Origin of the sequence: Ochrobactrum soli (genome assembly GCF_003664555.1) — a bacterium.
GTDB lineage: Bacteria > Pseudomonadota > Alphaproteobacteria > Rhizobiales > Rhizobiaceae > Brucella > Brucella teleogrylli.
In genome coordinates this window covers 230,686-287,695 of record NZ_RCHH01000004.1, presented here as the reverse complement: position 1 = coordinate 287,695, position 57,010 = coordinate 230,686, and the positions used below count along the sequence as shown (strand labels likewise).

Genomic DNA, 57,010 nt, shown 5'->3' with positions numbered 1-57,010 from the left:
GGAACCGAAGCGCTTCGCGCCGCGATTATCGCCAAGTTCAAGCGTGACAATCATCTTGATTTTTCACCGCAAGAGCTGACCGTCGCCAATGGCGCAAAACAGATCTTGTTCGATGCGTTCCTCGCCACGCTCGAACCGGGCGACGAAGTGGTTATCCCCACACCTTGCTGGGTTTCTTACGGCGATATCGTTTCCTTGCATGGCGGCACACCGGTCTATGTTGAATGCCGGCCGCAAGATGATTTCAAACTGACAGTACAACATCTTGAGAAATCCATCACACCACGCACGCGCTGGTTGATGCTGAACTCGCCATCCAATCCCACCGGCGCGATCTACAGCGCTGCGGAATATCAGACGCTCGCGACAGCGCTGGAAAAACACCCGCGTATTCTCATCCTTTCCGATGAGATATACGAGCACATCTTGCTACGCGACCATCCCTTCGTTTCCTTCGGCAGCGTCTGCCCGCAATTGCGGGAACGAACTCTCATCGTCAACGGTGTCTCGAAAGCCTACGCGATGACGGGCTGGCGAGTTGGCTATGCAGCAGGTCCAAAGGCGCTCATTGCAGCGATCAACAAGATGCAGTCGCAAAGCGTCACATCCGTTTGCAGCATTGCGCAGGCGGCCGCAAAAGCAGCACTCGATGGCGACCAGAGCTTTGTGCACGAAGCGGCACAGACTTTTCGTCGTCGCGCCGATCTTGTCGCAACCCATCTGTCGGAAATACCCAATATCGACTTCCGCCAGCCGGACGGCGCATTTTATGCGTTCATCGGTGTCAGCAGACTGATTGGCAAAACGACCCCCGCAGGCGCGACGTTAGAAAGCGACACTGATCTTGCGGGATATCTGCTCAATGATTTTGGCGTATCCAGCGTGCCTGGTATCGCTTTTGGCGCGCCCGGCTTCATCCGCGTGTCCATTGCCGCTTCTGAAGCAGAACTGACCAAGGCCTGTGAACGCCTGAAAGAAATGGCCGCGTCACTGTAAACGCGGCCTTTATTGCGTCTTATAAAGGAACCGCGGGTGATGGACCCGCGGTTTTTCCTCTTGATCGCTCAAGCCGCCTGTTTGCGGCTATATTTACCGATGAGCGCTTCGAGAAGGCCTTCTTCCTCTCTGGTCAGATCGCAAAGCGGAGACCGAACCTTCCCGGCTTTGAAGCCCTGAAGACGCACGCCTGCCTTGATGGCAGCCACGGCATAACCCTTCTGCCGGTTGCGGATTGCCATGAACGGATAGAAGAACTCGTTGAGAATACGCTCGCATGTGGCGCGTTCACCCGCCCTCAGGGCACGATAGAATTCCACCGCCAGACCAGGAACGAAGTTGAAAACGGCTGAAGAATAGGTCGTGAACCCGGCGCCCAGATAGGCTTCGGCGAAGAGTTCCGCCGTCGGCATCCCGCCCAGATAGGTCAGGCGATCGCCCATCTTGGCCGTAATCTGGCGAACGAGCCCGATATCGCCCACACCATCCTTGAAACCGACAAGATTGGGGCACTCATCACACAAGCGAGCCAGCGTGTCGGCCTGAAGAATAGCATTATCACGATTATAGACCATGACGCCGATGCCAATCGACTGGCAGATACGCTTGACATGTTCGTAAAGACCCAGCTGAGGCGCATCGATCAGATAATGTGGCAGAAGCAATATGCCGTCCGCTCCAGCATTTTCAGCCGACTTGGCAATTTCAATCGCCATTTCCGTCCCATAGCCGCAGCCCGAAACAATCGCTGTGCCGCTGTTGCCAGCGGCCTCCTTTGCCGCAGACACGATGGTCGGAATTTCACTCGGGCGCAGAGAAAAGAACTCGCCGGTGCCGCCGGCGGCGAACAATACCGGTGCATCGAAGCCCGAAAGCCATTCTACATGGGCTTTATAGCTTTCCGGCGCAAACTGCCCCTCGGCATCGAAATGCGTTACCGGGAAGGAGAGCAATCCTGCTCCTAGCTTTTCCTTGATCTGCTGCGGTTCCATATGTTGACCCCTTTTTTGATGTCTGCATATGACCTAGCGCATTCAGATATTATATGTCAATAACTTATATTATAAGTTAGAGCGAACTTGCCTGAGAATGCTGCGGTATCGCATCTGACTCCCCTTCAAGTGCCGCCGCATTGCCGACCGTGCAGCCTCTTCGTCACCATTGGAAATGGCCTCGATGATCTGGGAGTGCTCCTCATGAATACGCGCGATATAATCGGCAGAATTTGTATCTGACTGGGACTGTAAAGCCGCACGCGGAATAACACCGCTGCCGATCATCGTCAGGAACTCGCGAAAGCGAGGATTGTTGGCCGCATCAGCAATCGCCAGATGCAACGCGAAATCCGCCTCCGCTGTCGGTTGCCCAGCTTCCAGGCAGGTGACTACTTGCCGGTGGCAGTTGATGATAGCCTCTTCCTGTTGGGGAGAGCGACGCAGCGCTGCAAGTCCTGCAGCCTCTACTTCTACGCCTGTGCGCAGCTCGAGCAGCTCAATGACCGATGAAACCCGGTCATAATCTAGGTTGTGAAATGGCAGAGTTTCCGCTGATTGCGCCTCAAGCACAAAAACCCCGGCTCCCTGCCGGGCCTCGACGAGCCCGTCGGCTCGCAGGGCAGCCACCGCCTCGCGAATAACCGTGCGGCTGACCCCGTAGGCTTCAGTCAGCTTTGCTTCGCTGGGCAGTTTCATTCCCGGCTTGAACTCACCGGACTGGATCAGTTTTTTCAGCTCGCCACTGACTTTGACAACAAGATTGCCCGCAGGACGGGCAGATGTTTCATTGCTTCTTGTTGCCATCATCGCGGTCCTGCACATTGTTTTCCGTACTCCTGTGGTAGCAGGCCCGTGGAGTGCTCACAAGTCAGGTGATACGAGTTATCAGTGTTATCGTCTATTTCGTCAAAACTTGTATGATGAATTTGGGGCGCCTCATGAAAACGCCGATCTGCGTGAAACAGACCGGCGTTTTGGTTTCAAAAGGCAGCGTTGGCTCAAGGCCAAGCTGCACCCCATCATTTCTTGGATTTGAATTCCTTTTGATAGACTTCGTCAGCCATCGTCCGCAATGCGCGCCCGATGGCTGCATATTCATACTCGTTGAGATTGGCGAGCGATGCGCGGCCAGCCGGTTGCTGCGTACCAAAGCCTGTGCCCGGCAAGAGAACGATACCGGTTTCGTCGGCAATCCGGAACAAGAGCTCAGTCGGCGATATGTTCTTCTTGACCCATGCAGCAAACTCGTCGCCATAGAGTCGGCCCGCGATGTCTTCCAGATCGAGAAGTGTGTAATAATCCACTTCATTGACGTCGCTCTGCGGTTCCAGTCCAAGCTCGCGATACAATGCAGCCTCGCGATTGCGGATCAGTTTCTTCAACTCTGCCTTGTAGGCATCCTTTTCATCCATCAGACCGAATAGGGAAAACAGAACCATCTGGACCTGCTGCGGTGTGGAAAGACCCGCAGTGTGGTTGAGGGCGACTGTGCGGCTATCGGCGACAAGACGGTCGATGAATTTCAGTTTTGAAACATTGGGCACCAGCGATGAATAGCGCTGATCCAGTTCCTTCCTGGCCGATCCCGACAAATCCTTCAGCTTTGCGTCCAGCACGTTGTCCTTCTGCATCGCGATTGCGCCGAGGCGCCAGCCCGTTGCGCCGAAATATTTCGAGAACGAGTAAACCAGCATGGTGTTGTATGGGCATATTGCGAAGATCGATTTGAAATCATCGGCAAATGTGCCGTACACATCGTCGGTCAGGATAATGAGATCAGGACGCTTTTCCTTGACGATCTTGGCGATCTGCTCCAGCCCGCGCTGATCCACTTTAACCGAAGGTGGATTGCTGGGGTTAATCAGGAAGAAGACCTTGACCGATTTGTCGAGCAGCTTGTTCAGCTCGGCTTCGGGATATTGCCAACCCTGTTTCGGGTCCGCGTTGATGTGCACTTCTTTCAGCCGATAATTGTTGAGTTCTGGAATTTCGATATAAGGCGTGAAGGCGGGCATACCGATTGCAACCGTGTCGCCTTCGGCAACAATTTTGTTCTGCTTCAATGTGTCGAAAATGTAGGTCATGGCGGCCGTTCCGCCCTCGACCGCAAACAGATCGAGTTTATCGGAGCTCATATAGCCGCCGATCATTTCGCGGACGAGATAATGTTTCACTATCTCTTCGCTGATTTTCAGCATACGCGGCGGTACCGGATAGTTACAGCCGAGAATGCCTTCCACCATTTCATGAAGATATTCGGATGGAGAAAGGCCCAGCTGGTCACGGACGTAGGAAAGCGACCGTCCCAGAAACTGGACGCCCGGCTGATCGCTATGGTCGGAAATAAAGCGCTGAAACCGCCCTTCGATACCCTCAATCTTGGGAAGTCCGCCGACGCCCGTCGAGAGATAGGAATAAGATAGCTCGGCTTCTGCGACAGCGAACAGGCCCAGACGCAGGAAAGCCCGGCGCGGCAAGGTGGCCAGAAAATTCGGATTGCCGCGACCTGCATTCAGCATGGCATGGTTTGCTTTGCTGGAGGCAAGTTCGATCAGCGCGTCCTTTAGCTCAAACGGGCTCAGCTTCGCATATTTGCTATATTCATTCTTCGCCATGATCTATTCCTCAGGAAAACGCGACTACCAGTGGCCCGAGCAAGGTCAGGAACACGTTGGCAAGCGCATAGGTGATTGCGAATGGAGTGGTTGGTATCGAGTTGCCGGCCTTATCCAGAATTTCGCCAAAGGCAGGATTTGCGCTGCGCGAACCAGACAGCGCACCGGCGAAAACGGCTACGTTGTCATATTTGAGAACATAGCGCCCAAATAGCATGGTGATGATGAGCGGGAGAATGGTCACCACCACACCAATCAGGAAGATCGACAGACCGCTACTGACGATCGTTTGAACCGCCTGTAGCCCCGACTGGAGACCGACAACGGCGACGAAACCCGCAAGACCGAGATCGCGCAGAAGCGTCGAAGCCGCCGTTGGCATATTGCCGATTGCCATATTGCGGCTGCGGTACCAGCCAAACAACAGGCCCGACAACAGTGCGCCACCGCCACTTCCCAGTGTCAGCGGGATCGACCCAAAACGAATGACGGCAAGGCCGATCAAAAGGCCAGCTGCAATTCCAAGTCCATGGAAGACAAAATCCGTCTTGTCGCTGACAACGATAACCGGCCCGATTGAGCTTGAAACACGCTGCAAGTCCTGGTCCGTTCCGTAAAGAGAAACGACATCGCCAGCCGCGATAACGGTATCGGGCTTGAGCGGCAGTGGTTTATCGGCCCGCTTGACACCAATCACATAAATACCGTGACGGAGGTCGGCACTTATATGTTGTTTGATATCGGCAACCGACTTTCCGACGAATTCGGGCGCTGTGATGGTCACATCGCGAATAGCGACGATGACATCCATACCATCGGATGATTGTAGTTCGGAACCAAGCTCATTGCCCAATGTGACAACGCCGGTGCGGCGTCCGACAATCAATATGATATCATTGGTTTCGAGCTTGAGATCCGGTGCAACACCGATGATCTTGTTTGCACGTTTGACGCGTTCAATCGTGATGGAATTGTCTATAGAGGTTTTGGCCTCGATTTCCGCGACGGTTTTTCCGGCAGCTTTGTCTACCTGATAGATACGCCCGACAAGGTCAGGCGCAGCTTCCTGCTCATTGGGGCCGAGCAGCCGAATACCGGCAAGAAGTTCCGCTTCCGCCTTGATGGCATCGTCGCGAATGCTACGTCCCATGAATTTCGGCAGCAGATTGACGCAAACCAGGATTGCACCGAACGAGCCGAAAATATAGGTGACCGCGTAGCCAACGGCGACATTGGCCTGTAATCGCTGAACTTCATCGGCGGCCAGACCCAATTTCGATATCGCCGAACTGGCGGTGCCAATGATGGCTGACTGTGTCAGGCCCCCTGCGGCAATGCCGGCTGCGAGGCCTTTGTCGAGGCCGAACATACGCGCCAGGACAACCACCGTCACCAATCCGCTGATGGCCAGCACCGCGGCCATCGCAATTTCTCGAAGAGATTGACGCCCAAGCGACCGGAAGAATTGCGGACCGCTTTCGAAACCGACGGCGTAAATGAAAAGGGCGAAGAGCACTGCCTTCACCCCATTGTCGATATGGACACCGACTTGACTGATCACGACCGCTACGAGCAGCGACCCAGCGACGCCACCCAGCTGAAACTTCCCAAAATGTATTTTTCCCAGCGCGTAACCGCCAGCCAGAGATAGAAATAGTGCTATCTCCGGTGCCTGCTCAAAAACGGACTGAAGCCACTGCATACTGCCCTCCAAGCCACAATCGGACAGAGAGGGAGGGTAGGGCGCAGTTGCGTTAAGGCAAGAAAAATTGCCAAGAAAAGTTAGGGTTTTATAAAATAAGTATTTGCTATCCAGCGGCCCGATACTTTTGTGAGAATACAAAGCCGAGTGCTTCGCAAGCTAGATATCAGAATAAAGCACTCGGCTGATGAAAAGTAGCGTTTGATGTGAACGAACGGCCCTCACCGGCATTCCATCAGCAACGCATACTCATATAGCGCTATTCATTAATCTCAGGCTGGACCAGCTTTGCGAGTTTATGAAGAGAATCCTGCCAGCCAAGATAACAGGCTTCTGTAGGAATAATGTCTGGCACCCCCTCCTGTGTGATGCTGATTTCGGTTCCAACAGACACGGCTTTCAGCGCGACCGTAACCTTCATCTCACCCGGGAGGTTCGGATCGTCGAATTTGTCCGTGTAGACAAGGCGCTCGCCGGGAACCACTTCAAGATACGTGCCGCCAAACGAATGGCCGTGGCCCGTCGTGAAATTGCGGAACGACATTTTATGGCTGCCGCCAGCTTTTGCATCCAGTTCATGGACAGTGCAAAGATATCCGTAAGGCGGCAACCAGCTCGCTATGGCATCCGGCTCAACAAAGGCTCGGAAAACTTTTTCCGGCTTGGCTGCAATGACGCGATGCAGGCGAATTGTATTCGGCATGATTTCCTCCCGTTGCTTGTTTACTGCCGTTCGCGGATGACGATATTCCCGTTTTCATCATCGGCTACAGGAACCGCATCAAGTCCATCAAGTCCGGCAGACAAGCATTTTCCGCTCTCAACGTCGAACGTCGCATCGTGTGCTGTGCAGAGGAGACGCGCACCATCGGTTGAGAGTATTGCATCTGATCGGTAGTTTAATGGCAGATATTGATGCGGACAAGCATTGACAAAGCCGCGCACGATTCCGTCCCGCCTGATGAGAAGAAGCGGAAATTCCTTCCCATCAGCGCGCAGAACCAGACATTTTGTGTAACCATCGGAAATGTCCGACGACGCGCAAATGATGGTGCCGTTCTCAGGCGCCCCGGCGTAGGAACGCCAGGCGTCGCTCATGCGTTGCGCTCCGCCACACGCTTATCTTGATGCGGTTTCTGCACATTGCTGAGCACACCGCGCTGGATTTGATCTTCCTCGATGGATTCGAACAGGGCCTTGAAATTGCCTTCGCCAAAGCCGTCGTCGCCCTTGCGTTGAATGAATTCGAAAAAGATCGGCCCGATGACGGTTTTTGAGAAAATCTGCAGCAGTATGCGCGTCTCGCCACCGCCCAGAACACCTTCGCCATCGATGAGAATGCCGCGCCGTTTCAGCTTGTCGAGCGGCTCTTTGTGGTCTTTGACGCGCGCCTTGGACTTTTCGTAATAGATGTCCGGAGGACCGGGCATGAATTCCAGCCCCTGTGCTGAAATCGCATCCGTACCGCCATAAATATCATTGCTGGCGATTGCTATATGCTGAATGCCCTCGCCCTTATATTCGCGAAGATACTCCTCGATCTGGCTGTGATCATCGGCGCTTTCATTGATTGGAATACGGATTTTCCCGTCGGGCGATGTCAATGCACGGCTGGTCAGCCCCGTCATTTTTCCGGCGATGTCGAAATAGCGTATCTCCCGGAAATTGAAGGTGTCGTGGTAGAATTTGTACCACGTATTCATATTCCCGCGCACCACATTATGCGTGAGATGATCGAGGTAATAGAAGCCGAAACCTTCCGGTTTCGGATCGACCTCTCCGAGCCATTCGAACTCCGCCGAATAGCATGAACCGTCTTCGCCATAGGTTTCCACGAAGTAGAGCAGTGAGCCGCCAATACCGATAACGGCCGGAACATCCAGCGACTTGCCGTCGCCACGGTATTCTTCCGCGCCAAGTTCTACTGCGCGGCGCAGCGCATGGCCCGCGTCTACCACGCGCCACGCCATTGCAGGCGCGCAAGGGCCATGGTCTGTAACGAAGGATGCAGCGTGGCTGTTGGGCTCACGGTTCAGAAGATAGTTGATGTCGCCCTGACGATAGAGAACGATATCCTTCTTGCGATGCCTGGCAACAGGACGAAAGCCCATCTGGCGGAACAATATATCGAGCTTTTCTGGTTCGGGATGCGCGAATTCCACGAATTCAAAACCGTCCGTTCCCGCGGGATTTGCTTCGTTGATTTCGGCTTTGGCTGCGTCGTGCGGATATGGTCCCATTTTGAATCCTCCTTAAATTGAGAAGATTCTATGAGCTGACCCGCGCGAAGTGCTTGCAATATGTGGCAATCTTAGCGAAGATTTGCACAAATTATGAGCCGGAAGGACGTTTCATGCACGAAATTACGCTTGATTCCTTTGATCGTGCAATCTTGCAAACATTGCAGCGCGATGCGTCCTTGACCAATGCGGAGCTTTCTGAACTGGTCAATCTGTCACAATCCCAATGCTCGCGTCGCCGCACGCGGCTGGAGCAGGAAGGCATCATTCAGGGCTATTCTGCGAGGCTTGATGCGGCACAGCTGGGCTACGGATTGCGCGCCATCACACGCGTCAATCTATCGACCCATAACGAACGCACCGATGAATCCTTCGTCAGCTTTCTGACCCGACATGAAGAAGTGCGCGAAGCCTATTCGGTTTCCGGCGATGCGGATTATGTGCTGATTATTGTCGCCAAGGACCTTTCCGCCTTTGCCGATTTCATTCATCTCGTGCTGCTACCCCATCCGCAGGTCGCCCGCGTGCAATCCGAAATCGCGTTGCGCACGATGAAATCCGAGACCGGCCTGCCCATCAGCTAGGCAAACCAGAGTTGCCAGTCCATTGGATGTGGTGGCCAGCACTTGGAGCCGTCGCGGTCGGCATCGGAGGGTTGATCGATCCGCATGTTCTCGGTGCAGGCTATGCCAGCATCCAACAATTGCTGGATGGTTTCATGACCATGAAGGCAATCGCATTGCTGTTGGTGGTCAAGGCGGCAGTTTGGTTGATTGCGTTTGGCTCCGGCACGTCAGGCGGCGTCCTCGCCCCGCTTCTTCTGCTTGGCGGTGCACTGGGTGGACTGATTGAGCAGTTCCTGTCTGGCGGCGCAGGCTTCTGGGCCATGATCGGCATGGCCGGTATATTAAGCGGCGCAATGCGCGCGCCACTGACGAGCACCATCTTCGCGGTCGAACTGACCGGTCATTTCGTCGCCCTGCCCGAGACCATTGCCGCGTCAGTGTCAGCCTATGCCGTCAGCGTCCTCATTCTCAACCGCTCCATTCTGACAGAGAAAATTGCGCGCCGCGGACGCCATATCTTGCAGTAATATTCGGTAGACCCGTTTGCATTTCTACAGGCTGCGCACGTCATGACGCCTGCGCCGGAATGTCTGTCGGGAAAACAGTCGATTGACGAGACGATTGCATTTTTCACGAAAGACGCACACCACAGAGCGTATCCTGTTCTGAGCGATGACGGGCGCTTGCTCAGTCTTGTTTCCAGATCGGAAGTTCTGCAATGGCAGGTGTCGGGCGCTCCGGTGGCCGCATCGCTTGCCGAAACCCTCTCCGACGCCTCGCAACCCACAGCCTTCACCTCGACGTCGCTTGGCGAGGTCGCCGATCTGATGGTTATGAGCGGCATTCCACGCATTCCCATTCTCGTCCCGCAGTCACACAAAGTCGTCGGTCTGGTCTCGCGGCAGGATTTGCTCAAAGCACGCATTCAGCATAGCAATATCGAGATGGTTCGAACGCGCTGAGTATCGATAACCCGGTGGACTATCTGTAAATTTCAGGCTTGTAGCGACTGCCCAAGCGATAGCGATCACCCGCATAGATCAGCTTGTTGACGGTCGCGACCGTCTCTCTGGTCCATGTGCGACGGTCGAGGTGGAGGCAGGCTGCATTGACCTCGATTTGCAACAAGTCGGCAATCTGCGCATTCGCAGTCACCGCTGAGATCACCTGTTCGACTTCCGTCATCGGTGTGCTTTTCTGCAGATAATCATAGGTCGTCATGGTGCGGAAATCTTGCAGTTCATAATCCTGCACCAGTTGCGTGTTGACGAAGCGTTCTTCCAGTTGCACGGGCACATCGTTTTCGAAATGTACGATGATTGAATGCGCGACAGCTATCGGGCTTTGCAGTTCGAACGCGTTCAGCAGCGCCGCATCCGGCTGCACAATATCGAGCGCCACCACCTGCGCGCGATGCGTCGCGCCCCGCGCCGCAATCTCGTTGGCAATGTTCACCACTTCGATCAACGTCGTTTCGGGCTTAGGCGGTGAAACGAATGTACCAACACCTTGAATACGCTTCAAAATGCCTTGATCGGTCAGCTCGCGCAGCGCCCTGTTGACGGTCATGCGGGAGATGCCAAGCGCCTCTACAAGCTCATGCTCGGATGGCAGGCGAAAATTGCCAGGCCAGCGTCCTGACCGAATATTTTCGAGAACCTGGGCCTTCACCTTCTCGTAAAGGGGCCCTGCCGTTTCGGGCAATTCCATCGCCGAACGATGATCCGCATCCGATTTACCGGCAGAGCTCATGACGCGACTATGCTCCTATCCGTATGATCGTTTTCAGTCCTTCGGCCTGGCCCGCCAGCAAGCGGTCATAAGCCTCCGGCACTTCATCAAGTGAAATCTCGCGGTCGATCAGTTTCACCAACGATGCCTCCAGTTCTGGCAGCAAAGCCGCTATTTCCTGAAGTTCGTCCTGATAGGCATGACAACCGATCAGACTGATTTCCCGCTCAACCAGAATATTTGGATCAAGCTCGATCTTGCCGTGCGAAATCCCGACGAGCGCCAGAGAACCACCACCGGACAGGACATCGATGATCGCGTTCAAAACGGCGATATTGCCCGTCGCATCAATGGCATAACGCAAGGTTTTACCTGAAAGCGCACGCTCCAGAGCAGGCTTGTCGAGTTCCACCTTGATTGCGCCGGTTACTCTCGAAACCAGTTCAACGCGCTGTTCATTACGATCACAGACCAACACCGGCCCGTCGTGCAAACGGGAAAGCAATAAAGCCACAAGCCCGCCAATCGGTCCACACCCCACAACCAGAACTGCCTCGCCGGACGGCACACGCTGCTTGCGAATGGCATGCAACGCAACCGAAAGCGGCTCGCCCATCGCGGCGACAACCGGGTTGATGTCGGGAGCATAATGGACAAGGAGCCGCGCAGGTAGCGCCGTCTCCTCAGCGAAGCCACCATCGCAGACTTCACCGATAAAACCGAGAGTGGAACAGACATTGTGTCGACCGCTCGCACAAGCCGGGCATTCGCCGCACCAATATCTGGAATCGGCAATGACCGTATCGCCCGGCTTGAACCCGCTCACACCTGTTCCAGTCTCGGTCACGACGCCAGCAAATTCATGCCCCGCAACCGAAGGCGAACGGCTGATCCACTGGCCGGTGGAGAAATTGTGCAGGTCAGAACCACAAATTCCCGCAGCGGAAACCTTCAGCCGGACCCAGCCCGGCTCAAGCACCGTTGGCGGGTCGATATTTTCGACCCGCAGATCCTTGGACGCATAAAGCCGGACCGCTTTCATTGCGCGCACTTTCTTAAAGATAGTCTTTGCGGATTTCCGAAACGGCATTTTCGTGAGACGAGAAGCCTTCATAACGGGCGAGCGTGCGGGCGTGCTTGGCGAATTCCGGATAAGCGGAAGCCGTCACATAGCCGATGGAACAACGCTTGACGAAATCGGTCACAGAAAGCGGGCCATAGGTGCGCGCCCAGCGGCTGGTTGGCAGCACGGCATTGGGTCCGAGGCCGAAATTACCGATAACCACCGGCGTATGCGGCCCCATGAGGATTTCCGCAGCCTCGGTAATGTGGCCAAGATGCGCAAAAGGGTCGGTCGAGAGAAGCTCCAGATGTTCCGGCGCATAATCATTGATGAAGCGATAGCTTTCCTCGACCGACGAGGTCAGGACGATACCACCATATTTGCCGGTCAGAACGGTCTTGGAAAAACCAACCCGCTGCTCCGTCATGCGCGCCCAATGATCCGGCAGAGCGGCAAGTGCTTCTTCCACCACCCGGCGGCTATGCGTGACAAGCCAAGCGGAGGAATCCGGACCGTGTTCGGCTTCGATCAAAAGGTCGAGCGCGGCCAGACCGCCCTTGACGGTATCGTCTGCGAAAATCACTGCTTCGGAAGGACCTGCGGGGAGACCCGGATCGATGACACCACCAAGGAGGCGCTTTGCGGCGACAACCCATGGACTGCCCGGACCAACGATTTTGAGCGCGGGCTTCACGGTCTCCGTTCCATAAGCAACCGCTGCAACGGCCTGCGCGCCGCCAACCTTATAGACGGTTTCGACACCGGCCAGACGTGCAGCGACGAGCGTGGCGGCATCGACCGAGCCATCCGGGGTCGGCGGGGTAACGATGGCCAGTTCCGGCACACCGGCAACCACAGCAGGCACGGCGGTCATCATGGTGACAGACGGAAATGCGCCCTTCCCGCGCGGGATGTAGAGCGCTACCGAACGGATGGGCGTAAAGCGGTCGCCAGCATAGGCGCCGGGACGCATTTCCTTCAGCCACATCGCTTCCGGCTTCTGCTCTTCATGGAAGTGACGGATATTGTCGATGCCGAATTGAATGGCTTCGATCACGTCTTTTTCGACCTTGTCGAAAGCAGCGTCAAATTCCGCCTCGGTTGCCTTGATGTTGGCAGGATCGACTTCGGCCTTGTCGAAATCACGTGCAAACCGCACCAATGCGGCGTCGCCATCCGTGCGAACGGCTTCGATGATCGGTTTCACTTTCTCGATAAAGCCTGAGAGATCGGTTTCCGAACGCTTCAAAAGCTCCGCGCGCTTGGCGTCGTCCAGCTTTGCCAGTTCGTGAAAGGTTATATCGGACATAGTCGGCTCCTTGCTCGCTGCGTTGGGGACGCAGCTGATCATTTCGATTTCAGGAAAATGTCGAGCCCGACCAGACGGTCGAGCAGGAAGATAGCAAACGCGGCGCAGGCGATGAAAACCACAGAAATCGCTGCGAGGTCAGGCGTGATGATGGATCGGATCGAATTGTAAATCTGCACCGGCAGGGTGACGATACGGGCGTCAACCAGAAGCAGGCTCACCAGAAATTCGTTGAGCGCCAGAATGAACATCAGCAGCGATCCGCTGATTACACCCGGCACTACGACCGGGAGCGTCACAAAGAAAAATGTCGATATCGGCCCTGCGCCGCAATTTGCGGCGGCCAGTTCAAGGTCAGCATCGAGATTGGCCGCACTTGCCGTCACAGCCCAGATCATGAAAGGCAGATTGATGACGCAGGCTGCGATCCCAACTGGCCAAAGTTGACCCAGAATACCGGCATGCCCGAAGACCAGCATCAGGCCGATACCCGAACCGATCAGCGGGATCGTGAAAGGCAACAGCAGATAGATCTGGATCGTCTTTTCAAAGCGCACCGCATATTTGGCCAGTGCGATTCCGGCCAGCGTTCCGACAGGAATAGCGACGATGGTACAGATGAAGGACACGTAGAGGGAACGCAGGAATGCATCCCACAAATCGCTTGTCCCGACGATCTTCTGATACCATTTCAAGGAAAACCCTTCGGGCGGGAAGGTGATCATATTGCCCGACGTGAACGACGCTCCAAGAACCACGATGGTTGGTGCAGAGAGAAGCACCAGCACGGCAATTACAAAGGTCCAGATAACGACAGACTTGGACAGTGGAGCGGTCATTTCCGCGCCCTCCCCATGGCGAGCGTTCCCGCACCGAACAGGGTAAAGACGATCCCGACAAGAATGGAACCGACACCAACCAGAAGCAGCGCCAAAGTCGCGCCCAGCCCCTGATCGGATGTGCGGAAGAACTGGTCATAAATGGCGTTGGCGATAAAGTCCTGAGAGCCGCCACCAAGGATCGCCGGAATGGCAAAATCGGTCAGCGAAAGCGTCATCACCACAAGTCCCGCGCCAATCAGACCGGGACGCGCCATGGGCAGCACAACATGCGCAAATGTCCGCATCCAGTTCGCACCAAGCGAACTTGCCGCCGCTTCCATTTCTTCTGGTATGGCCGTCAGCGCCGGCGCCAGCATCAGGACCGCGAATGGCAGCATATATTGCACCAGTCCGAACAGAACTGCCGGATAGTTATAAAGCAGGCGCAAGGGTGGGATACCGACGAGACCGAGCGCCTCATTCACCATGCCCTGATTGCCCAGAATGATGAGCCAGCCATAAGCGCGCACCACCTGCCCGATGAAGAATGGCAGAAAAAGCGCGATCAGCAGGAATTTACGCAAGGCTGCCGAAGGCGTTCTGACCATCAGATAGGCATAGGGAAACGCCAGAATGAGCGTGAAAAGCGTAACGACGAGCGATCCGAAAAGGCTGCGCCAGGCGACTGTCGCAAAGAGGGATTCCGTCAGGGCGCGCTTGTAGTTGGCGAGCGTGTAATAGTCCGACATCAGGAAGGTTGACGTGTCGAGCGTACGCAGGCTGGTGTCTGCTATCTGGATCAGGCCGAGCACCAGCAAGCCCACCAACACGATGGCCGGAAACAGCATCAGATAGGGCACAGCACGGTTAAACCGCGCGGGCCATATAAAGGCTGCAATTGCTTCCAGCGCATCCATGATACGCCAAACCACCGGATAGGCAGAGCGTGCCGCTCGCATGTTTCAATTCCTGAATATTTGCCTTGAGATATCGGGCATAGGGATCGCCCTCATCGGGCAATCCTTGTTGTCTATCGAGCTGGATCAGCCCTGCATGATCGCTTTGAACTTGGAGAACCACTCGCTCTCGTTCTCAACCTGTACCTTGGCCGAGATGCGGATGAGATGCTTGAAATCCTCGTCCTTGGTCGGATAGGCCGGATCGTTTACCAGATCGGCGGGCGGCGTCAGACCCGGCACCACACCCGGCAGGCCGAGGCCGTCGAGCCAGACCTGCTGCGCATCCTTGGTGAGAGCGAAGTTAATATATTCCTTGGCCCAGTAGAGCTCGTTTTCCGGCAGACCCTTTGGAATCCACAAACCATCGGTGTCGAACTTCGCGCCTTCTTCAGGCACGGTCCAGTCGATCTTGACGCCGTTCTTCTGGGCTTCGCGCGCATTGGTCGAAATGGTGCAGGCGAGATCGATTTCACCCTTCTGGAACCAGGTGGTGAAATCCGGGTCTTCACCGAGCAGAGGCTGCTGCTGCTTCACCTTGGCGATGAAATCCCAGGCTGCCTGCATATTGCCCGGAATGTCTTCCAGCTTGCCGCCCCCGGCAACCTGTGCCGGGAAGTGGAAACCAATGCCGTCATTGTAAAGCGCGATGCGTCCCTTGAACTTCGGATCAAGCAGAGCATGCCACGACTTCGGCGGGCCATCCGGGAATGCTTCCGGGCGATAAGCCAGCACATAGACATAGCCATAGGTATTGACGATCGGATAACCGTCGAGGCCGACCGGCTTGGCAAGATCGGTAGTGTTTTTCAGATTGGACAGGTCCGACAGATCTTCCGTCACGCCACGCAATGCCGATTTGGTTGCATTGGTCGTCGTATCCCAGTTGACATGGATCGGCGGAATACGCTTCTGCGCTACCGCTGCCCAAAGCTTCGGCTGAATTTCATTGTCTTCCGTCAGATCGTGGCGGATTGAAATGCCGGTCTTCGCCGTAAATGGATCGGAAACGCCCGCCTTCAGCGCATCGACCCAGCTGCCGCCCCAGGCGCGCACGATGAGTTCTTTCGGCTTTGCAGGCTCTTCCGCGAAAGCGCGGGAAAGGCCAAGCGAGGTGGTTCCGGCAGCAGCGGCCATAGCGCCTGCGCTTTGCAGGAAGCGGCGGCGGTCGAGTATCAAAAAAGGCTTCTTCACAGCGCTCATAATGTTCTCTCCTCTAGGGTTTTGTCTGTAATCTGGTGTTCAGTTCATGCTGCAAAAACGATGAGATCGCGTGCATTCCAGCCGAGCGTGACGGTCGCGCCTTCTTCAAACTGGCTGTGTCCGACCGGATCGTGATCGAACACGCGCATCAAGGCATCGCCCAGCGCCGGTACGCGCACTTCATACACAATGCGCTCGCCTTCAAAGATTGCGTCGGTGACAACACCTTCAAGCGTGGTATCCAGCCCGGCAGCACCTTCAGCATTTGAACCGATACGGATTTGTTCGGCGCGAATGGCACAAGAAACACCATCGCCTGCGGCAACTGGCTTTTGACCGTCACCCAATATACCAACAAGCTTCGGCCCCGCATCCACCTGCACGATACTGCCGTCCACGGACGCAGCTTTCCCGGTGATGAAATTGGTAACCCCGATGAAATTCGCGACAAAAGCGTTGGACGGGTTGCGATAGGTTTCCGACGGCCTTGCCATCTGTTGTATTTCACCGCCATCCATAACGATGATTTCATCCGACACGACCAGTGCTTCACGCTGGTCATGGGTGACGTTAATCGTGGTGACACCCAGTTCGCGCTGGATGCGGCGAAATTCAAGCTGCATTTCTTCACGAAGCTTGCGGTCAAGCGCGGCCAGCGGTTCATCAAGCAGCAGAAGATCAGGCTCGAACACCAAGGCTCTGGCAATGGCGACGCGCTGTTGCTGGCCGCCGGAGAGCTCATGAACGCGTCTGTTGCCGAGCCCGCCCAAACGAACCAGATCGAGATAGCGCTCGACCCTTTCCGGGATAGTCCGGGCATCGAAACGGCGCATCTTGAGCGGAAAAGCCACATTTTCCGCTGCTGTCATGTGCGGAAACAAGGCAAGCTTCTGGAACACCATGCCGATCGAACGCTTATGCGACGGAACCGCACTGACAGCCTGGCCATTGATGAAAATCTCGCCGACACTTGGGCGTTGAAAACCAGCGATCAGCCGCAGCAGGGTTGTTTTGCCCGAACCGGATGGCCCGAGAATGGTCAGGAAACGTCCTTGATCGAGATCGAATGAAGCCGACCGAACGGCATGAAAACCGTTATAGATCATGCTGACATTCTTGGCCGAGACGGCAGCCGGTCCGATCTTGGCATTGGGGCCAGTTCCGTTTCCGGTGGATTTCATTGATGTTTCCCGTTTCATTCAGAAGCGTTTGAAAACGCCGGTCGTAAGTGTCTCAAGTCAGTTTCGGGGAGCCGAAACGTTAGATCGATGCCAGATAGCCGCCGTCGATGGGGATAACCTGACCCGTTATATAAGCGGATGCGGTGCTCGCCAGAAACACCACCGCGCCTGCAACATCATCCATGCGACCGAACCGCCCGTGGGGGATTTTATCCAGCATGGACTTTTGCCATTCTTCATTTTCATAGAAAACGTCCGTCATCGACGTGCGGAAATAGCCGGGCGCGATACCATTGACGCGAATGCCGTGCGGCGCCCATTCCGTTGCAAGCGCGTGCGTCATCCCCATGAGGCCAGACTTCGACGAGCCATAAGGTGCCGCTGTCGGTACGCCAACATAGGAGGTGAGCGAACAAAGATTGATGATTGCGCCGCCGCTTTTGGTATCCGTCATGTGACGCGCCGCGGCCTGAGCGCAAAAGAATGCGCCCTTCAGATTGGTCGAGACAATGCGGTCCCACAGCGCTTCGTCAACATCGAGCGAAGGCCGTATTTCTTCATAACCGGCATTATTGACGAGAATATCGAGACCGCCCAGTTTGGCGGCGGCTTGTGCAGTCACGTCTGCGCAGGCCTCAACGGCCCGCACATCAAGGGAAAGCGGCATGCAGGCGCGCCCAAGAGCGGCGATGCGAGAGGCCGTTTCGGTCAGATCGTCGGACTTGCGCGCTGTTATGGCAACGTCGGCCCCTGCCGATGCCAGAGCCTCGGCAATAGCCTGTCCCAGCCCCCGGCTCGCGCCAGTGACCAGCGCCTTACGCCCGCTAAGGTCGAAAAGCGATAAAACCTGCATCATGTTCCCCTATGGACCCTGCCTGAACAAAACATCGCCAGAACTTCTAACCATTCTGCGGGTAATGTTTAGCAATTTTTTATGGTCTCCCCGACATAAAGGCATCTTTTTCGGAACTTGTCTATACATATATATACAAAATAGGAGTTTAGTCTTAGAACGTTCTTTAGCAAGGCGCGCCGCATCCAAGAGCGCGCCATGAGAGGAGAACGTGAAATGACCGATGATCAAACAGCGCTCAATAGTCTGATTCGTCCAGAGATACGCGCCCTTAGCCCTTATAATGCCGGGCTGACCATTGCCGAAGTCGAACATCGCTATCATCCGGCCAAGATCGCAAAGCTCGGTTCGAACGAGAACCCTTTGGGTCCTTCTCCGAAAATAGAAGAACTCTTCGACTCCGTGCACGACCTGCTGAGGCTTTATCCCGATCCGTCCGGTCGCGCTCTGGCACTCGAAATAGCGCAGGAGTTTCGGCTGCCGGAGGATCAGGTTATCTTGGGCAACGGATCGGAAGACCTGATCGGGGTCATCTGCCGATCTGTGCTTCGCCCCGGTGATCGCGTCGTCACGCTTTACCCATCCTTCCCTTTGCATGAAGACTATTCGACGCTCATGGGAGCTGTGGTCGAGCGGGTCGAGGTAAAACAATCACTGGAGGTCGATGTCGATGCTCTGGTGGCCGCCGTTGCAAAAGGCCCGCGGCTTGTCATGTTCGCAAATCCGCTCAACCCGGTCGGAAGCTGGCTCGATCCGAAAGCGCTACAGCGGGTTATAAATGCGACATCTCCAAACACTTTGCTTGTGCTCGACGAAGCCTATGCCGAATATGCGGCGGGGGATGATTATCCATCAGCCATAGACCTGTTACGCGGCACCGACCTTAACTGGATCGTGCTTCGAACATTCTCCAAAGCCTATGGGCTGGCAGGCGCACGTCTTGGCTTCGGCCTCACAAGCGACAGCACCTTGCGCGGTTATCTTGACCGCGCCCGCACGCCCTTCAACGCCAATGCGATTGCACAGGCGACTGGATTGATCGCCCGGCGTGACAGCGAACATCTTGCGGCAGGTGTAGCTCTTGCTTTGCGTGAGCGGGCCCGTGTGGCTGATTTCCTCGGCACGCGGCAAATCCGGTTCGCTCCGTCAAAAGGCAATTTCCTGTTCATAGACGTCAAGACGGATTCCGTTGCTTTCGCCGAGAAGCTTTTACGCGACGGCGTCATCGTCAAACCATGGAAACAACAGGGATACACGAATTTTATTCGCGTCAGCATCGGCAGCCCGGAAGAGAACGACCACTTCATGCGTTCGTTTGCGCAAATATTCGATGGACAATGAACCGATATTTCTACTGAAAGCAAAACAGGCGACCTAATTACGGTCGCCTGTTTTTTAAGTGTTATGCCTTGCCGAGACGCCTGCGCAATTCCGCATTTTCCGCTCGAAGTTTTGCTGCCAATTCCTTGCGCAGCTTGAGGTTTTCCGCTTCCAACGCCAGCAGCGCTTTCAAATCGTCACCTGCAGAAGGAGTGGCAGCGGCTGGGGCTGCGGACTTACCAGCAGCGTTCTTCCAGTTGTAATAGGTCTGCTCGCTGACGCCTTCATGCTGCAATACAGCTTTCAGCGTAGCTTTGCCGTTCTCGGTGGCCTTCGCAACTGCTGCAAGAATGGCAGCCCGTTCCGCTGGTGTGTATCTCTTACGAACAGCCGGAGCGGTAACAGCAGCCTCCTTTGCAACTGGTTTCACGACAGCTGCTTTTGGTTCAGCCTTCTTGCGCGGCGCACGGGTGGTCGGCTTGGCGCGCGCCGGTTTTGCTTTCTTGACGAAATATGGTTCGAGATTGGCGCGAACGCGGTCCAGCACCGTCTGGCCGGTCAGATCGGGCACAAAAGTCTTGCCGGTGATCTGTTCGTAGGCCTGAATATAGACCTTCGAGGTCTGCTCGATGAGTTCAAGCGGAATTTCCGGGATCGGGTCGTTATAAGGATCACAACGCTCGGTGACCCAGGCGCGCACGAAATCCTTATCGAAGCTCGCCGGGCGGGTTCCCGCAGCGAAGCTCTCTTCATAGCTGTCGGCAATCCAATAGCGGCTTGAATCCGGCGTATGAATTTCATCCGCGAGAATGATGCGGCCGCTTGCGTCTGTTCCAAACTCATATTTGGTGTCGACAAGGATCAATCCATGTTCCGCAGCGCGCGCCTGTCCACGCTCGAAAAGCGCCAGCGCATAACGGGACACGGTTTCCCATTGTTCTGCGGTCAGCAAACCTTGTTCAAGGATTTCCTCACCGGAAAGGGGCTCATCATGTCCGCCGTCGAAAGCCTTGCTTGTCGGCGTGATGATCGGATGAGGCAGCTTTTCATTGTCCTTCAGACCATCGGGCAGTGTGACGCCATACATCTGGCGCTCGCCTTTGCGGTACTTCGTGAGGATCGACGTGCTGGTCGTACCCGCCAGATAGCCGCGCACAACGACTTCAACCGGCAGAATGTCCAACCGTCTGCCAATGACGACATTCGGGTCTGGATAAGCTAGAACATGGTTCGGGCAAATATCCGCCGTTTCCTCGAACCAATAGGACGCGGTCTGCGTCAAAACCTGACCTTTGAACGGGATCGATGTCAGGATGACGTCGAAGGCACTCAGCCGGTCGGTAGAGATGATGATACGGCTGCCGTCCGGTAGATCGTAATTCTCACGAACCTTGCCGTTGTAGCGGTTCGGCAGTTCAGGGATATCGGCGCTGGGGAGAATGCGCAAAGTGCTCATTGGCAGAGGCTTCCGCTGTTGGTTCCGTCTGCCCTTTCGCTTAAACGTGCAGGTGGTTGCCCGTCAAGGATGAAGTCGCCCCTATATATCCAACTCAGCACTTTGCGCTTGGATGCGCTTGATCGCCCTGAATGCGCTCGCCCCAGTCCCGCATGCTGATCAAGATGGGCGCAAGAGAATGACCAAGGCCCGTCAGCTCATATTCCACCTTCGGCGGCACTTCCGGAAAGACAGTGCGGTTTATGATCCCGTCAGCCTCCAACTCCCGGAGCTGCAAAGTCAACATCCTTGGTGTCGCTGCTGGAACGAGCCTGCAAAGTGCGTTGAAGCGCAGCTTTCCTTTCAGCAAATGAAAAAGGATTACCGGTTTCCAAACACCACCGATGACTGAAAGCGTTGCTTCCACCGCGCAGCCTGTTTTGCTGACGTTTCGGCGCTTGCCGCGTGTCCTGACACTATCATCCATGATACTACATGCCAAATTTGTACGTACTTTTTCAAAGGTCAATATAGGCCTATTTGTTCGGCATTAAAGGAGACAATGCCGTGCAAAGTTACATTCTGACCGGAAATGAAAATCTACGCCTGAGGCTGGTTGAGAAACAGGACCGCAAGCCAGGGCGCGGAGAGATTGCAGTCGATTTGCGTGCTGCGTCACTAAACTATCGCGATCTTATCGTCGCGAAGCGTACCAAGGACAGCATTCCTTTGTCCGATGGAGCCGGCGTGGTATCGGCTATCGGACAAGGCGTGACAGATTACGCTATCGGTGATCGTGTGGTCATCGGTTTTATGCCTGAATGGGTTGAAGGCCCCTTCTCCGAGGTGAAGAAGGCTGCAAGCCTTGGCGGCAATACCGTCGATGGTGTGTTGAGTGAGCGTATCGTCGTACCGGCAACCGGGGTCGTACGGATACCGGACCCCATGACATTTGAAGAAGCCTCAACGCTTCCCTGCGCAGGCGTTACGGCATGGTCCGCGCTTTTTGAAAGACGACCTTTAGAGCCAGGCGAAACCGTCCTGCTGCTCGGTACGGGCGGCGTGGCGATCTTCGCCTTGCAGCTTGCAAAAATGGCGGGCGCTCGGGTCATCATTACATCGAGTTCCGACGAAAAGCTGGAACGTGCCAGAAAGCTCGGTGCTGACCACGTCATCAACTATAAGGCACATCCCGATTGGGAAAATGAAGTCCTGCGGCTAACGGGGAATGTGGGCGTTGATCTGGCTGTCGATTCAGCAGGTCCGGCCACGCTGAACAAGACCCTCAAGGCAACACGCTTTGATGGACGCATATCGCTTATGGGCGTCTTGACCGGGTTTAACGGTTCCATCGAAACTGCTGCAATCCTTGAAAAGAGGATCACCTTGCAGGGCATTTATGTCGGCCCGGTTTCCACGCTTTCATCCCTTGTTCGTACCGGCATCAAACCGCAGATCGACAAGATCTATCCATTCGGTGAGGCCGAGAATGCTTATAACGCGCTTCAAAGCGCCGGACATTTCGGAAAACTGGTCGTCAAGATCGACAGTAGTGCTGCGGCCATTTAAGCCGGAATGGTCAGAGGTAATATTCACCATCACCCCTATGCGCGATTTGCCGCATAGGGGTGATGACTATTATCGACTATTTCGCCGCCGCCTTAGCGCCAGCCAGCATATCCGAGAGATTGGCAACGATCCCCGCCGCCTCAATCTGCAGAACGTCCTTGGCGCTCTTGCGGGTTTTCTCAATGGCGATATCTGCGCTCAGGCTTCGCTCGTTCGACTGAAGACCGTCATCCGGACTGTTGTTGAAGCCATCATCGGATTTTTTGCGGGCTTTCAGACGGTTTTCTTCCGCCGTCATTTCGTTGCGGCGTTCCGTTTCATTGAGAGAAAGCTCCGCCTTTTCGCGCTGTGCTTTCAACACCGCAATGTCATCCACAAACTGCTGGAACTCAGGATTATCCTTTACGCGGGCGTCGTGAAGGTTTTGCAGCTGAGGCAAGAGTGGCTTGATATCGCCGGAACGCTTGTATTTTGCCGGTTTGACTTCGCTCCACGGCAAGGCATTGTCGAAGCTCGACTCGCCAACAGTCTTCAGATCAAAGAGCCCGGGCAGGCTGATATCCGGCGTTACGCCACGCAGCTGCGTCGTGCCTCCGTTCACGCGGAAGAACTGGGCGATCGTCAGCTTAAGCTCACCGAATTTTGGCTCTGGATTGTGCGCCACCTCGTCAAGATTGACCACGGTCTGTACCGTGCCCTTGCCGAAACTCGGTTCTCCGATAATCACGCCCCGACCATAATCCTGTATCGCCGCCGCAAAAATCTCGGACGCCGACGCCGACCCACGATTGATCAGCACGCCGAGCGGCCCCTGCCAGGCAGGCGTCGACCGATCATCACTTTCAACCTTGACCTTGCCATTGGCATTACGCTGCTGGACGACCGGACCTTTTCCAACGAAAAGACCGGTCAGATCAATTGCTTCCGACAACGAGCCGCCGCCATTGTTACGGAGATCGAACAGGATGCCATCGACATTGTCCTGCTTCAGTTCGGTAATGAGCTTGGCGACATCGCGGCTGGCGCTGCGATAATCCTTGTCGCCTTTTCTGCGCGCTTCGATATCTTCATAGAAGGCAGGCAAGGTGATAACGCCGATCTTGCGCGTGGCATTGCCATCCTTGACCTCAAGCACCGATTTCTGCGCAGCCTGTTTTTCCAGGCTGATCTTGTCGCGAACCAGACTGATGATCTGGTGCTTCGCGTCCGGTCCTGCATTGGCAGGCAGAATATCCAGGCGCACCACCGAGCCTTTGGCGCCACGGATCAGCTGTACAACTTCATCAAGACGCTGGCCAACCACTTCCTTCATCGGTCCGGTCTCGTCTTGACCGACACCCGTAATGCGATCACCGACTGCGATTTTACCCGACACCTGAGCCGGGCCACCGGCCACAAGCTCTCGGATCGTGATGTAGTCGTCCCGTTCCTGCAAAACCGCGCCGATACCGACGAGAGAAAGCTTCATCGATATATCGAACTCGGCAGAAGCACTGGCGCCGAAATAATCCGTATGGGGGTCAACCGAGGTTGTATAGGCGGCCATGAACATCTGGAAAACATCGTCGCTCTTGTATTTGTAAATACGTTCAAGCGAATTCTGATAGCGCTTTTCCAGCGTTTCGCGGATCGAGGCATCATCCTTGCCAGCCAGCTTCAGGCGCAGCCAGTCATTCTTGACGCGTTTTCGCCAAAGGTCCTTGCTTTCCTCATCCGTTGCAGGCCAAGGTGCCTTGTCCCGCATCAGCGGATAGCTCTCCTGCTCATTGAAATCGAACTTCGTGTTCAACAGGCTGCGCGCATAGGCCATGCGGTCGGTAATGCGCTTTTCATAAACATTGAAGATGGAAAACGGGATGCTCAGATTTTCCTGTTTGATCGCGTCGTCAATCTTGGTTTTGTCCGCCATAAACCCGTCATTGTCGGATTTAAGGAAGATCAGCCGGTCCGGGTCCAACGATTTGATAAACCGGTCCATAATTTTGGCAGACAGAGCATCGTTGAGTGGCACTGGCTTATAATGAAAACGCGACAAAAATTCAGAGGTCAGGCGCGCGGCCTGAACCTGCTGCGGCAGCGGCTTGAGGTCCGGCGGTGTACCAGCCTCGAAAGCAAGTGCAGGTGAAACGGTTGCCAGAAGGAGGCAAAGAGAAGCAAATTTTAGGCGTTTCAAGTGTTGCCCCGTTGTTCAGCGCGAAATGTACGTACCGATCTATGTGAAGCAATTATGGTTTTTTGGCAACCGCGCTTCCCTCAATGGCGGGGTGCGGCCAAGGTCTTTCACGCCAATCAGTAACGAATGTACATATTTCTGTGAGGCAAATCCCCGTCCGGCGACTATGCTTTCGCTACGCGCATTTGGGGAAGCCCCGGTAAAGCAGGTCAAATTGGGTTCAACACTTATCTTGATACGTACGGCTCACTGTCCGACCGCCTGATCATCGACGGCGGCGGGGCATCTGGTTCCACTCGGTTGGAGGTGACGAATGCGGGCAGGCAAGGCGCCATCACCACTGGAAGTGGTAATCTTATGGTCGATACAGCCAATGACGGAACGAAGGGAGACCGGCGCGATCCATCTCGCGGGTCCAGCCGTGGCTGGCCCTTGGGAATACTCGCTTTATCGCGGCAGTATTGACGCTTCCGCTCAAGAGAACTGGTATCTCCGATCCGAGCTTACACCCGTACCCCCCCACACCACCAACTCCTCCCCACCAACACCGCCTGTTTCACCCGTCCAACCAATCCCGAACCCAACACCTGATTACGGACCAGAAGTGTTCCTTTATGCTGCAATACTTTCGATGGGAGCCATTTATGGCAGGCAGTTGATCTGCTCATTCCCTGAGCGTGTCGGCGAAGAAGAGTAACTCAAAGACCGCAAACCTGGTACAACATGACAACCAGCTCAAACCGGGCGACGGAATTTGGCTTCCCTGATCAAGATGTCAAAGGCTTCGGTATGGCAATCCTAGCTACAGCACGACCTTTGATGCCGACAATTATGCCTGGAATGGAAAGCTCGGCGTGCGTGTGAACTGGTAGGCGACAGTGTTGGCCATAGCTGAACCGGCTTAGCTGTCCAGCATTTCCGATGGAGCAGGCGCCCCAAGCTGGGCACCTTTCCATATTGCAGACGCACCGGGATCGGAGAACAGCAGGCGCAAATGCCCGATGAGCTGCCCGGCGCGCGGGTCCGCTACGCGATAGACGACCGCGCGCGCTTCGCGCCTCCCTTCGATAATACCAGCCTCGCGCAACTCCCCAAGCTGCTGTGACAGGGTCGGCTGGTGAACATCCAGCACGTCTTCCAATTCGCTTACCGAGCGCTCGCCTTCCAGCAAGACGCACAGGATCGAAAGCCGCACGGGATTGGATATGGCTTTCAGAAAATCAGACGCTGCGCCGACCGCCCGACATTTCACCTTGGGCACATGGGCTTTTGGAGTGGCTTTCTCGTTCATGATCGTCGCGCCCTGCCATTCAATCTCAAAAATAGAGCAAACACGGAATGGTTTTCCAAGTTCCGCCGAAGGTTTAATCAAGCCTTCCTTCGGTGCCTGCCTGAATCCCATTATATAAATTTATATAACGAATTTGCAACCGGACCCCGTTTTCATGGCATTCAAGATCGGCTTTCATCCCAATAATCTGCATCTGACGCTCGCGTCTCGCTGGCCGGGGGCTTTCGCCGATTTCAAGCCGGAATTCGTGCCTTATCCGGAAGGCCGCGACACCGCCCAGCAGCTTATTGCCGGCAATATCGACATTGGTGGCACGGGGTCCACGCCGCCCATTCTTGCAGCGGAGAGCGGGCTGCCGGTGACCTATGCCGCAGCATCTGCGCCACGGCCTGCAAATGGTGCGATACTGGTTGCGAAGGATACTGATATCCAGACCGTCGCCGACCTGAAAGGGCGCGATATTGCGCTCGTCGATGGCTCCTTTCACACTTATTTTCTGGCAAAAAGTCTGGAGCAGGTCGGGCTTCGTCTTGATGATGTAAAACGGCATGATCTTCTGGCGAGCCCTTCGCGTGAACTGCTCCGTGCCGGCAAAGTGGCGGCGTGGATTGCCATGGCGCCGCATCTCGAACAGGCGCTCGCCAGTGGCGAATTCCATGTCTTGCTGCATTGCGGCACCACAATTCCCAATCGCTCGGTGTTCTGGACGATCGGACAGCGCAATCTGCCGGACGATGTAATCAATGCGTTTGCGGTGGAACTCGCCCGGATCGGTCGTGAGATTATCGCGCATCCTGAACAGGCCGCAGCCCTTCTCGCCAAGGACGCCGACGACAATGAGCGGCGCGCCTGGACGCGGGTGATCCAGGAACGCAACTGGCACATCGTGCCCGCTGACGACACGCTTTTGCGAGAACAGCAGGCAGAGGCAGACATACTGCTTCGCCATGCTGCGATCAGCCGCAGACTGGAAATTATAGCAGAGCATAACGAGGCAGAAACAGCATGAATGTCCTTTGGTACATGTGCGCGCCAGACGGCGCTTATCCCTGGAAACCCGAGGGCTCACGCGTCGTCGATTACGGCTACTACAAGCAGCTTGCACAGGCCTATGACCATCTGGGTTATACCGGCGCGCTTTTTGCCACCGGCGCTCATGATGTGTGGCCGCTGGCTGGAGCCCTTCTGCCCTATACGGAGCGCATGAAGTTTTTGCTGGCCTTCCATCCGGGTCTGGTAGCGCCAACGCTGCTCGCCAAGATGGCAGCGACATTTCAGGAGTTTTCCAACGGCAGACTGATGCTGAATGTCGTTTCCGGCGATGCCAAGATGCTTGGCGCTTATGGCATGATGTTGCCGCATGACGAACGCTATCTGATGGCCGACGAGTATCTGACGCTGTGGCATCGTCTTATGGCAGGTGAAAGCGTCACCCATGCCGGCAAATATTTCCAGACCGAAGGCGCAAAACTGGCCCTTCCTGCCGGTTCGTCGATTGCCCCACCGCCACTATGGTTTGGCGGATCGTCGGACAGCGCAATCGAAGTCGCGGCAAAGCATGTCGATACCTATCTTTCGTGGGGAGAAACGCCCGAACAGATGGGCGAGAAGGTCAGCCAAGTCAAAGCGCGCGCCGCAGCGCATGGGCGCGAACTGAAATACGGTATCCGTCTTTATGTAATCGTGCGCTCGACTGACGCAAAGGCCTGGGAAGCAGCAGCCGACCTTTACGACCAGATGGATGAAGAGGCCATGGCGGGCAACAAGCGCTTCGTTTCCAACACGGACTCTGTCGGCCAGCAGCGCATGACGGCAATGCATGGGGGCGTGAAACCCGACAATCTGCGCGACCTTGAAATCTCACCCAATCTCTGGGCGGGTATCGGTCTCGTCCGCCCCGGCCCCGGCACCGCAATCGTCGGCTCGCCCGACACGGTTATTCGCACACTTGAAGCTTATCAGGCCGTGGGCGTCGATACGTTCATCCTGTCGGGCATGCCACTGCTGGAGGAAGCCTATCGTTTCGGCGAAATGGTATTGCCGCGCCTTCCTGTCGAGCGGCCCGTCACAGAGCGCAAGCAGTTTACGTGGTCAACCCTGTTCGACCGGGATCTGACCGGAAAGGCCCTCAATGGCTGATACGAGCGCTCTGGAGAAAACGGCGACCGTCGGTTTTCCTTCGGTCGGCAATACCAAAGCAAGTCCGCGCTTCCCGCAATGGATGCGTAGGCTTGTATCGCCCATCGCCATCCTGATCTTGTGGCAACTGGCGAGCATGACGGGGCTTTTATCGGCCCGCACGCTGGCGTCGCCTGTAGACATCGCGGCAACCGGCCTGCGGCTGCTGGCTTCGGGTGAACTTGCGACAGGTTTGGCCGTGTCGTTCCTCCGCGTCATTGCAGGCTTCTCCATCGCGCTTGTCGTAGGCGTCGCACTGGCACTTTTCGCCGGGCTTTCCAAGCTCGGTGAAACCATCATCGATCCGCCGGTACAGATGCTGAAGGCGATGCCTTTTCTGGGGCTTCTTCCGCTCTTCATCCTTTGGTACGGTATCGGTGAAGCACCAAAGATCGGCATGGTTGCCTTTGGCTCCGTCTTCCCGATCTATCTGACACTGCATGGCGGCATTCGCGGCGTTGATCGCAAGCTGATCGAAGCCGGACGCACCCTCAATCTCAGCACGCTCGAAATCATTCGGCATGTCGTGATCCCCGGCGCTCTGCCTTCGTTGCTCGTCGGCGTACGCTATGGATTGAGCATCGCATGGCTTAGCCTCGTGGTGGCAGAACAGATCAATGCCTCCAGTGGCATAGGTTATATCATCACTTATGCACGCGATTTCCTGCAAACCGACGTCATCGTGGTCTGCCTGCTGGTCTACGCGCTCATGGGGCTGCTCACTGACGGGCTGGTTCGCGCAATCGAGGCCTATGCCCTGCGCTGGCGCCCTGCGGTGATATCATGAGCGGCATCGTAAAAATTCGTGGCTTGTCGCGGTCCTTCGGCGGACCGGCAATTCTTGATGGTATCGATCTAAGCATCGCGCCGGGGGAATTCGTAGCCCTGCTTGGCAGAAGCGGCTCAGGAAAATCCACGCTTTTGCGCGTGCTTGCGGGGCTCGACGAAGCTCCCGCAAGCGTGCTGGAAATTCCCCAACGCCGTGCCGTCGTGTTTCAGGAGCCTCGGCTGATGCCGTGGAAAAGTGTGATCGACAATGTTGCGCTCGGTGTGCCGAACGCCCGCAACAGCGGCAAGGCCGCGCAAGCGCTGGCCGATGTCGGTCTGTCGCACAGGATCGATGCATGGCCTCTGACATTATCTGGCGGTGAAGCACAGCGGGCGGCCTTGGCGCGGGCGTTGGTGCGAGAACCGCAACTGCTTTTGCTGGACGAGCCATTTGCCGCACTTGATGCGCTGACGCGTCTTCGCATGCACGACCTGGTGTTCAACCTCTGGCGCAAGCACAAGCCAGCAACCTTGCTGGTGACGCATGATGTCTGGGAGGCTGTCGCTTTGGCCGACCGCATTCTCGTTCTGGATCAGGGGCGTTTCAGTCACGATCTGCGTGTCGATATCGATCACCCTCGACAGAGAACAGATAAACGCGCTGCCGCTATCGAAACCGAATTGCTGGAAGCGCTGGGCGTCCGGCATTCCGTCCTGCACCCTTAAAAGCGGAGATATTCAATGAAAAGACTTCAAATTCTGGCCGCCCTTACCGGTGCGGCAATGACACTTGCGAGCACAGCGGCGTTCGCCGCCGATCAGGTTGTGCGCATTGGCTGGCTTCGCGGCCCCAACGACATCACACTCGCCAAATCGCGCGGCACACTGGAACAAGCGCTCGCGGAAAAAGGTATCAAGGTGGAATGGGCTGGCCCATTTCCGGCTGCGGCCCCAGCCTTTGAAGCACTGAACGCGGGCAGCATCGATATTACCGCTGGCAGTTCGACATCAGCCATTGCTGCGCTGGCGGCAAATATTCCGCTGACGATCTTCGGCTATCAGAAAATGTCGCCGGGATCGGAAGGGATCGTTGCCAAGAAAGATGCTGGCATCACGTCGATCAAGGATTTGGCAGGCAAGAAAGTCGCCGTCAACCGCGGCGGTACGGGCGAATATCTGCTGATGCAAGGGCTGGAGACAAACGGTATCGATCCGAAAAACGTCGAGCGCGTCTATCTTAGCCCAAGCGACAGCGGCCCAAGTTTTGTGCAAGGCCATGTCGACGCCTGGGCGACATGGGACCCCTTTGTGGCAATCGCCGAAAAGTCCTATGGCGGTCAGGTGATTGCGGATGGCGCTGCCATTGGTTCCGACAATGCGGTCGTTCTGATTTCAAGCCGAGAATTTGCTGAAAAGAAAGCCGACGAGCTGCAGGCGATTTTCGATGTTCTGAAGAAAGACAATGCCTGGGCCGTGGCGAACAAGGCGGACGCTGGCGCCATCTGGGCCAAAGAAATGAATATACCCGCTGAACTGGGGCAAGTGATCGGTGAGAACAATGCCGTTCCGACGACCGCCGTTACCGCAGCAGATGTCGAGCAGATTGGGAAAATTGCCTATTGGTATGCCAAGAGCGGTATCATTCCCCAAAAGCCCGATATCAAGGCAGCTGTTGTCGAGCTGAAATAATCAACACGATTCCGCCTGCATCGGTTTTTCAAAACGGATGCAGGCGATGCTTTGGTTTTGCCAAATGATGCGCTTGACGGTAGAAGCTCTTCAAAGCCAGCCGGAGCATCCCTTGAAAACCATCGCAGTTGATTTTGAAACGGCCAATGAACAGCGCGGAAGCGCCTGTTCAGTTGGATTGGCATGGATTGAAGATGGCCGCGTTGTGCGCGTTGAAGAGCGCCTTATCCGACCGAAGGATATGCGGTTTTCCTCATTCAATATCGCCATTCACGGCATTCGCCCCGAGCATGTCGAAGATGCCGGAGAGTTTCCCGAAGTCATGGATGAGTTCGCAGATGACTTCGCGGGCGCGACGATGATCGCCCACAATGCTGCTTTCGATTTCAGCGTCTGGCGCGCATGCCTCGACCAATATCGGCAAAGCTACCCGGAGTTTCAGTATCTGTGTTCGGTAAAAATGGCGCAGAAGGTCTGGCCGGACCTCGGCTCCCACAAGTTAAATGTTTTGGCTTCGTATCTCGGTCTCACCTTCGCACACCATAATGCGGCGGAAGACGCGGCCATCTGCGCCGAAGCCACAATCTCCATTGCACGTTCGCTCGGTGCACAAGCCTTGCACGAGGTTCCGGCCATGATCGGCATGAAGCCTGGTCGCTTGTTCGCCGGTGGCTACGAGCCCTGCACTTGCCGAAAACGCTGAGTGCGCGCTACTTTAACGGCTTTTGTTAAAGTAGCGCGCGGTATTGTCACTGTATGAGGCGACCGCCATCAATGAGCGTTCATAATCCGTCGCACTATCAATTGAGTCTCTGTTCGGTCTCCGCATCAAAGAGATGGACATTCGCAGGATCGAGCATGACTTCGAACTCTTCGCCTGGCTGAACTTTATGACTGGGGGGCAAAGCGGCAACGAGCCTTTGTGGGCCAACGGTTCCCGTTACAATCAGCTCGGGGCCCGTGAGTTCGGCGATATCGCATTTCATGCGCAGAACGACGCTTTGATCTTTCCGCTCCCGCCCTATTGCTTCTGAACGAACCCCAAGCAAAATACGTCTGCCAGCCGCAATATTCGGTAGGTTGCCAATTGGAATGCTGGTGTCCGTACCGTCAATCGTCAGACGATCTCCGCTGAATGTGGCTTCCAGCATGTTCATTGGCGGCGCGCCGACGAATGTCGCCACATAAAGCGTGGCGGGCCGGTTATAGACATTTTCAGGCGTGTCCAGTTGCTCGATGCGCCCATTGCGCATGACCGCAATCCGCGTCGCCAATGTCATCGCCTCGATCTGATCGTGCGTGACGTAAACCATCGTGGTTTTCATCAACTGATGCAGTCGTTTCAACTCGGCACGCATTTCCATGCGCAGTTTTGCATCCAGATTGGACAATGGTTCATCGAAAAGGAACAGTTTGGGGTGACGCACCAATGCGCGACCGATTGCAACACGCTGACGCTGGCCACCGGAGAGCTGCGCGGGCTTTCGATCCAGCAGATTTTCAATCTGCAAAAGGCGCGCTGCTTCCAGCACGGCTTTATCCCGCTCCGCAGCTGGTACTTTGCGCATCTCAAGACCGAAGCCGATATTGCGCTTCACATTCAGATTTGGATAGAGCGCGTAGGACTGAAACACCATCGCCGTATCCCTGTCCTTGGGGTGTACGCCGACGATAGACCGCTCATCAATGCGAATGTCGCCGCTTGTCGGTTCGGCCAGGCCCGCGATCATGTTGAGCAATGTCGACTTGCCGGAACCGGAGGCACCTAACAGCACCAGAAACTCACCGCTGGCCAGTGACAGATCGATACCTTTGAGGATTTCGGTCGACCCGTAGCTCTTGCAAACATTGCTTATGGTCAGGGTGCTCATGCAAGCGCTCCTTCAGTATCCGACATATAGGCCCGCGGGCTTGTGGAAATAGCCTTCGAGGCGCTGCGTGTGGCGGCCTGCAAGCAGGCCTCAACCGAGCGTCCCTTGGCGAATGACGCAAGAAAAGCTGCGTTGAAAACATCGCCCGCACCGATTGTATCGATAACCGTTACCTGAGGCGCATTGACCGATATGACGCTGCCATCATGTCCAACCGCGAAGGCGCCATTCGGGCCGCATTTAACGATAAAAAGGCCGCCATTCGGCATCGTCCGGCAGAGATTGTGCGCGGCCTCCACCGGATCGGCGGAGTTTCCAAGATTGATCGTCTCAACCTCGTTGAACATGACAAACTTGCTGCGTTTCAACCATGAAAGTGCGCGGCTTCGGTTCCGCTCCGTCCAGCCTTCGACCGGCCAGCCGGTATCAAGCGCCACCTCGATGTTGTGGCTGTCGGCCCAATCGAAAAACTGATCATATGCATCCGCCAGCCTGTCGGTCAGAAAACTTCCGCAAAGAAGGGCCAGTCCGCCGGACAAGGCCTCACCATCAAGTGCCGACAGGGCATCTTCAATTGAAAAATGCGGCAGATGACCGAGTGTCGTGAAGAAAGTCCGTTCTCCATCCGGATGCGTCAGGCCGACGGACAGAGTGGTTTTTCCAGCAAACACCGCCCATTGTCTGGCATGATCACCAAAATTCTCAGCGAGCCAGCGTCCAAACTGATCGGCGCCTGTATTCGCTGCCATTTGAAATGGAACTTCCAAAGCCATCAGTGCCAAAGCCGAGTTTCCCGCCGAACCGCCGACGCGCAACTCGTCATGGCTGACAATGTTCTCGGTGCCCGGTTGTGGCCAAGCCGAAGTCGGTCCCAGGATCATATCAACATTGACGTTGCCGATAATTGCAATTGGCCTCACTCATTCGCTCCGGGTGATTTTGGAAGAACGGACCGGCGTACCGGCATTCTCGACACGTTGGTCGGCAAAGGCCATCATGAGCCGTTGCGCAGCTGGCAGGATCGTGAAAATGGCGCCAAGTCCGCTTGCTGCGGGAAACGAAATCGTTACAGCACCCGGAACAGGTGCCTCACCGGAGGCGTCAAACACTACCAGTTTGGCTCCCGTTTCAGCAACAGACTGTCCCATCGCCGTCACCAGCGGTGCGGTCGCATCGTTGCCCTTGAAGAGGATAACTGCAACCTTTGGTGAGAGCATTTCCATCGGCCCGTGACGCAGTTGGCCACCCTCCAGCGAATAGCTCGGCACGCGCGAAAGCTCGCTAAACCCAAGAGCAATGGCTTCTGCTACCCCCTGCAGACAGCGCCCCGAGGTTACAATCGTGTTGACATCAGCGATGCAATCAAGCGCTGCATCAATCGCCACAGTTTGGGGGGAATTCAACACGTTGAGTGCGGCTCGCGGATCGTCACCGACTGCCGCCAATATGGCCAGATGCAGAGCGAAACTAATCGTCAGGCTACGGGTTGCTGCAAATGCAAGCTCCCCGCCGCCATGCCCCACCAGGCAGTCGACTTTGCTGGCGAGAAACGACCCAGCATCAAGCGTCAAACCGAATATATCGGCCTGCCCCTTTTTCTCGACGAACCAGCGGACGACTTCCGCACTTTCACCGGACTGGGATGTGACCAGAACCGTTTTGCCATCAATGGGTAATGCAGCGCCAAGCTGCTCTGAAATCGGTATGGCAACTGCATCGATATTATGGGCGCGATAAAGCGGTTCCACCGCACGACCGACCGCATGTGACCCGCCCATCCCCAGCAGCAGCAGCTTGCCGGTTTTACGTAAACTCCCGGCGATCTTCTCCGCCAGTTCGCGATTATTCTCGAAGGAAATCAGAGCATCGCTAAACTGGCGTGCCATCTCTTTATCGATTGCGACAAGTCCTTCAGGACGCTGCTTTTGCGTGTTCATCATCATCCTTTCACGCCGCCGCTGGTGAGGCCGGAGATAAGTGCGCGTTGCATCAAAAGCCCAACAATAACCGGTGGAAGTGCTGCCAAAACACCCGCAGTCGCAATCAGCCCGTAATCGGAAACGCGCCCGCCAGCCAGATCGGCAATAGCAACTGTCAGCGTCCGCGCTCTCTGATCCGATGTGAACAACAGCGCATAGAAAAATTCGTCCCATCCCAGCAGAAATGCGAACAGCGCCGATGTCGCAACAATCGGCAATGCAAGCGGCAGCGTGATGATACGCAATGTCTGGAACAGGCTTGCACCGTCAATCATCGCGGCCTGCTCAATCTCCTGCGGGATACCATCGAAGCCAGACTTCATCAGCCATGTGGTGAATGGTGCCAGAATGGTAAGGTAGACAAGCGCGAGACCGAATACCGAATTCAGCAGCCCTAGTTTTGCAAGGACCATGTAAAGCGGCACGGCCAAAGCCACCGGAGGCAGCATATAGGTGCCAATGACCAAAGTGAGCGACCAACCGATGCGCGAGGTCCGCGATACCGCCCAACCGGCAGGGATCGCAACAAGGATCGCCACTAATGTGGCCATGCCCGCCACTCTCAGACTGTTATACATCGATGCCACAAAGGCAGCGCCAGCGCTATTGGGGACCGTGGACAGCAGAGTCTGATAGCGAGAAAAATCCGCTGTGGTCGGCCACCATTTCAATGGGCGAACAGACAGGTCGGCCATCGGCGATATGCTCATGACAAACAGCCAGAACAAGGGCGCGAGGATAATGACTGCCAGCGACAGCGCAGCGAGATAAACGAAGAAAGTTGCGATGGGGCTTCGACGTTCCATTATGTTGCCGCTCCAGCCGTTTTGCGCACCAGAAAACCATAGCCCAACGCCAGCACCGTAACGATTAGGGTCACAATGAGCGCCAGCGATGCACCAGATCCCGCGCGCTGGAAGGAAAATGCTTCCTGATAAACGAGGATAGAAAGCGTACGTGTGGAATTGGCGGGGCCACCGCGGGTCATGATCCAGATAATGTCAAAGACCTTGAATGCTTCAATGGTGCGGAGCACAAGCGCGACCATCAATGGTCCCGCAAGATAGGGCAGAATCACAAACCGGAATCGGTTGAATGGACCCGCGCCATCGACAAGCGATGCAGCTGTTATGTCTCTTGGGACGGCTTGAAGGGCCGCCAACGCGATGAGTGCGACAAGCGGGAAGTTCTTCCAGCAATCGGCAACAATCAGCGCCGTCATTGCTGCTGACGGTTCGCCGAGCCATGACTGGTAGTCTGAAATGATGCCAAGCTGGGTCAACAGCGAATTGAGCGCACCATATTCGGGATTGTAGATGAGACGCCATAGTGTTGCGTTGACCACCGTTGGCAACGCCCATGGCAGAATAAGCAAGGCGCGCAGAACAGTGCGGCCATAAAACTGCTGGTTCAGCAACAGTGCCGCCAAAACGCCAAGGACCATTTCGGCTGACACCGAGATGAGAGAAAACCAGGTTGTGGTCCAGAAGGCACGCTGGAAATTTGAGCTGGTTAGCATCTTGATGTAATTGGCAAAGCCAACAAAATCGCCGCCAGTGCCGACAAGCTTTGCATCGGTGAACGAAAGGCGCACCGTTTCAAACATTGGCCAGCCGATCACGCAAACCATGACGGCGAGTAACGGAAGCATCAGCAACCACGCTCGCATAGTCATCCAGTTGCCGGACATTGTTTGCACCTCAGTCTAAATGGAAGAAGGGAGTGGATGCAGATGCACCCACTCCCATCAGGGTCCTTAGAGCCCGCTGTTTTCAGCTGCGGATTTGAGGGCGTCTTCCGGCGAAGACTGTCCAAGCAAAGCTTCCTGAATGGACTGCTGCAAGGCCGTGGACATTTCCTGATATTTCGGTGTCGTCGGGCGCGGATACATCGCAGCCAGGCCGAGCTTCGCTGCCGCGATCAACTCTTCCTGTCCCTTCGATACAGCCGGATCATCATAGGACGACGCCCAGATCGGCAGAGACAGTTTTGCATAATCGTTCTGGACCTTTTGCGAGGTCATAAAGACGATATATTTCCACGCATCATCAGGATGTTTGCTGGTGGTGGTGATGCCAAGCCCCATGGAACCATTGACCGCCGAAACCTCGCTCTTGCCTTCGACGCCCGGCGCAGGCACCACGCCCACCTTGCCAACCACTTTGCTTTCGGCAGGGTCATTGACCTTACTATACATATAGGTCCAGTTCAGCGCGAAAGCGGCGTCACCATTCTGGAAGACCTTGCGTACGTCCTCCTCCAGAAACTCTTTCGAGTTGGGATTGCTGAGGCCGGACTTATAGCTGTCCACCATATATCTGAGGGCATCCAGTCCGCCATCCTTGTCGAAGGCGGGCTTTCCGTCTTTCAGGAAATCGCCGCCATAAGCACTCACCAGCGTGGTGTAGTCGCAAATCGCGGCCTCCGCCTGCGCCCAACTCCACGCAATCGGCGATGCAAGCAATCCCTTGTCCTTGATGATCTTTGCCTGATCGTTGAGTTCCGCCCAGGTCTTGGGCGGGTTCTTTATGCCCGCTTTCTCAAGGATTTCCTTGTTGTAGAACAGGTACTTGGTATCCAGAATCCACGGCATGCCGTAATATTTGTCCTGATACTGAACCGTCGTCCAGGCGCCCGGCAGAACGCCCTTCTTCATCTCGTCCGTAATGCGCGACGAGACATCGACAAGCACATTGTTGCTTGCATATTCGGCTGGCCAGATCACGTCGAACAGCACAACGTCATAGCCCTGCCCCGAACCCTGAGCCAGAACCGTCTTGTCATGCAACCCTTCATAGGGCACGAATTCCAGATTGACCTTCACATCCGGATTGGCTGTCTGAAAGGCCTCCGTCATCGCGCGTACGTCCGCTTCGCTATAAGCGGCCTGCGCCATGAACAGGGCATTCAGGGTCGTTTCAGCAAATGCGTGCGGAACCGAGAAAGCGGATACGGCCAGCGTACCCAGCAAGACGGTGCGAATTGATTTAAGCATTGGTACCTCCCGTTAACCTGCCTCCGGCTTGTGCTAGTGCCGTGCACATTGCCTTATCGCCGTGAGATCAGAGCTGTTGTTCCACCATTATTAAATGTTCATGTTCTTTATTAAGTCAAATCCATTGACTTAAACGTGTTATAAATATCTACTGGTGTCAAGAGGGATTGAGGATGCCAAGAAAGAGCGACATTCGGGCCACGAGTGGCACTAATCATGAGGGTACAAGCGCCCATAATCGCAGGGTGATCATCGACGCCCTGCGCCAAAACAGATCGCTCTCCCGCGCCGAACTCGCCCGTGCGACAAACCTCACCAAACAGACGATCTCCAACCTGATTGAAGGTCTGGAAAGCGACGGGTTGGTGAGTTCGGAAAATGCCGTCAGGCGTGGTCGCGGACAACCGGCAACGCCCTACCGGCTGGTGCCCGAGGGCGCTTTTGCGCTCGGCGTTCAGATCGACCGGCATCTGACCCGGATTGTCATCGTCAATCTGACCGGCGATGAAGTCGTGCGGCGGGAGGCCAGACTGCCAGCCGATAATCCGGAAGAAGGCTGCGCCATCATTCTGGAAGAAATTGCCAAAGCGCAAGCGACGCTCGCACGGGAATTCCCCGGTGGACACTATCGAATGTCGGGGCTTGGTGTCGCCATGCCCGGACCTTTCGGCACAAGGGTTCCCGAGCATGACCGATGGGTGATGAGTGCATGGCAATCTTTCCCGCTGATCGACAGGTTGACCCAAAGCACCGGCCTAACTGTAACATTGCAGAACGATGCTACGGCCTGCGCGCGGGCAGAAAAAATGGTTGGTCTCGCAGACGGCCTCGATAATGTCGTCTGTATCTATATGGGCTACGGTGTCGGCGCCGGGTTGATACTGAACGGAGAAATCTATACTGGCAGCAAGGGCAATGCCGGTGAAATCGGCACCATGCTAATGACCAATCGCGGCGCGCCAACGCCACTGGAACACCATGCTTCTCTCTCGTCGCTCTACAAACATTTGAAACTCGACGAAGCACAGCCCGATCTTTCTGCGGAATTGGAAGCCCTGTTGGCGCAGAACGATCCGCAACTGGAAACATGGCTGGAGCGGGCGGCGATGGAACTGAGATCCGCCATCCATACGATAGAAGCGATCTTCGACCCGCAAACAGTTATTCTGTGTGGCGGCGCGCCGAAACTTCTGGCCAACCGGCTCGTGGACCGGATTGAACCGCTCATTTCCTCCAGCGTCGATTACCCGGTGCGGACATTGCCGCGTCTGCTGGTCGGGTTGACCGATATATGGGCCGTGGCGCGCGGGGCAGCCCTTGAGCAGATCAGCAGGCATTTCGACCCACGTTTCTCAGCACTGCTGAAGTCTGGCGTCATTGCCTGAAGCGCCAGGCGATAGCCAACACCGGCTCTTCTCATCATCCCTCAAGCCACGTCGGCAGGCCCCGCGCTACGTGGCCTGTCTTTGCGGCCTCTGCGCAGCTCGCAAGACTACCAAAACGCACCGCACGGCCAGACAGACCCGGCCCATAATGTGCGTATTTTCCGGAATTGGTCATCAGCGCTTTGGCCGCGACCGGGAAAACCGGTTCGGAAATGGAACACCAACAGAGATCCGGGATCACCTGAACGCCCGCGGCTTCCAGCCTTTGCAATGTTCCATCTTCGCGCGCCACAGCTATAACCTGACGCCCCGCGGTGATAATGGTGGTTGTGACCGCTTTGCCGCCTCGCAAAGCGTTTGCAAAGGCGCGGCATTCCTCAAGCGAAGCGTGCGGACTGCCGATGGCTACCAGATCCACCGCATCTGGACCATCGTTCAGCGACTTCCATCCATCCACCATGTCGTTCCTTGTGATAGAGACCGTATCGGCTGTGGGCGAAACAAAATGCGCTTCCGGTGTAACGCCTTCGACATGCAGCATGGGTGCAGCGGAAGTCGTACCGAAGGCCGCACACATGGCTTTTAAATTTTCCGGTGTCGGCTTGGCGTCCCTGAGCCCTTTCAGGAGTGGAATCCGATCCGGCGAAACCTTACCCGCGAGATAACCAATCAAGGGCCAGAAAGCGTCGTCGAACCCTTCGGGTATATCAACGTGGATGATACGCTGCGCAAATCGATGTTGATCAAGATAAACGCCCGACAGTGGTGCGCGTCCCGTCATGGCAATGCAGAGATCAAGGAAATCGGGATGCTTCGCCGTGCGGGCCCCAAGCATGGTGTTTGCATAGATGACTGCATTGCTTTCGGCCCATGCGATCATTTCCCCCATTTTCGGCGCGGTGTCCAAAAGGTAGGGCGAGCAGGTAAATGTGTTCTGACACCCCATCCGCACATAGGCATCGGCAAGCCGTGCGGCGGGCCGCCCAAAGGATGCAGGCACACCTTGCGCCTGCCAATGTTCGCGATCAACGGAAATGGCATTCATTGTCGTCGGTACGCGAACCCGCGCACCCATATCCGCCATCTTCTCGGCGAAGATCAAGTTGGCCGGGCTTGCATAGATGCAGCCGTCGATATGCGCCTGCGCGACATCGATCAGGCGTTCTGCGCCTTGGTTTTCGGCCATCGCGCAGATAATTTCCATGGCGAGCTTGGTGGCATCGCCATCTGCGCCCGTCATCATGGCTTGATCGGCTGCGGAAAGTTCGAGCCTCGTTTCCTTCGACCCCACGAGCGGCAGGGTAAAGCCGGGCGCGGTTAACTTGGTCGGCGTGATCTTGACCTCCGGCTCTTTTCGTAAGCGCTCCCAGTCCTCCGGTGGCAGGCGCAAGACGGGTAGAGGATGGTCGAACATCTTGTCGGCGATCAGCGCCCCCAGCGTCACCACATCCTCAGTCTGGGAGAAAATCAGCGCAGCCGGTGCCATGCCATTTAATGCCAAATCAAGCAGCACGCCTGAACCCGTACAGGAACCGCGCGTTGATGGCATCATCAGCACAACGCCTCTGATACTCTGCCCGTGGAGGGGATGGTGCACGTCGATGATTTTACCCGAAGCAGGATCAATCCCACCCCAAAAGCTGAGCGGTTCGGTTGTCGCCAGGATTGGCCCTTCGGCGGTTCCGGGCAGAATGCTACGGGCTGTTGCGGACATGTTCACCTGTCCGTTGCCTGGTTTGATTTCTGAATGATCTCGGCCAATATGGCGACCGCGATTTCGGCAGGTGTCGCGGCTTTGATATCCAGCCCTATCGGGGATGAAATCCTCGCCAGATCGGTGGCATTGTGCCCGAGTTTCTTCAGGTTTTCCATGCGTTGGGCATGGGTTCGACGACTGCCCAATGCCCCAATGTAAAAGCAATCCGACTGCATTGCCAGTGATAGCGCCGGTTCGTCAATTTTGGGATCATGCGTAAGCGTGGCAACCGCAGTATACCGGTCCAGCGGGCTGTCGCGAAACGCCTCCTCCGGCCAGACTGCCTTAAGAGCGGCCTCCTGAAACCGCAACGGCGTTGCAAACGCTGTCCGCGGGTCGATGACCTCCACATCGAAACCCGTCATGATGGCCATCTGCGCAAGATGCTGGGCGATGTGGACTGCCCCCACCAGTTTCAACCGCAATGCCGGTCGATATATATTGATGAAATACCGTCGATTGTCGGCCACAAATTAGAGCGCCTTACCGGTTTGAAACGCCTGTCGAACGTGCGGTTGAAACGCACTAGAAACAACCTCAGCATCCCGCACAAGCTCAGTGCGTCTCTGGTCCAGATCGGTCAATGTCGCTACGAGCAAACGGCTGGCGCGTAGCTCATTCAGTTCCGCAAGAAGAGAGCTTTGCATCAATCGAGCTTCTCCACATAGACCCTGATCTTGCCCCCACAAGACAGCCCCACGCGCCATGCCGTTTCATCGGCAACGCCAAACTCCAGCAGCTTTGTCTTTCCGGACGCTATCGTTTCCAGCGCCTCTTCAATGACTGCACCTTCGACACACCCCCCGGAAACCGAGCCTTCAAAATTGCCCAACGCGTCGACAACAAGATGACTGCCTGTGGGACGCGGCGCCGATCCCCATGTTTCAATGACGGTGGCGATCGCAACCCCTTTGCCATTCTGGCGCCAATGGAGCGCGACAGCCAACGGGTCCTTGGCAAGACCAAAACTATGTTCAGACAATTCGTCCACCGGCATTCACGACAGCCTCTCTCGTATCCACGTCAATTCTGGCAGCAGAGCCAATGGGTACATCAACGATAGGGAGTTCGCTCGCCTCAATGATATGCCTTGCACCCACATCGCCCGACAGGACGGAAATGGCTTCATAAAGCTGCCGCGGTACAATCACGGGATTGCCGCGCTCACCCTCGTCGGTAACGGCGCGAACGACAGCGTTTCCGTCGTGCTGGCGGAAAAGATCAATCATCATGCGAATGTGCTGCGCGCTGACCGCAGGCATGTCTCCCAGATGGATCATCAGCCCGTCGCAGTCCGCCGGTGCTGCCCCAAGCGCAGCTTTGATCGAACTTGCAAGCCCAAGGGCATAAGCCGGATTGTGAACGATAGAGACGTCAAGCCCTCGAAGCGAAGCCGCAATTTCGTCTGCCATATGACCAGTGACGGCAATCACCCGGCCACGATCAGCTTCTACCGCATTTCCAACCGACCGGCGCACCAGCGGCTTGCCATCAAAAATGGCGAGGAGCTTGTTCGCCCCGCCCATACGTGAGGATTGCCCGGCGGCCAGAACAGCAATCATGACCGCAAGATCGCGTTTTCTGCTCGCTCTACCATCGCGCGGCGCAATGCGCGCCGGGCTATCGAGCAAAAGACCGCCGACGCCCATCGCTGCAATGTCCTTTGGCATGACACTCATCTCCGCCATCAAGCGGTCGAGAACCCAATCGAACCCATTCTCCTTGACGCTCCGGGCGCAGCCGGGAGCGCCGATCACCGGCTTACCGTCGATTTCGCCAAGCACCAGCAGATTGCCGGGATCGACGGGCATCCCGACATAGGTAACCGTCCCACCAGCCTTGCGAATGGAACTGGGAAGAACATCGTTCTTGTCCGCAACCGCCGATGCGCCGAACACAACGACAATGTCGGAAACCGCAGCTGCATTTTGTATGGCGCACGCCATCGGCTCCGCCGCATGCGAGACCCGAAGTTCTGTCGCCACGGTTCCAAGATTCATCGTCAAACGCGCTTCAAGCGCTTGACGGGTTTTATTCAGAACACTTGTTTTCAAATCCGGGTTCGTTCCCTGAACAAGCCCGACAGTGCGTCCGCTGAAGGGTTCAACGCCGAGCATATTCTTGTCGCGACACAGCGCAAGCACTGCTGCGATGGAACTCTCCGGGACGGCATAGGGAATGATCTTTATCGTCGCCACGACCTGCCCGGCACGAACGCGGTCAAACTCGCGCAAGGTCGCCAGTGTTATCGACGAATCGATAAAATTCACCGCATCCACAAGCTGCCGGTTGACGGCGAAGATGCCGGCTTCTCTTGCAAGAAAATTCACCCGCCCGGTCGTGGCCGCAGAATAAATAATGCCCTTTGCCGATATTGCAGATGCGATCTGGGCAGCAGCGTCGTTCTCCGTAACATCGCCGGCTTCCAGTTGGGCCGACACCACGCTGTCATGTCCCTCCTTTCGGAGAAATTCGATATCATGCGCGTCGAGAACATGCCCTTTGGGGAAACTCCTCCCACCCACAACCAGCCGATGTGCGAGAATAGCGTTCAATGCCTCGTCGAGCGGTGTTGCCCCGAAAACCATGCGCTATCCTTCCCCCAAAGCCACGCCGGATCGCCGAAGTTCTTTCCGTTATCTGGTCGCCATTTGGCTCCGCGAGAGCCCCCGCTCCCTTATATGCCGGAGCTTCATCATTTGTCACGATGCGCTCTGAGCGTTTATGCGGTTTCAGATATGTCTATTCATCGTCGGGCAATCCTTGCTGGAGTTCGGCAAATTTACCAGCCATTGTCGGATTACCGCGGGTAAGCCGCTTGACCGTCAGGTCCTCAGCCTTATCGTTTGCCAGTCTTAGATTGTTGGCCGACTTGTGAAGCGCTTCTTTTGTTTTCTCGAGATCCTTGATCGCTTCATCTATGCGTTTGACTGCTTCCTCAAAACCGTCAGAAGCCAAACGCCAATTGCGCCCGAATGCAGCTTTGAAGTCGTCGAGCTGGCTTTCGAAATTTGTGATGTCGACATTTTGCGCCTTCACCAGTGCCAGTTCGGACTTGTATTTGAGCGAGTTTATCGCTGCATTGCGCAGCAACGTGATGATTGGGATGAAGAACTGTGGCCGGACGACGTACATTTTCGGATAACGATGGGATACATCGATGATCCCTGTGTTGTAGAGCTCACTTTCAGGTTCGAGCAGCGAGACCAGAACCGCATATTCGCAACCTTTCGCACACCGGTCCTTGTCGAGCTCTTTGAGAAAATCTTCGTTCTTTTTCTTGGTCGCGGTCTCGTCGTTCTCATTCTTCATCTCAAACATGATCGAAACGATTTCGGTGCCCGCATCGTCCATATCGCGGAAGATAAAGTCGCCCTTGCTACCGCTGCTCGCGTCATTATCCTTCTCAAAATATGCGCGTGGGAAAGCAGTCGCACGAATACGGTCGAACTCGGTTGCACAGTGCTGTTCCAGCGTCTCGCCGATCATTTTTGTCGATAGTTTCGCTTTCATATCCCGCAGACGCTCGATTGCCTCGTCGCGATCCCTGAGCTGCGTTTCGTATTTGTCTTTGAGCGCTGTCTCGGCAAGTTGCTTTTCAAGTGCCACCCGGGCAAGCCCGTTCTTCAGTTCATCGCGCTCCTTCTCAATCGCGCTGACAGCTTCGGTGACGGCAAGTTTTTGAGAAATCTGGCTGGCATCGAGTCGGGCTTTCAGATCCTGAATCTCTTCATTCTTGGTGGAAGCCGCTTTCTGCAGTTCAGAAAGAAGCTTTGCCTTGGCCAGTTTAGACGTGGCTTCGTTGTCACGCCTGACGCTTTCAAGCTCGTGCGAAAGAGCATCACGTTCTTTCTCGATGGCCCCCAGAGCCTCGGCTACGGCAAGCTTCTTCGCGACTTCCCCGGATTCAAGCCTTGTCTTCAGTTCCTGGATTTCAGAATCCTTGGCTGCGGCGGCTTTCTGCAGTTCATTGGCAACCTTGGCCTGTGCAAGCTCGACAGCATTCCGCTTGTCCTGCTCTGCTAACTCCAGGCGCTCGTGCAATTGCTTCTCGAAATCACTGTCTCGAACCTGCTTTAGAATATCTGCATATCCAGCTTCATCAATCTTGAATGCCTTGTTGCAATGCGGGCAGATGATTTCGTGCATGATAATTTCCGTTAGCCTTGGCAAGAAGTTCCGGCAGAAACTCCAGCTGCCATTGATCCGCGTCTTGTGAACGATCGCTGCACTTTTAGCAAATCTGCAATCAATTCAATCAATTCTGATTAAAAAATAACCAAATATAAAATTGATTAATAAATAGACCGAAAGCTATTGCCAATGTAACGGCGCTACGGCATCAATGCAGCATGAAGCAGCCGGACCTGACCATTCTCATTATCGATGAGAACGCCATTCGCTCCTCGATCATTGAGGAAGGATTGCGCGAGGCAGGCCACGGCAAAGTCGTGGTGATCAACAAGATGCACGGCATAGCGCGTATGATTGAAACGCTAAATCCCGATGTGATTGTGATCGACATAGAAAACCCCAATCGCGACATGATGGAGCATCTGTTTCAGCTGACCCGCACCGTAAGCCGCCCGATCGCCATGTTTGTCGACCGCTCTGACACAGCCTCTATCGAGGCTGCAGTGGAGGCAGGCGTTTCCGCCTATATTGTGGACGGACTGAAGAAAGAACGCGTGAAGCCCATTCTCGATATGGCCGTCAGCCGGTTCAACGCATTCAGCCGTCTGCAACGCGAACTTGCGGATGCAAAGTCGGCACTGGAGGAGCGCAAGGTGGTGGAGCGCGCCAAAGGCATTCTCATGAAAATGCGCGGCCTGTCCGAAGAAGACGCTTTTGCCCTGCTGCGACAGACTGCGATGAATGAAAAGAAGAAAATGTCCGACATTGCGCAAAGTATCGTGACCGCAGCCGGACTGCTGATGAAATAGCTTTAGATTTCAGAACCGGGGCAAATATTCCGGGAGTATGCAAGTGAACATGCCGACCAGATTGACCAAGACCGGAAGTGGGCTTGCCGCGCCAGCAGGCATAGCAGGCAAGGAAATCAGGACGCTGCGCGCCGGGTTTATTCCTCTGGTGGACGCTTCCGTGCTGATTGCAGCGGCAGAGTTTGGTTTTGCTCGAGCGGAAGGCTTGAACCTTGATCTCGTCAAGGATGTCTCATGGGCGAATGTCCGTGACAGGCTCGCTTTCCGGCAATTCGACATTGCACACATGCTTTCGCCCATGCCCGTGGCATCCATGCTGGGACTTGGCTCCAATCCATCGCCGACGATAACTCCGTTCTCGCTAGGGCGCGGCGGCAACGCCATCACCCTGTCAGTGCGCCTTTATGAACGGATGCGCGCAATTGCCGATCTGCCGGAAGCCGCAGATGCGCTGGAAAATGCGCGGGCGCTCGCGTCCGTCGTGCGCGACATGAAATCACGCGGCGAACCACTCCTGACGCTGGCAATGACCTATCCTTTCTCGTCGCATAATTACGAGTTTCGCTACTGGCTGGCGGCAGGCGGCATTGATCCTGACCGCGATGTAAAACTGGTCGTCGTGCCGCCGCCATTGACCTCAGACGCTCTGGCGTCAGGTGCTATCGACGGTTTCTGCGTCGGAGCGCCATGGAACATGGTGGCCTCAGAACGGGGCGCCGGGCGCATTGTCGCTGCCAAACAGGATATCTGGCCAAGCGCGCCTGAAAAAGTCATCGGCATGCGCCCGGAATGGGCTGAGACCCACCCCGCGACCGTTGCTCGTTTGATCGTCGCCCTCGATAAGGCCGCACGCTGGTGCGACAGCATCGAAAACCATGATGCGTTGGCCGAGACTCTGGCAGACGAGCGCTATCTCGGCGTGCCGCAGCATATCATCCGCAACGTACTTGCCGGGACATTCAATCTCGATGCGCGCGGGAACCAGCGTGTCATCGAACATTATTTCGACTTCCATGCTGGTCTTGCCAATTGCCCCCGCCCCAACGACGCGATGTGGATTTATAGCCAGATGGTGCGCTGGGGACAGGTAGCGGCATCGCAGACGGGGCAGCAAAAAGTGACCCAGTCCTACCGGCCAGATCTTTACTGTGCGGCTCTCGGGATCGCCCTTTCACCCTTCATACCGGGCACGGTAGAGGGGACACATGCGGATGATCGTTTCATGGACGGCAGGGTTTTCGATCCGGCTGATATCGATGCCTATGTGCGCGGTTTCGATGAGAGTCGCGAGACATTCACCGATCCGCACGCAGCAGAAGATTAACCCGCGATGCCCAAATTGATTGCACGCCGGGCCGCATATCTTGTCATGATCGCCTAAATTACAGTCAGATCTATATTGACGCCTAACCACGGCTGTCTATTTTCTCATCCCTTTAAACTTCGTTTTTTCAACCACTTGCAAATATTTTAAAAGTCTGGCACGTTCCTTGCTTGTTAGATTTATACACCGGTCAACGGCGACCGGAGCAACAAGCGAGCCACATACCGCTCCTGTCACGACACCGACGTCGCAAGGAATTGCACCACGAACGCAAGGTTCGAGGATGCGATCTCCAGGCGGCGTTTTTTTGTGCCCAGATTTGAGACGGCGGAACGAACAGTCACCAAGGCCAGCATAGGGGAAGCCAGCTGATGACAATGCATGAGAAGGCAGAAACCACGACCGGGATATCCCGGCGCAACATTTTGAAAGTCAGCGCCACAGCGGCACTCTTCACCGCCATCCGTTCGGCCTTTCCCGGCGGCGCTTTCGCGGCTGCCAGCGGGCGGGAAGTCAGCGGCGCGAAGCTTGGTTTCATCGCGCTGACCGATGCAGCCCCGCTGATTGTGGCCAAGGAAAAAGGTCTGTTCAACAAGCACGGCCTGCCGGACGTCGAGGTTGCCAAGCAGGCGTCATGGGGCGCCACGCGCGACAATCTTGTGCTGGGCGGAGCATCGAACGGCATTGATGGCGCACACATTCTCTCCCCGCTCCCCTATCTGATCCATGCTGGTAAGGTAACGCAAAACAACCAGCCGGTGCCGATGGCCCTGCTGGCGCGGCTGAACTACGACAGTCAGGCCATTTCGGTTGCGAAGGAATATGCCGACACCGGTGTCCAGCTCGATTCATCGAAGCTGAAGGCCGCCTTCGAAAAGAAGAAAGCCGAGGGCAAGGAGGTGAAGGCCGCAATGACTTTCCCCGGCGGCACGCATGATCTGTGGATTCGCTATTGGCTCGCTGCTGGCGGTATCGATCCCGACAAGGACGTTTCCACCATCGTGGTGCCGCCACCGCAAATGGTCGCCAATATGAAGGTCGGCAATATGGACCTGTTCTGCGTTGGCGAGCCGTGGAACGAACAACTCGTCAATCAGGGCATCGGCTTCACAGCCGCGACGACGGGCGAAATCTGGAAGCACCACCCGGAAAAGGCACTTGGCATGCGCGCCGACTGGATCGAGAAAAATCCGAATGCCGCCAAGGCACTGCTCATGGCTGTGATGGAAGCGCAGCAATGGTGCGAGAGCATGGATAACAAGGCCGAAATGGCTGAGATACTGGGCAAGCGCCAGTGGTTCAACGTACCGCCGAAAGACGTGCTGGGCCGCCTGAAGGGCGATATTAATTACGGCAATGGCCGTGTTGCGCAAGGCACCAATTTGCAAATGAAATTTTGGGCGAATGGGGCGTCATATCCGTTCAAGAGCCATGACACTTGGTTCATTGCCGAGAATATTCGCTGGGGCAAGTTCGCGCCGGACACCGATATCAAGGCGTTGGTCGATCAGGTGAACCGTGAAGATATCTGGCGCGAAGCCGCCAAGGATTTAGGCGTTGCGGCAGCCGATATTCCGGCTTCGACCTCGCGCGGCAAGGAAACATTCTTCGACGGCAAGGTCTTCGATCCTGAAAACCCTTCCGCCTATCTCGACAGTCTCGCGATCAAGGTTGCGTCCTGAGCAAATCGGGCGCGCGACAGCGCGCCTCTCCCACCTTCGAACAGGAGCGTTGCATGTCCGCCGTGCTGAAAGATCAAACCATCGTTACGCCGCTGACGCCCAAGACGACAAAGGCCACGGGGAATATCGTCCGGCTGGCCAAACAGCCCAAACACGTTTTCGATATCGGCGCGCTCGTACGCGGCACAGCGCGAAACATTCTGCCCCCGCTGGTGGTGCTCGCCGTGCTGCTCGGCGTCTGGCAGATATTTTGCGCTGCCCCCGACGCTTCTCTGCCCGCGCCATCCAAGGTTTGGGCGGACAGTTACGACCTGATCGCCTATCCCTTCTTCAATTACGGTTCGCAGGATATCGGGCTTGGCTGGCGCGTACTCGTTTCGCTGGAACGCGTTGCCTATGGCTTCGGTCTTGCGGCCATAGCAGGTATCGTGATCGGCGCAGTCATCGGTCAGTCCGTCTGGGCCATGCGGGGCCTCGATCCGATCTTTCAGGTATTGCGCACCGTGCCGCCGCTGGCCTGGCTGCCATTGTCCCTCGCCGCCTTCCAGAACGCCAACCCGTCCGCGATCTTCGTGATCTTCATCACCTCGATCTGGCCGATCATCATCAACACCGCAGTTGGCGTGCGCAATATTCCGCGGGATTATCGCAACGTCGCCAAGGTGCTGCGGCTCAACCAGTTCGAGTTCTTCTTCAAGATCATGTTGCCATCGGCGGCGCCCTACATCTTCACGGGTCTGCGGATCGGCATTGGCCTCTCATGGCTCGCCATTGTGGCTGCCGAAATGCTGACCGGCGGTGTCGGCATCGGCTTCTTCATCTGGGACGCGTGGAACTCGTCACGCCTGTCCGACATCATCGTCGCTCTTGCCTATATCGGCCTTGTCGGCTTCGCGCTCGACAAGCTGGTTGCGGCCGTCGGGCGGCTTGTCACCCGCAGCACTTCTGTAAGCTGAGGAGAAGAGATATGAGCGCCTATCTCAAGCTTGACCATATCGACAAGCATTTCGACCACTCGGAGGTCCTGAAAGACATCAATCTTTCGATCAACAAGGGCGAGTTCGTTTCCATCATCGGTCACTCCGGTTGCGGAAAATCCACGCTTCTGAACCTTATTGCCGGGCTGACGCCGGTTTCGTCCGGCGCCGTGTTGCTTGAAAACAAGGAAGTCAACGAGCCGGGACCGGAACGGGCGGTGGTTTTTCAGAACCATTCACTGCTGCCATGGTTGTCGGTTTATGAAAACGTCAACCTTGCCGTGACGAAGGTTTTCCGCTCCGGAAAGACCAAAGCCGAACGGCATGACTGGGTCATGACCAATCTCGATCTTGTCCAGATGGCGCATGCCAAAGACAAGCGCCCGTCGGAAATTTCGGGTGGCATGAAGCAGCGCGTCGGCATCGCCCGCGCCTTGGCCATGGAACCGAAAATTCTGCTGCTCGACGAACCATTCGGCGCGCTCGACGCACTGACCCGTGCCCATCTTCAGGATGCGGTGATGGAAATCCATGCACGGCTCGGCAACACGATGGTGATGATCACTCATGATGTGGATGAGGCGGTGCTGCTCTCCGACCGCATCGTAATGATGACCAACGGCCCGGCGGCGAAAATTGGCGAGGTTCTGGATGTCGCTATCCCCCGCCCGCGCAACCGCATCGAGCTGGCCTCCGACCGCACCTATCTGAAATGCCGCGAGGCTGTTCTGAAGTTCCTCTACGAGCGTCACCGCTTCGTGGAAGCTGCGGAGTAAATTCAATGCCCGACCAAACCAGACAGAAACTCGTTATCATCGGCAACGGAATGGCGCCGGGCCGCATGCTGGAACATTTGTTTGAGCACGCGCCGGGCCAGTATGAAGTCACCATTTTCAACGCCGAGCCGCGCGTCAATTACGACCGCATCATGCTGTCGCCGGTTCTCTCCGGCGAGAAGACCTATGAACAAATCGTCATCCATGGCGATGGCTGGTACATCAAGCACGGCATCACGCTCTATAAGGGCCACAAGGTCGTCTCCATCGACCGCGACGCCAAAACTGTGACATCGGATCATGGTGTTACGGAAAGCTATGACAAGCTGGTGATCGCCACCGGTTCAGTGCCGTTCATCATTCCGGTGCCGGGCAAGGACCTGCCCGGCGTCATCAGCTATCGCGATCTGGACGATGTCGATGCGATGTTGATCGCCGCGCAATCGCGCGAGAAAGCCATCGTCATCGGCGGTGGTCTTCTCGGGCTGGAAGCGGCGGCGGGCCTTGCCCAGCGCGGCATGGACGTGACGGTGCTGCATGTCATGCCCACATTGATGGAACGCCAACTCGATCCCGCCGCAGGCTATCTGCTGCAACGGGCGGTCGAGGAGCGCGGCATCAAGGTTATCTGCAAAGCGAACACGAAAGCCATTGTCGGTAGCGGCAAGGTCGAAGGCGTTGAGCTGGATGATGGAACCATTATTCCGACCACGCTGGTCGTGATGGCCGTCGGCATCCGCCCCAATGTCGGACTCGCCAGAGATGCCGGTCTGGAGGTCAATCGCGGCATTGTCGTCGATGCGGGCATGCGAACGTCGGATGCCAATATTCTGGCGCTCGGGGAATGCGCGGAAGTGGGCGGCATGGTCTATGGGCTGGTCGCCCCGCTTTACGAAATGGCACGTGTGGCGGCTTCGCATCTGGCAGGCGACACTACGCCAGCCTTCACCCATTCCGACACGCCGACCAAACTCAAGGTGACGGGTATTGATCTGTTCTCGCTCGGCGATTTTGCGGATGGCGCGGACCGGGAGGAGATCGTGCTGCGCGATGCAACAGCGGGTATCTACAAGCGGCTTGTGATCAAGGAAAACCGGATCATCGGTACGGTTCTCTATGGCGAAACGGGGGATGGCGCCTGGTTCAACGATCTGAAGAAAAAGGCGACCGATATTTCGGCGATGCGCGATACGCTGCTCTTTGGTCAGGCCTATCAGGGAGGGACCCCGCTGGACCCTATGGCGGCCGTTGCAGCCTTGCCGGATGATGCGGAAATCTGCGGCTGCAACGGCGTTTGCAAGAGTAAAATTGTCTCCACGATAACCGGCAAAGGCCTGACCTCGCTCGACGACGTGCGGGCACATACCAAGGCGTCCGCGTCCTGCGGCTCATGCACGGGACTGGTCGAGCAGCTCATGGCGTTGACGCTCGGGGACAGCTACAATCCCAGGGCCGTGCAGCCCATGTGTGGCTGCACTGATCTTGGGCATGACGATGTGCGCAGGCTCATCAAGGCCAAGAAGCTGAAGACCATTCCCGCCGTCATGCAGGAACTGGAATGGAAGACATCCTGCGGTTGCGCCAAATGCCGCCCGGCGCTCAATTATTACCTCGTCTGCGACTGGCCGGATGAATATGCCGACGACTACCAGTCGCGTTTCATCAATGAGCGCGTCCACGCCAATATCCAGAAGGACGGCACCTATTCCGTTGTTCCTCGCATGTGGGGCGGCGTGACAAATTCCAGCGAACTGCGTGCCATTGCCGATGTGGTGGACAAGTTCGCCATTCCAATGGTCAAGGTCACGGGCGGGCAGCGCATCGACTTGCTGGGGATCGAAAAGGAACAATTGCCAGCGGTGTGGTCCGATCTGGGCAAGGCGGGTTTCATCTCCGGTCAGGCCTACGCCAAGGGGTTGCGCACGGTGAAAACCTGTGTTGGCACTGACTGGTGCCGGTTTGGCACACAGGATTCCACCGGTCTTGGTATCCGCATCGAGAAATTCATGTGGGGTTCGTGGACCCCCGCCAAGCTGAAATTGGCTGTTTCTGGTTGTCCGCGCAACTGCGCGGAAGCGACCTGCAAGGATATCGGCGTTATTTGCGTGGATTCCGGTTTCGAGATTCACTTCGCCGGAGCAGCCGGTCTCGACATCAAGGGCACGGAGGTTCTGGGGCTGGTAAAGACGGAAGACGAAGCTCTGGAGCATATCGTGGCGCTGACGCAGATGTATCGCGAGCAGGCCCGTTATCTGGAGCGCATCTATAAATGGGCCAAGCGCATCGGTCTCGATGAAATCCGCCGCCAGATCATGGAGGATACTGACAAGCGCCAGACCTATTATGACCGCTTCGTCTTTTCGCAGAAGTTCGCACAGGTCGATCCGTGGTCCGAACGTGTTTCCGGCAAGGACAAACACGAATTCAAACCCATTGCTGTTTTGAATGCGGAGGCTGCGGAATGAACGAGATAGTCAGAAACTGGATTGCCATCGGCACACTGGACGACATTCCCCCTCAAGGATCGCGTTGCGTGAAAAACGGACCGACGACGATTGCCGTCTTTCGCACGTTCGACGACCGTCTGTTCGCCATTGAAGATCGTTGCCCGCACAAGAACGGGCCGCTCAGTCAGGGCATTGTCCATGACGGTTGTGTGACCTGCCCGCTGCATAACTGGGTCATCAATCTGGCGACCGGCAAGGCTGAAGGCGCGGATGAAGGTGCGACGCAGACGTTCCCCGTCAAGCAGGAAGGCAACACCATTTATCTCGCGCTTGGTTTCTGAACAAACCGGCGCTGACAATCGAACATAAGAGGAGACGACATGCTTAGCAAAAGCGATGTGACCGACATGATCTATGAAAAGAAACGGCTGGCCGGTCTGACATGGGCATCGATTGCCGAAGGCATCGGTATGAGCGAGGTGTTTGTCACTTCGGCCTGTCTTGGCATGAACGCGCTGCCGCGCGACAAGGCGGACAAGCTGGTGGTCAATCTTGGCCTGCCGCAGGAGGCCGCCGTGGTTTTGGCGGAATATCCGACCAAGGAATGGGACCGCGCGGTTCCGACCGATCCCTGCATCTATCGGCTTTACGAGATCGTTGGGGTCTACGGTCCAACGCTGAAGGAACTCATTCAGGAAAAGAGCGGCAACGGCATCATGAGCGCTATCGATTTCGAGATGAGCGTGGACAAGGTGCCCAACCCGAAGGGCGAGCGCATTGAAATCCGCATGAGCGGCAAATTCCTTTCCTACAACAGCTGGTAAAGCGCGCTCCAATTGTGCGGGCTCGATATGCAGCCCGGTAAGGCGACTATCATGGCAACGACCACCGAAACAAAGACCACCTGCCCCTATTGCGGCGTCGGTTGCGGCGTCATCGCCAGGGTCGATGAAGTCGGCTCTGTTTCAGTTCGCGGCGACCCGGATCACCCCGCTAATTTCGGACGACTATGTTCGAAAGGTTCGGCGCTTGCGGAAACGATCGACCTTGATGGGCGTCTGCTTTTTCCTGAGATTGACGGGCAACGTGCGGACTGGGATCAGGCGCTCGATCTCGTCGCCCAAAAATTTTCGGAAGCAATGGCGGAACATGGGCCGGATTCCGTGGCCTTTTATGTTTCAGGTCAACTTTTGACCGAAGACTATTACGTCGCGAACAAGCTGATGAAGGGCTTCATCGGCTCGGCGAATATCGACACCAACTCGCGGCTTTGCATGTCTTCATCAGTGGCGGGGCATCGTCGCGCCTTCGGGTCCGATACCGTGCCCGGCACCTATGAGGATATCGAACTGGCGGATCTGGTGGTCCTGACCGGCTCCAATCTCGCCTGGTGCCATCCCGTCATTTACCAGCGGCTTGCCGCAGCGAAAGCGGCGCGCCCACAGATGAAAGTCGTCGTCATCGATCCGCGCCGGACGATGACCTGCGATATTGCCGATCTGCATCTGGCGATCCTTCCCGATGGCGATGTGGCGCTTTTCATGGGACTGCTCGCGCATCTCGTGAAAAGCCCTGCGCTCAACATGGGCTATGTCGATGCATATACATCCGGCTTTGCGGTGGCTGTGGAAACGGCTACCACACTGGATCACGAAACGCTGACCGAACGCACCGGGCTCTTGTCGGCAGAACTCAATGAATTCTTCCGGCTGTTCGAAACCACCGACAAGGTCGTCACCTGCTACAGTCAGGGTGTTAACCAGTCGTCATCTGGAACCGACAAGGTCAACGCTATCATCAATTGCCATCTAGCGACGGGCCGGATCGGGCACCCCGGAATGGGACCTTTCTCAATGACCGGCCAGCCGAATGCCATGGGTGGCCGGGAAGTGGGCGGTCTTGCCAATATGCTTGCCGCGCATATGGCTATCGAGAATGCCGACGACCGTGACCGCGTGCAGCGTTTCTGGTCCTCCCCCACTATCGCAACCAAACCGGGTCTGAAAGCCGTCGATATGTTCCGCGCGGTGGCGGATGGGCGCATCAAGGCATTATGGGTCATGGCCACCAATCCGGTCGTGTCCATGCCGGATGCTGATGCGGTCGAGGCAGCCATAGCCGCCTGTCCCTTCGTTGTCGTTTCCGACATTATGCAGAACACCGATACGACGCGTCATGCGCATGTACTGCTGCCGTCTCTAGGTTGGGGCGAGAAGGACGGCACCGTTACCAATTCCGAGCGGCGCATCTCCCGGCAGCGAGCATTTCTGGCCGCTCCGGGCGAAGCACGGGCGGACTGGTGGCAACTGGCTGAGGTCGCGCGCCGTATGAACCATGCCGCTCCGTTCGACTATAGCGGGTCGGCGGCCATCTTCGCCGAGCACGCGGCGCTGTCCGCTTTTGAAAACGAAGGCAGCCGCGATTTCGATATCGGCGCATTTGAAGAGATCAGCCCTGCCGCTTACGACGCCATGACACCTTTCCAATGGCCCAAGTCACCCGGCCGAGCAGAGAATGCATCCCGCTTTTTTGCGAAGGGTGGTTATTTCCACCCGGACCGGCGCGCGCGCTTCATCGCCACCGCTGTGCCGGAGACAATTCGCACAAGCAGCGACCTTCCGTTCACGCTCAACACGGGTCGCATCCGCGATCAGTGGCATACGATGACGCGAACCGGCAAAAGCGCGCGGCTATCATCCCATATCGCCGAGCCTTTTGCCGAACTTCATCCACGCGATGCGATAGAGCTTGGCATCGAGAACGCCAGCTTGGTGGAAATCGAAAGCTCGCACGGGAAAGCCATCGTGCGTGCACTTGCAACGGAACGGCAGGCGCGCGGCAGTGTCTTCGTTCCAATGCATTGGAACGACCAGTTTTCCGCCCGCGCCCGTATTGATGCGGTCGTCGCGCCATTGGTCGATCCGGTTTCAGGCCAGCCCGCCTCCAAGAATGTGGCCGTCGCTGTCAGACCGTTTGCGGCGACCTGCTACGGCTTTGCCGTTTCGCTCGCAAAGCCTTCCGCTATCGGCTGCGATTACTGGGCGCTTGCTCGCGCAGACGGCGGCTGGCGGCTGGAACTGGCGTCACTTACCGATATCGGGGATTGGGTGGAATGGTGTTACGTACACTTCGCCATCCCAGAAGATATTCATCCGATCGGCTATACCGACACCGCGACCGGCGAAACAAGGCTCGCATTCTTTGCAGGTTCCCGATTGCTCGCAGCTTTGTTTATCGCGCCACAACCGGTTGCTGTCGCGCGCAATTGGGCCATCCAGCAACTGACTGTCACGCATGACGATCTGCGCAAGCGCTTTGCTATCGTTGCTGGTCGCCCCGGTGTCGACAAGCCGGACCCCGGCGCCACGGTTTGTTCATGCTTCGGTGTCGGCGTCAACCAGATCGGCGCCGCCATCCGTTCCGGCTGCCACAGTGTTGAAGCTATCGGTAAGGAACTCGATGCCGGAACCAACTGCGGCTCCTGCCGCGCAGAAATCAGGGGTATCATCGATGGGTGTCTCGCAACCGCAGCTGAATGAAACACCAGTTCGCATCGAAGCATTGGCGAAGCTTCCGGTCTTCTGGGCACTTGAAGGCAAGCTTTGTGTTGTTTCGGGTGGTTCGGACGCCGCCGCCTGGAAAGCGGAGCTGCTGGCCGCCTGTGGCGCGCATGTCAAAGTCTTTACCAGAGAACCTGATGAGATGATGCGCGCACTCGCAAGCCGTCCAGCGGCTCATATCAGAGCGGACATATCGCTGATTGGCCGTTCATGGCGGCAAAGTGATTTGCAAGGTGCTGCTATGGCTGTCGCCGACTGCGATGATAGTTATGAAGCCGAGCGGTTTTATACGGCTTGCGGAGCGATGGGCGTGCCAGTGAATGTCATCGACAAGCCCCCTTATTGCCAGTTCCAGTTCGGTTCCATCGTCAACCGGTCGCCGGTGATCGTTGCCATTTCGACGGATGGCGCAGCTCCTGTTCTGGCGCAGACGATCCGGAGTAAAATTGAAGTGCTTTTGCCAGCTTCACTCCAAAACTGGGCTGAACTGGCGCAGGCAATCCGTAGCCGCATCGGATCACTTTTACCAACGGCAGCGGCGCGCAGGCGCTTTTGGGAAATCTTCGTGGAGAAAGCTTTTTCCGAAAAGCGCACCGCCCGGACAGAAGGCGAACTGCTCACAACTGCTTCAGAACTGGTCTTGAATGCGGGCGACGTAAAG

General features: G+C 56.1%; 54 protein-coding genes and 1 pseudogene (2 of these 55 running past the window's edge). 24 read left to right on the top strand and 31 right to left on the bottom strand.

The genetic code is table 11. The features are described 5' to 3' along the window. A protein-coding gene (locus tag D8666_RS10835; RefSeq protein WP_121537813.1) for a pyridoxal phosphate-dependent aminotransferase crosses the window boundary here: on the top strand, nucleotides 1-996 show its 3' portion. It extends 204 nt beyond the left edge of the window; 996 of the gene's 1,200 nt are visible here — the last part of the coding sequence; its start codon lies beyond the left edge, outside the window; the stop codon is at nucleotides 994-996. Between the two features lie 68 nt (nucleotides 997-1,064). On the opposite strand, the gene kdgD is transcribed toward D8666_RS10835, so the two are convergent. The 7 genes from kdgD to hppD all read right to left on the bottom strand — a co-directional run bounded on the left by kdgD (nucleotide 1,065) and on the right by hppD (nucleotide 8,548). Next, nucleotides 1,065-1,988, bottom strand: coding sequence for a 5-dehydro-4-deoxyglucarate dehydratase (gene kdgD, locus D8666_RS10830; RefSeq protein ID WP_121537811.1), 924 nt, complete (start codon nucleotides 1,986-1,988; stop codon nucleotides 1,065-1,067). Nucleotides 1,989-2,057: 69 nt separating this feature from the next. Beyond that, nucleotides 2,058-2,798: a FadR/GntR family transcriptional regulator gene (locus tag D8666_RS10825; RefSeq protein ID WP_371830806.1), complete on the bottom strand. Its 741-nt coding sequence runs from the start codon at nucleotides 2,796-2,798 to the stop codon at nucleotides 2,058-2,060. Between the two features lie 212 nt (nucleotides 2,799-3,010). Then, nucleotides 3,011-4,606, bottom strand: a complete 1,596-nt coding sequence (locus tag D8666_RS10820) for a bifunctional aspartate transaminase/aspartate 4-decarboxylase (RefSeq protein ID WP_121537809.1) — start codon at nucleotides 4,604-4,606, stop codon at nucleotides 3,011-3,013. Nucleotides 4,607-4,616: 10 nt separating this feature from the next. After that, nucleotides 4,617-6,308 (bottom strand): aspartate-alanine antiporter, encoded by a 1,692-nt coding sequence (gene aspT / locus D8666_RS10815; protein WP_121537807.1) that lies wholly within the window; start codon nucleotides 6,306-6,308, stop codon nucleotides 4,617-4,619. A 259-nt stretch (nucleotides 6,309-6,567) separates the two neighbouring features. Then, nucleotides 6,568-7,011, bottom strand: coding sequence for an SRPBCC family protein (locus D8666_RS10810; RefSeq protein WP_121537805.1), 444 nt, complete (start codon nucleotides 7,009-7,011; stop codon nucleotides 6,568-6,570). Between the two features lie 20 nt (nucleotides 7,012-7,031). Beyond that, nucleotides 7,032-7,406: a Rieske (2Fe-2S) protein gene (locus D8666_RS10805; protein ID WP_121537803.1), complete on the bottom strand. Its 375-nt coding sequence runs from the start codon at nucleotides 7,404-7,406 to the stop codon at nucleotides 7,032-7,034. Next, nucleotides 7,403-8,548, bottom strand: a complete 1,146-nt coding sequence (gene hppD / locus D8666_RS10800) for a 4-hydroxyphenylpyruvate dioxygenase (protein WP_121537801.1) — start codon at nucleotides 8,546-8,548, stop codon at nucleotides 7,403-7,405. The genes D8666_RS10805 and hppD overlap by 4 nt, the downstream gene beginning before the upstream one ends. A 113-nt stretch (nucleotides 8,549-8,661) precedes the next feature. Between hppD and D8666_RS10795 the strand changes: the two genes are divergently transcribed. The 3 genes from D8666_RS10795 to D8666_RS24350 are packed head-to-tail and all read left to right on the top strand — an operon-like array spanning nucleotide 8,662 to nucleotide 10,076. Further along, nucleotides 8,662-9,132, top strand: a complete 471-nt coding sequence (locus D8666_RS10795) for an Lrp/AsnC family transcriptional regulator (protein ID WP_121537799.1) — start codon at nucleotides 8,662-8,664, stop codon at nucleotides 9,130-9,132. An 11-nt stretch (nucleotides 9,133-9,143) separates the two neighbouring features. Continuing rightward, complete coding sequence (locus D8666_RS24355; RefSeq protein ID WP_209445979.1) at nucleotides 9,144-9,641, top strand: chloride channel protein; 498 nt, start codon at nucleotides 9,144-9,146, stop codon at nucleotides 9,639-9,641. Between the two features lie 42 nt (nucleotides 9,642-9,683). Then, nucleotides 9,684-10,076, top strand: a complete 393-nt coding sequence (locus D8666_RS24350; RefSeq protein WP_209445978.1) for a CBS domain-containing protein — start codon at nucleotides 9,684-9,686, stop codon at nucleotides 10,074-10,076. Nucleotides 10,077-10,095: 19 nt separating this feature from the next. Here the strand turns inward: D8666_RS24350 and hutC are convergent, their stop codons facing one another. From hutC to D8666_RS10750, 8 genes are all read right to left on the bottom strand, one after another. Next, nucleotides 10,096-10,866: a histidine utilization transcriptional repressor HutC gene (gene hutC, locus D8666_RS10785; RefSeq protein WP_109366055.1), complete on the bottom strand. Its 771-nt coding sequence runs from the start codon at nucleotides 10,864-10,866 to the stop codon at nucleotides 10,096-10,098. Between the two features lie 7 nt (nucleotides 10,867-10,873). Further along, on the bottom strand, nucleotides 10,874-11,887 hold the full coding sequence (locus D8666_RS10780; protein ID WP_121537797.1) for a zinc-dependent alcohol dehydrogenase: 1,014 nt from the start codon (nucleotides 11,885-11,887) through the stop codon (nucleotides 10,874-10,876). 13 nt (nucleotides 11,888-11,900) lie between these two features. After that, entirely contained in the window at nucleotides 11,901-13,217 is a 1,317-nt protein-coding gene (gene hisD / locus D8666_RS10775; RefSeq protein WP_121537980.1) for a histidinol dehydrogenase, read from the bottom strand. 38 nt (nucleotides 13,218-13,255) lie between these two features. Further along, a complete protein-coding gene (locus D8666_RS10770) occupies nucleotides 13,256-14,056 on the bottom strand; it encodes an ABC transporter permease (protein WP_109366057.1) in 801 nt (266 codons plus the stop codon). Beyond that, nucleotides 14,053-14,997 carry an ABC transporter permease gene (locus D8666_RS10765; protein WP_121537795.1) on the bottom strand — a complete coding sequence of 315 codons (945 nt, stop codon included), beginning with the start codon at nucleotides 14,995-14,997 and terminating at the stop codon, nucleotides 14,053-14,055. The genes D8666_RS10770 and D8666_RS10765 overlap by 4 nt, the downstream gene beginning before the upstream one ends. 84 nt (nucleotides 14,998-15,081) lie before the next feature. Continuing rightward, entirely contained in the window at nucleotides 15,082-16,197 is a 1,116-nt protein-coding gene (locus D8666_RS10760; protein WP_109366059.1) for an ABC transporter substrate-binding protein, read from the bottom strand. Between the two features lie 44 nt (nucleotides 16,198-16,241). Further along, entirely contained in the window at nucleotides 16,242-17,378 is a 1,137-nt protein-coding gene (locus D8666_RS10755) for an ABC transporter ATP-binding protein (protein WP_121537793.1), read from the bottom strand. Between the two features lie 79 nt (nucleotides 17,379-17,457). Then, a complete protein-coding gene (locus D8666_RS10750; protein WP_121537791.1) occupies nucleotides 17,458-18,231 on the bottom strand; it encodes an SDR family NAD(P)-dependent oxidoreductase in 774 nt (257 codons plus the stop codon). 216 nt (nucleotides 18,232-18,447) lie between these two features. On the opposite strand from D8666_RS10750, the gene D8666_RS10745 reads away from it, so the two are divergent. Further along, nucleotides 18,448-19,572, top strand: coding sequence for a histidinol-phosphate transaminase (locus tag D8666_RS10745; RefSeq protein WP_121537789.1), 1,125 nt, complete (start codon nucleotides 18,448-18,450; stop codon nucleotides 19,570-19,572). Between the two features lie 61 nt (nucleotides 19,573-19,633). Here D8666_RS10745 and D8666_RS24475 read toward each other — a convergent pair whose 3' ends face one another. The 3 genes and pseudogenes from D8666_RS24475 to D8666_RS10735 all read right to left on the bottom strand — a co-directional run bounded on the left by D8666_RS24475 (nucleotide 19,634) and on the right by D8666_RS10735 (nucleotide 21,473). After that, complete coding sequence (locus tag D8666_RS24475; RefSeq protein WP_235858942.1) at nucleotides 19,634-19,981, bottom strand: transposase; 348 nt, start codon at nucleotides 19,979-19,981, stop codon at nucleotides 19,634-19,636. A 78-nt stretch (nucleotides 19,982-20,059) separates the two neighbouring features. Continuing rightward, nucleotides 20,060-20,998 (bottom strand): annotated as a pseudogene (locus D8666_RS10740) (phosphoribosylaminoimidazolesuccinocarboxamide synthase); the annotation flags it as partial. 103 nt (nucleotides 20,999-21,101) lie between these two features. Next, nucleotides 21,102-21,473, bottom strand: a complete 372-nt coding sequence (locus D8666_RS10735; protein WP_109366064.1) for a winged helix-turn-helix transcriptional regulator — start codon at nucleotides 21,471-21,473, stop codon at nucleotides 21,102-21,104. Nucleotides 21,474-21,553: 80 nt separating this feature from the next. On the opposite strand from D8666_RS10735, the gene D8666_RS10730 reads away from it, so the two are divergent. Continuing rightward, nucleotides 21,554-22,555 (top strand): zinc-dependent alcohol dehydrogenase family protein, encoded by a 1,002-nt coding sequence (locus D8666_RS10730; protein WP_121537787.1) that lies wholly within the window; start codon nucleotides 21,554-21,556, stop codon nucleotides 22,553-22,555. Nucleotides 22,556-22,631: 76 nt separating this feature from the next. Here the strand turns inward: D8666_RS10730 and D8666_RS10725 are convergent, their stop codons facing one another. Next, nucleotides 22,632-24,728, bottom strand: a complete 2,097-nt coding sequence (locus D8666_RS10725) for a carboxy terminal-processing peptidase (RefSeq protein WP_121537785.1) — start codon at nucleotides 24,726-24,728, stop codon at nucleotides 22,632-22,634. A 183-nt stretch (nucleotides 24,729-24,911) separates the two neighbouring features. Between D8666_RS10725 and D8666_RS24650 the strand changes: the two genes are divergently transcribed. Then, nucleotides 24,912-25,193, top strand: a complete 282-nt coding sequence (locus D8666_RS24650) for a hypothetical protein (RefSeq protein ID WP_371830813.1) — start codon at nucleotides 24,912-24,914, stop codon at nucleotides 25,191-25,193. A 436-nt stretch (nucleotides 25,194-25,629) separates the two neighbouring features. On the opposite strand, the gene D8666_RS10715 is transcribed toward D8666_RS24650, so the two are convergent. Continuing rightward, nucleotides 25,630-26,019 carry an ArsR/SmtB family transcription factor gene (locus D8666_RS10715; RefSeq protein WP_121537978.1) on the bottom strand — a complete coding sequence of 130 codons (390 nt, stop codon included), beginning with the start codon at nucleotides 26,017-26,019 and terminating at the stop codon, nucleotides 25,630-25,632. A 154-nt stretch (nucleotides 26,020-26,173) separates the two neighbouring features. Between D8666_RS10715 and D8666_RS10710 the strand changes: the two genes are divergently transcribed. The 6 genes from D8666_RS10710 to D8666_RS10685 all read left to right on the top strand — a co-directional run bounded on the left by D8666_RS10710 (nucleotide 26,174) and on the right by D8666_RS10685 (nucleotide 31,357). Then, entirely contained in the window at nucleotides 26,174-27,028 is an 855-nt protein-coding gene (locus D8666_RS10710; RefSeq protein WP_121537781.1) for an ABC transporter substrate-binding protein, read from the top strand. Continuing rightward, nucleotides 27,025-28,158 (top strand): LLM class flavin-dependent oxidoreductase, encoded by a 1,134-nt coding sequence (locus tag D8666_RS10705; protein WP_121537779.1) that lies wholly within the window; start codon nucleotides 27,025-27,027, stop codon nucleotides 28,156-28,158. The genes D8666_RS10710 and D8666_RS10705 overlap by 4 nt, the downstream gene beginning before the upstream one ends. After that, nucleotides 28,151-28,984, top strand: a complete 834-nt coding sequence (locus D8666_RS10700) for an ABC transporter permease (protein ID WP_121537777.1) — start codon at nucleotides 28,151-28,153, stop codon at nucleotides 28,982-28,984. Before D8666_RS10705 ends, D8666_RS10700 begins: the two co-directional genes overlap by 8 nt. Continuing rightward, nucleotides 28,981-29,691 (top strand): ABC transporter ATP-binding protein, encoded by a 711-nt coding sequence (locus D8666_RS10695; RefSeq protein ID WP_121537775.1) that lies wholly within the window; start codon nucleotides 28,981-28,983, stop codon nucleotides 29,689-29,691. The genes D8666_RS10700 and D8666_RS10695 overlap by 4 nt, the downstream gene beginning before the upstream one ends. Nucleotides 29,692-29,706: 15 nt before the next feature. After that, nucleotides 29,707-30,654, top strand: coding sequence for an aliphatic sulfonate ABC transporter substrate-binding protein (locus tag D8666_RS10690; protein WP_109366073.1), 948 nt, complete (start codon nucleotides 29,707-29,709; stop codon nucleotides 30,652-30,654). A 112-nt stretch (nucleotides 30,655-30,766) separates the two neighbouring features. After that, nucleotides 30,767-31,357 carry a 3'-5' exonuclease gene (locus D8666_RS10685; RefSeq protein ID WP_121537976.1) on the top strand — a complete coding sequence of 197 codons (591 nt, stop codon included), beginning with the start codon at nucleotides 30,767-30,769 and terminating at the stop codon, nucleotides 31,355-31,357. Nucleotides 31,358-31,454: 97 nt separating this feature from the next. Here the strand turns inward: D8666_RS10685 and D8666_RS10680 are convergent, their stop codons facing one another. The 6 genes from D8666_RS10680 to D8666_RS10655 all read right to left on the bottom strand — a co-directional run bounded on the left by D8666_RS10680 (nucleotide 31,455) and on the right by D8666_RS10655 (nucleotide 37,499). Next, nucleotides 31,455-32,525, bottom strand: a complete 1,071-nt coding sequence (locus tag D8666_RS10680; protein WP_121537773.1) for an ABC transporter ATP-binding protein — start codon at nucleotides 32,523-32,525, stop codon at nucleotides 31,455-31,457. Beyond that, nucleotides 32,522-33,445, bottom strand: a complete 924-nt coding sequence (locus tag D8666_RS10675; protein ID WP_121537771.1) for a carbohydrate kinase family protein — start codon at nucleotides 33,443-33,445, stop codon at nucleotides 32,522-32,524. Before D8666_RS10675 ends, D8666_RS10680 begins: the two co-directional genes overlap by 4 nt. Then, nucleotides 33,446-34,462, bottom strand: a complete 1,017-nt coding sequence (locus D8666_RS10670) for an SIS domain-containing protein (RefSeq protein ID WP_121537974.1) — start codon at nucleotides 34,460-34,462, stop codon at nucleotides 33,446-33,448. It lies immediately after the preceding gene. Between the two features lie 2 nt (nucleotides 34,463-34,464). Continuing rightward, on the bottom strand, nucleotides 34,465-35,310 hold the full coding sequence (locus D8666_RS10665) for a carbohydrate ABC transporter permease (protein ID WP_121537769.1): 846 nt from the start codon (nucleotides 35,308-35,310) through the stop codon (nucleotides 34,465-34,467). Next, nucleotides 35,310-36,194 (bottom strand): carbohydrate ABC transporter permease, encoded by an 885-nt coding sequence (locus D8666_RS10660; RefSeq protein WP_109366085.1) that lies wholly within the window; start codon nucleotides 36,192-36,194, stop codon nucleotides 35,310-35,312. The genes D8666_RS10665 and D8666_RS10660 overlap by 1 nt, the downstream gene beginning before the upstream one ends. Before the next feature lie 66 nt (nucleotides 36,195-36,260). Beyond that, nucleotides 36,261-37,499 (bottom strand): extracellular solute-binding protein, encoded by a 1,239-nt coding sequence (locus D8666_RS10655; RefSeq protein ID WP_109366086.1) that lies wholly within the window; start codon nucleotides 37,497-37,499, stop codon nucleotides 36,261-36,263. 173 nt (nucleotides 37,500-37,672) lie between these two features. Between D8666_RS10655 and D8666_RS10650 the strand changes: the two genes are divergently transcribed. Continuing rightward, complete coding sequence (locus D8666_RS10650; RefSeq protein ID WP_121537767.1) at nucleotides 37,673-38,884, top strand: ROK family transcriptional regulator; 1,212 nt, start codon at nucleotides 37,673-37,675, stop codon at nucleotides 38,882-38,884. A gap of 34 nt (nucleotides 38,885-38,918) precedes the next feature. Here the strand turns inward: D8666_RS10650 and lhpI are convergent, their stop codons facing one another. The 5 genes from lhpI to D8666_RS10625 all read right to left on the bottom strand — a co-directional run bounded on the left by lhpI (nucleotide 38,919) and on the right by D8666_RS10625 (nucleotide 44,789). After that, nucleotides 38,919-40,598, bottom strand: a complete 1,680-nt coding sequence (lhpI, locus tag D8666_RS10645; RefSeq protein WP_121537765.1) for a cis-3-hydroxy-L-proline dehydratase — start codon at nucleotides 40,596-40,598, stop codon at nucleotides 38,919-38,921. A 2-nt stretch (nucleotides 40,599-40,600) separates the two neighbouring features. Continuing rightward, nucleotides 40,601-41,050 (bottom strand): XdhC family protein, encoded by a 450-nt coding sequence (locus D8666_RS10640; protein WP_209445976.1) that lies wholly within the window; start codon nucleotides 41,048-41,050, stop codon nucleotides 40,601-40,603. A 236-nt stretch (nucleotides 41,051-41,286) separates the two neighbouring features. After that, entirely contained in the window at nucleotides 41,287-41,637 is a 351-nt protein-coding gene (locus tag D8666_RS10635; RefSeq protein ID WP_121537761.1) for an XdhC family protein, read from the bottom strand. Continuing rightward, nucleotides 41,615-43,228, bottom strand: coding sequence for an NTP transferase domain-containing protein (locus tag D8666_RS10630; RefSeq protein ID WP_121537759.1), 1,614 nt, complete (start codon nucleotides 43,226-43,228; stop codon nucleotides 41,615-41,617). The genes D8666_RS10635 and D8666_RS10630 overlap by 23 nt, the downstream gene beginning before the upstream one ends. 154 nt (nucleotides 43,229-43,382) lie before the next feature. Next, nucleotides 43,383-44,789 (bottom strand): DUF2130 domain-containing protein, encoded by a 1,407-nt coding sequence (locus D8666_RS10625; protein ID WP_121537757.1) that lies wholly within the window; start codon nucleotides 44,787-44,789, stop codon nucleotides 43,383-43,385. 203 nt (nucleotides 44,790-44,992) lie between these two features. Between D8666_RS10625 and D8666_RS10620 the strand changes: the two genes are divergently transcribed. From D8666_RS10620 to D8666_RS10575, 10 genes are all read left to right on the top strand, one after another. After that, nucleotides 44,993-45,583 carry an ANTAR domain-containing response regulator gene (locus D8666_RS10620; RefSeq protein ID WP_121537755.1) on the top strand — a complete coding sequence of 197 codons (591 nt, stop codon included), beginning with the start codon at nucleotides 44,993-44,995 and terminating at the stop codon, nucleotides 45,581-45,583. 49 nt (nucleotides 45,584-45,632) lie between these two features. Next, nucleotides 45,633-46,907, top strand: coding sequence for a CmpA/NrtA family ABC transporter substrate-binding protein (locus tag D8666_RS10615; RefSeq protein WP_121537972.1), 1,275 nt, complete (start codon nucleotides 45,633-45,635; stop codon nucleotides 46,905-46,907). Between the two features lie 371 nt (nucleotides 46,908-47,278). Further along, nucleotides 47,279-48,589, top strand: coding sequence for a CmpA/NrtA family ABC transporter substrate-binding protein (locus D8666_RS10610; protein WP_121537753.1), 1,311 nt, complete (start codon nucleotides 47,279-47,281; stop codon nucleotides 48,587-48,589). A gap of 53 nt (nucleotides 48,590-48,642) precedes the next feature. Further along, nucleotides 48,643-49,545: a nitrate ABC transporter permease gene (ntrB, locus tag D8666_RS10605; protein ID WP_121537751.1), complete on the top strand. Its 903-nt coding sequence runs from the start codon at nucleotides 48,643-48,645 to the stop codon at nucleotides 49,543-49,545. Between the two features lie 11 nt (nucleotides 49,546-49,556). Next, a complete protein-coding gene (locus D8666_RS10600; RefSeq protein ID WP_121537749.1) occupies nucleotides 49,557-50,342 on the top strand; it encodes an ABC transporter ATP-binding protein in 786 nt (261 codons plus the stop codon). Nucleotides 50,343-50,347: 5 nt separating this feature from the next. Beyond that, nucleotides 50,348-52,807, top strand: coding sequence for a nitrite reductase large subunit NirB (gene nirB, locus D8666_RS10595; protein ID WP_121537747.1), 2,460 nt, complete (start codon nucleotides 50,348-50,350; stop codon nucleotides 52,805-52,807). Next, the gene (nirD, locus tag D8666_RS10590; protein ID WP_121537745.1) at nucleotides 52,804-53,130 is read left to right on the top strand and encodes a nitrite reductase small subunit NirD; all 327 of its coding nucleotides are present in this window, start codon (nucleotides 52,804-52,806) and stop codon (nucleotides 53,128-53,130) included. The genes nirB and nirD overlap by 4 nt, the downstream gene beginning before the upstream one ends. Before the next feature lie 39 nt (nucleotides 53,131-53,169). Next, nucleotides 53,170-53,613 (top strand): cyanase, encoded by a 444-nt coding sequence (gene cynS, locus D8666_RS10585; RefSeq protein WP_121537743.1) that lies wholly within the window; start codon nucleotides 53,170-53,172, stop codon nucleotides 53,611-53,613. Nucleotides 53,614-53,664: 51 nt separating this feature from the next. Then, nucleotides 53,665-56,328, top strand: a complete 2,664-nt coding sequence (locus tag D8666_RS10580) for a nitrate reductase (protein WP_121537741.1) — start codon at nucleotides 53,665-53,667, stop codon at nucleotides 56,326-56,328. Further along, nucleotides 56,249-57,010 carry the 5' portion of an NAD(P)-dependent oxidoreductase gene (locus D8666_RS10575; RefSeq protein ID WP_121537739.1) on the top strand. 246 nt of this gene lie beyond the right edge of the window, so only the first 762 of its 1,008 coding nucleotides appear in the window; the start codon lies at nucleotides 56,249-56,251; the stop codon falls past the right edge of the window. Before D8666_RS10580 ends, D8666_RS10575 begins: the two co-directional genes overlap by 80 nt.

What these genes read in the sequence shown, in the direction of transcription:
- D8666_RS10665 (WP_121537769.1), bottom strand. Translation starts at nt 35,310, where the DNA reads ATGGAACGTCGAAGCCCCATCGCAACTTTCTTCGTTTATCTCGCTGCG.
- D8666_RS10755 (WP_121537793.1), bottom strand. Translation starts at nt 17,378, where the DNA reads ATGAAATCCACCGGAAACGGAACTGGCCCCAATGCCAAGATCGGACCG.
- D8666_RS10680 (WP_121537773.1), bottom strand. Translation starts at nt 32,525, where the DNA reads ATGAGCACCCTGACCATAAGCAATGTTTGCAAGAGCTACGGGTCGACC.
- D8666_RS10630 (WP_121537759.1), bottom strand. Translation starts at nt 43,228, where the DNA reads ATGGTTTTCGGGGCAACACCGCTCGACGAGGCATTGAACGCTATTCTC.
- D8666_RS24350 (WP_209445978.1), top strand. Translation starts at nt 9,684, where the DNA reads ATGACGCCTGCGCCGGAATGTCTGTCGGGAAAACAGTCGATTGACGAG.
- nirB (WP_121537747.1), top strand. Translation starts at nt 50,348, where the DNA reads ATGCCCGACCAAACCAGACAGAAACTCGTTATCATCGGCAACGGAATG.
- nirD (WP_121537745.1), top strand. Translation starts at nt 52,804, where the DNA reads ATGAACGAGATAGTCAGAAACTGGATTGCCATCGGCACACTGGACGAC.
- D8666_RS10820 (WP_121537809.1), bottom strand. Translation starts at nt 4,606, where the DNA reads ATGGCGAAGAATGAATATAGCAAATATGCGAAGCTGAGCCCGTTTGAG.
- cynS (WP_121537743.1), top strand. Translation starts at nt 53,170, where the DNA reads ATGCTTAGCAAAAGCGATGTGACCGACATGATCTATGAAAAGAAACGG.
- D8666_RS10715 (WP_121537978.1), bottom strand. Translation starts at nt 26,019, where the DNA reads ATGAACGAGAAAGCCACTCCAAAAGCCCATGTGCCCAAGGTGAAATGT.
- D8666_RS10635 (WP_121537761.1), bottom strand. Translation starts at nt 41,637, where the DNA reads ATGCCGGTGGACGAATTGTCTGAACATAGTTTTGGTCTTGCCAAGGAC.
- D8666_RS10810 (WP_121537805.1), bottom strand. Translation starts at nt 7,011, where the DNA reads ATGCCGAATACAATTCGCCTGCATCGCGTCATTGCAGCCAAGCCGGAA.
- D8666_RS10670 (WP_121537974.1), bottom strand. Translation starts at nt 34,462, where the DNA reads ATGAACACGCAAAAGCAGCGTCCTGAAGGACTTGTCGCAATCGATAAA.
- D8666_RS10710 (WP_121537781.1), top strand. Translation starts at nt 26,174, where the DNA reads ATGGCATTCAAGATCGGCTTTCATCCCAATAATCTGCATCTGACGCTC.
- D8666_RS10620 (WP_121537755.1), top strand. Translation starts at nt 44,993, where the DNA reads ATGAAGCAGCCGGACCTGACCATTCTCATTATCGATGAGAACGCCATT.
- D8666_RS10690 (WP_109366073.1), top strand. Translation starts at nt 29,707, where the DNA reads ATGAAAAGACTTCAAATTCTGGCCGCCCTTACCGGTGCGGCAATGACA.
- D8666_RS10750 (WP_121537791.1), bottom strand. Translation starts at nt 18,231, where the DNA reads ATGCAGGTTTTATCGCTTTTCGACCTTAGCGGGCGTAAGGCGCTGGTC.
- D8666_RS10825 (WP_371830806.1), bottom strand. Translation starts at nt 2,798, where the DNA reads ATGATGGCAACAAGAAGCAATGAAACATCTGCCCGTCCTGCGGGCAAT.
- D8666_RS10770 (WP_109366057.1), bottom strand. Translation starts at nt 14,056, where the DNA reads ATGACCGCTCCACTGTCCAAGTCTGTCGTTATCTGGACCTTTGTAATT.
- lhpI (WP_121537765.1), bottom strand. Translation starts at nt 40,598, where the DNA reads ATGTCCGCAACAGCCCGTAGCATTCTGCCCGGAACCGCCGAAGGGCCA.
- D8666_RS10600 (WP_121537749.1), top strand. Translation starts at nt 49,557, where the DNA reads ATGAGCGCCTATCTCAAGCTTGACCATATCGACAAGCATTTCGACCAC.
- D8666_RS10650 (WP_121537767.1), top strand. Translation starts at nt 37,673, where the DNA reads ATGCCAAGAAAGAGCGACATTCGGGCCACGAGTGGCACTAATCATGAG.
- D8666_RS10580 (WP_121537741.1), top strand. Translation starts at nt 53,665, where the DNA reads ATGGCAACGACCACCGAAACAAAGACCACCTGCCCCTATTGCGGCGTC.
- hppD (WP_121537801.1), bottom strand. Translation starts at nt 8,548, where the DNA reads ATGGGACCATATCCGCACGACGCAGCCAAAGCCGAAATCAACGAAGCA.
- kdgD (WP_121537811.1), bottom strand. Translation starts at nt 1,988, where the DNA reads ATGGAACCGCAGCAGATCAAGGAAAAGCTAGGAGCAGGATTGCTCTCC.
- D8666_RS10655 (WP_109366086.1), bottom strand. Translation starts at nt 37,499, where the DNA reads ATGCTTAAATCAATTCGCACCGTCTTGCTGGGTACGCTGGCCGTATCC.
- D8666_RS10695 (WP_121537775.1), top strand. Translation starts at nt 28,981, where the DNA reads ATGAGCGGCATCGTAAAAATTCGTGGCTTGTCGCGGTCCTTCGGCGGA.
- ntrB (WP_121537751.1), top strand. Translation starts at nt 48,643, where the DNA reads ATGTCCGCCGTGCTGAAAGATCAAACCATCGTTACGCCGCTGACGCCC.
- D8666_RS10760 (WP_109366059.1), bottom strand. Translation starts at nt 16,197, where the DNA reads ATGAGCGCTGTGAAGAAGCCTTTTTTGATACTCGACCGCCGCCGCTTC.
- hutC (WP_109366055.1), bottom strand. Translation starts at nt 10,866, where the DNA reads ATGAGCTCTGCCGGTAAATCGGATGCGGATCATCGTTCGGCGATGGAA.
- D8666_RS10660 (WP_109366085.1), bottom strand. Translation starts at nt 36,194, where the DNA reads ATGTCCGGCAACTGGATGACTATGCGAGCGTGGTTGCTGATGCTTCCG.
- D8666_RS10610 (WP_121537753.1), top strand. Translation starts at nt 47,279, where the DNA reads ATGACAATGCATGAGAAGGCAGAAACCACGACCGGGATATCCCGGCGC.
- D8666_RS10780 (WP_121537797.1), bottom strand. Translation starts at nt 11,887, where the DNA reads ATGAAAGCGGTCCGGCTTTATGCGTCCAAGGATCTGCGGGTCGAAAAT.
- D8666_RS10735 (WP_109366064.1), bottom strand. Translation starts at nt 21,473, where the DNA reads ATGGATGATAGTGTCAGGACACGCGGCAAGCGCCGAAACGTCAGCAAA.
- D8666_RS10705 (WP_121537779.1), top strand. Translation starts at nt 27,025, where the DNA reads ATGAATGTCCTTTGGTACATGTGCGCGCCAGACGGCGCTTATCCCTGG.
- D8666_RS10625 (WP_121537757.1), bottom strand. Translation starts at nt 44,789, where the DNA reads ATGCACGAAATCATCTGCCCGCATTGCAACAAGGCATTCAAGATTGAT.
- D8666_RS10765 (WP_121537795.1), bottom strand. Translation starts at nt 14,997, where the DNA reads ATGCGAGCGGCACGCTCTGCCTATCCGGTGGTTTGGCGTATCATGGAT.
- D8666_RS10745 (WP_121537789.1), top strand. Translation starts at nt 18,448, where the DNA reads ATGACCGATGATCAAACAGCGCTCAATAGTCTGATTCGTCCAGAGATA.
- D8666_RS10615 (WP_121537972.1), top strand. Translation starts at nt 45,633, where the DNA reads ATGCCGACCAGATTGACCAAGACCGGAAGTGGGCTTGCCGCGCCAGCA.
- aspT (WP_121537807.1), bottom strand. Translation starts at nt 6,308, where the DNA reads ATGCAGTGGCTTCAGTCCGTTTTTGAGCAGGCACCGGAGATAGCACTA.
- D8666_RS10700 (WP_121537777.1), top strand. Translation starts at nt 28,151, where the DNA reads ATGGCTGATACGAGCGCTCTGGAGAAAACGGCGACCGTCGGTTTTCCT.
- D8666_RS10795 (WP_121537799.1), top strand. Translation starts at nt 8,662, where the DNA reads ATGCACGAAATTACGCTTGATTCCTTTGATCGTGCAATCTTGCAAACA.
- D8666_RS10805 (WP_121537803.1), bottom strand. Translation starts at nt 7,406, where the DNA reads ATGAGCGACGCCTGGCGTTCCTACGCCGGGGCGCCTGAGAACGGCACC.
- hisD (WP_121537980.1), bottom strand. Translation starts at nt 13,217, where the DNA reads ATGTCCGATATAACCTTTCACGAACTGGCAAAGCTGGACGACGCCAAG.